Here is a 57,671-nt window from a genome sequence, read left to right as displayed (position 1 = left end):
AGCGCATCGGGCATCGGCGAAGAGATCCACGCTTTTAATCGCCGATGCAACCGAGATCCCTCAGACTTGCCCGCAGGCCACCATGATAGGGTTCCGACAGCCAGGTCAAGGGCAAGCGAATGCCTGGCTGACACAGCCCCATCTCGGCAAGTGCCCATTTCACCGGTATGGGATTGGACTCAACAAACAACCCCTGATGCAAGGGGTCAAGCACGGAATTGAATGCGCGTGCTTGATCGGCATCGCCCGCCAGCGCCGCCACGCACATGGCCTGCATTTTGTCCGGCACCAGGTTGCTGGTGACGGAAATCACGCCATCCCCGCCAGCAAGCATGAAATCACAGCAGCTTCCGTCATCGCCGCTATACAGCAGAAAATCCTCGCCGCAGAGCGCGCGCAAGATCGGCACCCGGGTCACATCACCGGTCGCCTCCTTGAGACCGACAATATTGGACACTCGCGCAAGGCGCGCGACCGTCTCCGGCTTAAGATCGCAGGCCGTGCGCCCCGGCACGTTGTAAAGTAACTGCGGCAGATCGACAGCCTCGGCTACCGCCTTGTGATGTTGATAAAGCCCTTCCTGTGTCGGCTTGTTGTAATAGGGCGTTACCAACAAGGCCGCATCGGCGCCAGCCTCCTTGGCGCAGCGGGTCAAGCGAATGGCTTCGGTCGTTGAGTTGGCCCCGGTGCCAGCTATCACAGGGATGCGCCCAGCGGCCATCTCCAGAGTCCGGGCAATGACATCGCAGTGCTCGGCCTCGTCCAGGGTGGCTGACTCACCGGTGGTGCCCACGGATACCAGCGCGACTGTGCCGGCCGCGACATGAAAGTCCACCAGCCGCCGCAACGCTTGCTCATCGACGGCTCCCGATGGCGTCATGGGGGTGATCAGGGCGACAATGCTGCCGCGCATTTTATTCATTAGGGCGCTCCGTTCGCGGAATCATCGAGCAAAAAACCGCCCGGATCGTCTGAATCCAGCTCCGAGCGGATTCCAGAAGTCCTGACACTCAAATCAGGATGGTAGCGCCTGCTTTCCACCCATGGCAAGAATGCCTGCGGCTCGCCACTGGTCGTGGCTAAAGCCACTGGGACCAAAAACCCTCTTCGCTCACACTTGCTGACCCATCATGGCGCGATGGTCCGAGCGACCTTCAACCTGCCTGTCGGCAGACGAGCGTGATACACTCGGCATCGGTTCAATTCCCAGTCCCAACCGACTACAGTTACAAGCGTAAAAGGTCATGGCTACCCAGAAAACCTTTCTTGTTCTCTCCGCGCTGGGCGAAGACCATCCCGGCATCGTTGACCGACTGTCCAAGGCCATTCTCGATCAAGGCTGCAGCATTGAAGACAGCCGCATGACAGTGCTTGGCGGCGATTTTGCCGCCATTCTGCTGATCGAGGGCAAATGGAATACCCTGGCCAAAGTCGAAAATGTCCTACCGGAACTTGAACGCCAGCTCGGGCTGACCATCACCAGCAAGCGCACCGGCGAACGCGAGCGCAGCGGCAACAACATCCCCTACGCGGTCGATGTGGTGGCCATGGATCACCCTGGAATCGTCCATAACCTGGCTGGATTCTTTGCAGATCGAGGCATCAATATCGAGGACATGGCCACCAACACCTATGCGGCAGCCCACACCGGCACACCCATGTTCGCGGTGCATATGACCGTTGGCATCCCGGCCGATACTCATATCGCCACGCTGCGGGAAGAATTCATGGACTACTGCGACGGGCTCAACCTGGACGCCGTGCTCGAGCCGCTGAAAGCCTGAGACTGCGCCCACAAGTTTAATCCGACTGTGCGCTCGCCAAGCCGCGCTTGGACTTGACCGCGCTTGGACTTGACAGGGACCGGCCCTCGTACCCATGTTGTCCAGACCCATCACCATCCTGAAACTCGGAGTGAGCAGATGCCCCTTTCAGTCGGCGACAAACTTCCAGAGATCAAGGTCAAGATCACCGGTGATCGCGAGATCGCGCTGAGTGACTTTCTCGGTCGCAACCTGGTGCTCTATTTCTACCCCAAAGCCAGCACGCCCGGTTGCACCCAGGAGGGGCTGGACTTCACCGCCGCGGCGGATGCGTTCGCCGCCGCCAACACCGCCATTCTCGGTGCTTCGCGCGATGGCCTGAAAGCGCAGGAAAACTTTAAGACCAAACAGGGGTTCAGCTTCGAACTGGTGTCCGACAAGGACGAGGCTCTGTGCCAGCTGTTTGACGTGATCAAGTTAAAGAAAATGTATGGCAAGGAATCCCTCGGCGTGGAACGCAGTACCTTTTTGTTCGATACCGAGGGCGTGCTACGGCATGAATGGCGCAAAGTCAGCGTCAAAGGCCATGTCGACGAGGTGCTGTCCGCCGCCAAGGCGCTTTGAGACCTCCTTCAAGCAATCCTTAGCGCGGGATGGGTCATGAAGGCCTCTTAACCCAGGCTTCCCCCGTTGCCCGCGCTGCGCTCCCGCCGTCGCGTCCGCGGAAATCGCCACGACCGCCATGCGCATGCCCATTGGCGGGTTAAGCCTAACAAACCCGCCAACACCGAGCACCGAACGCTTGGAACATCATGATTAAACGCCAAAAGGATTCAGTCTGCCTCTTCGTGCTCGACACCAATGTGTTGATGCACGATCCAACTGCCATTTTCCGCTTCCACGAACACCATGTCTTCCTGCCGATGGTTGTGCTCGAGGAGTTGGATGCCGGAAAAAAGGGCATCTCGGAAGTGGCGCGCAATGTGCGCCAGACCAGCCGCTTTCTAGATGAACTGATCAGCGATGCGAGTCGCGAAGACATTGAAGCCGGCCTGCCCATCCAGACACTCGGCGATGCCGGACGCTCACTGTCCGCGCCACCAGCGGGCCGACTGTTTTTCCAGACCAAACCACTGACATCGCAGGCCTCCGCCAACCTCCCCAGCCATAGCGCCGACAACAACATTCTGGCCACTGCGCTGGCACTCAGGGAGCAGCACCAGGATCTGCAGGTCGTCATCGTATCCAAAGACATCAACCTGCGCATTAAAGCAACGGTGCTGGGCATCGCGGCCGAGGACTACTCCAACGACCAGGTTCTTGAGGACGTCGACCTGCTCTACACAGGTCTGCGCACCCTCCCGGCCAATTTCTGGGACCGGCACGCCAAAACGCTCGACTCCTGGAAAGAAGAAGGCCGCACCTTCTATCGCATTACCGGTCCGGATCTAGCTGAATGGTACCCGGGTGAGTGCCTGTCACTGACTGATGATCCGCCTTTCGAGGCGATGGTGCGCGAAAAGCGCGGCGCGCAAGAAGCCGTCATCGAGCTGGTCGAGGACTATCGCCTACCACGACACAACGTCTGGGGCATACGCGCGCGCAATCCGGAGCAGAATTTCGCGCTCAATATGCTGATGAATCCCGAGATCGACTTCGTCTCCCTGCTCGGCACCGCCGGCACCGGCAAGACACTGCTGGCACTCGCCGCCGGGCTCGCTCAAGTACTGGACCGCAGCATCTACCGGGAAATCATCATGACCCGGGTCACAGTGCCCGTGGGCGAGGACATCGGTTTTCTGCCTGGCACCGAGGAAGAGAAAATGACCCCCTGGATGGGAGCGCTGATGGATAACCTGGAAGTGCTCACCCAGACCGAGGGCGGCGAATGGGGCCGTGCCGCCACCAACGACCTAGTGCGCAATCGCATCCGCATTTCATCCATGAACTTCATGCGCGGGCGCACCTTTCTGCACAAGTACATCATTCTGGATGAAGCGCAGAACCTGACCGCCAAGCAAATGAAAACCCTGATTACCCGCGCTGGCCCCGGCACCAAGATAGTCTGTCTGGGCAATATCGCCCAGATCGACACCCCTTACCTGACCGAAACCACCTCGGGTCTGACCTATGTTGTTGACCGCTTCAAGTACTGGGACCACAGTGGCCACATTACCCTGATTCGCGGGGAACGTTCGCGACTGGCGGATTTTGCCTCCGAGCAACTCTAATACAGATGGTGCAGCGCAAATGGTGCAGCATCCTGCTGAACGAAGAAGCTGCTGTTTCACGCTCATAGATCCACATTCATCCCGCGCACTCAGGCGCGCGCGCTCGCCAACTCACGATACAACAGATCCAATTGCGCCACCTGCGCATCCAGGGCGGCAAAACTACCTGAATTATCAATCAGATCCTGTGCTCCACCCAGGCGACTTTGGCGATCAACCTGGCTCGCCAGAACAGCACGGATAGTGGCATCGCTCAATCCATCGCGACTGCGTACCCGCTCTATCTGCATTGATTCCGGCAGATCGACGACCAACACCCGATCAACCAGCGCCTGCTGACCGGTTTCAAACAACAGCGGAATAACCAACAGACAATAGACGCCCGATGCCTGTTCGGCACGCTGCAGCATTTCGGCACGGATCATCGGATGCAAAATGGACTCAAGCCTGTGTCTAGCGCCTGCATCATGGAAAACCCGCTCACGCATCCAGGCACGATCAAGCGCTCCTGACGGTGATCGCGCGGCGGCACCAAAGGCCGCCACAACGGCTGGCATGGCCACCCCATCCGCCGCCGTCAGCGCGTGGGAGATCAGATCAGCGTCGATGATGGTCACGCCACGACGCGCAAAACACTCGGACACGGTCGACTTACCGCTGCCGATTCCGCCCGTCAGTGCCACGCGCAATGGACGCATTCAGCCCAGACCGCTCCAACGCAGATAAGCGTTGGTAATATCCGCGCCCCACAGCAGGCTGACCCAACCGGCAATGGCCAGATAAGGGCCAAAAGGCATGGGCGCGCGCTGCTCCTGGCTGCCAAGCGCGATCAGCGCAATCCCGATCAGGGCTCCCGGCAGCGCCGAGAGCAAAATGATTTGCGGCAGCGCCTGCCAACCCATCCAAGCACCAAAGAGCGCGAGCAGCTTGAAGTCTCCCCGGCCCATGCCCTCGCGGCCAGTGAGCAGGCGGAACAGCTGAAACACTGACCACAGACTGAGATAACCGGCGATGGCGCCAATAATGGCCGTCTCGGCATCGACGAAAACCCCAAACAGGCTGAGCAGCAACCCAAGCCAAAGCACCGGCAGGGTGATGGTATCGGGCAGCAGTTGGGTGTCAAAGTCGATCAGCGCCAGCGCCACCATCGACCAGGTAAACACCAGCGCCGCGGCCGCCTGCACGCTAAAGCCAAAGTGCCAGACCACCACCAGGCTCAGCACGGCGGTCAGGATTTCGATCAGTGGATAGCGGATGGCGATGGGCGCACGACAGGCCGAGCAGTGCCCGCGCAGCAGCAGATAGCTCAAGACCGGTAGATTCTCCCAGGCACGGATGCGATGGCCGCAGATCGGACAATGCGAAGCCGGACGGGCCAGGTTGAAGGGAGCGGGCTCAGGCTCGACAGCCTGCTCCCGCGCGGGGTCTGTTTCATCCGGCTCGGAGCGGGCATGAAGCTCGGCGCAATCCTGCCGCCATTCCAGCTCCATCATGCGAGGCAGGCGCAGGATGACGACATTGAGAAAGCTGCCGACCACCAACCCCAGAAGCACAGTTGCACTGTGCAGCAGCCAGGGCGTCTCAGCGAGGACGCGAAAGATATCTTTCATGGCCAAGAGTCGCCCACCATGGGAGTCGCGGTTGCCAACAGCGGTTTACACCACTGCGGCGAGTTTGAAGATAGGCAGGTACATAGCGACAATCAGACCACCCACCAGGGTACCAATGACGACCATGATCAGGGGCTCGAGCAGGCTGCTCAATGCATCCACGGCATTGTCGACTTCTTCCTCGTAGAAGTCAGCCACCTTGGCCAGCATGCCATCAAGCGAGCCGGATTCCTCGCCGATGGAGGTCATTTGAATCACCAGGTTTGGGAATAGATTGCGCTGGCGCATCGCCAACTGCAAGCTCTGACCCGTGGCAACCTCCTCGCGCATTTTCAGTACCGCCTCGCCATAGACAATGTTGCCCGTCGCCCCTGAGACCGAATTCAGTGCCTCCACCAGAGGCACGCCCGCGGCGAACATGGTCGAGAGGGTGCGGGCAAAGCGGGCGATGGCCGCCTTGTTGAGGATGGGCCCGATAATGGGCAATTTCAGCACTGTACGATCGACCAAGGCGCGGAACTTAGCCGATTTCTCAAACAATTTCGCGATTAGGAAGCCGAATAGGCCCATGCCCATGGCAATCAGCCACCACCACTTTTGCAGAAACTCCGACATCCCGATGACCAGCAGCGTAAAGGCCGGCAGATCGGCGCCGAAGCTCTGAAAGAGTTCCTTGAACTGCGGAATGACAAACACCAGCAGCACCGCCGACACCACCACGGCCACGACGATGACCGAGGCAGGATAAAAGAGCGCCTTCTTGATCTTGCCCTTGATGGACTCGGTCTTTTCCTTGTAGGTCGCGATCTTGTCGAGCAGCACATCGAGCACACCGGCTTGCTCGCCGGCGGCAACCAGACTACAGACCAACTCATCAAAATACTTGGGATGCTTGGCCATGGCTGCCGCCATGGCCGTGCCGCTTTCAATATCGTTTTTGATCGCCAGGATGAGTTCCTGCATCGAGGGGTTTTCATGACCGCGCCCGACAATCTCATAAGCCTGCACCAAAGGCACACCAGCGGTCATCATGGTGGCAAGCTGCCGGGTAAAGACTGTTAGATCGCCGCTGGTGATCTTCTTTTTGCCACTGCCGATCGAAAATTCTGTCTTTTGGCGAACCTTGGTTGGATTCACCCCCTGGCGACGCAGATCGGCACGAATCATTGCCACGCTGGAAGCGCGCGTCTCTCCCTTGACTTTGGTGCCGCGCTTGTCGACACCCTCCCAGGCGAAGTTGTAGCTTTTCTCGGCCTTGGCCTGTTTTTTTCCAGGCAGTTGTTTTGCTGCGACAGCCATGGCGATTAGTCCTTGGTTACCCGGTTGAGCTCTTCAAGACTGGTGACCCCGGCCTTGACCTTGCGCAGACCCGACTGGCGGAGATCCGCATAGCCTTCGGTCTTGGCCTGTTTGGCAAGCTGAATGGAATTCCCCCCTTCCATGATCAGCCGCCCCATTTCCTCCGAGACCTTGATGATCTGAAAAATTCCAACGCGACCTTTATATCCATTGTTGCATTGATTGCAGCCAACGGGACGGTAAATGGTCACACCTTCGTCAACTTCCTCTTGGGTAAAGCCCTCCTCAAGCAGCGCCTCGGCTGGAATATGCTCTGCTTGCCGGCACACCGGACAGAGCTTGCGCGCCAGCCGTTGCGCCATAATGAGCAGCACGGAAGAGGCAATATTAAAAGGCGGAACACCCATGTTGGCCAAACGAGTCAGGGATTGGGGTGCATCGTTGGTATGCAGGGTGGAGAGCACCAAATGGCCAGTCTGAGCCGCCTTGACGGCAATCTCGGCGGTTTCAAGGTCACGAATCTCACCGACCATGACGATATCCGGATCCTGGCGCAGGAAGGCCCGCAGGGCCTCGGCGAAGGTCAGACCGCTTTTAGGATTCAAGTTGACCTGGTTAATGCCGGGCACCTGAATCTCGACCGGATCCTCAACGGTGGAAATATTGATTTCCGGCTTGTTCAAAATATTAAGCGCCGAATAGAGCGTCACCGTCTTGCCCGAGCCGGTTGGCCCTGTCACCAGGATCATGCCATAGGGCTTGTCGATACTCGACATGAAGTCCTTGCGTTGCTTTTCATCCATGCCAAGGCTTTCGATCCCGACATTGGCGGCGGAGGAATCGAGGATACGCAGCACTACTTTCTCGCCATAGAGCGTCGGCAAGGTATTGACACGAAAATCTATGTCGCGGGTGCGCGACAGCTTGAGCTTGATCCGCCCATCCTGGGGCACGCGCCGCTCGGCAATATTCATGCGCGACATGACCTTGAGTCGCGATATCAGGCGACCAGCGATGCTCAGCGGAGGATTGGCAACCTCGTGCAGCAGGCCATCCTGGCGAAAACGCACACGACAGCTTTTCTCGTAGGGTTCGAAGTGAATATCCGAAGTGCCACTGGAGATGGCGTCGACCAGAATTTTATTCACATACCGCACAATGGGCGCATCATCGACGTTAGCGTCGCCATCGTCGCGTTGTTCGCTGTCCGTATCCTGGACATCAATATTTTCAAGATCGGCATCCGAGACATCCACCCCGCCAGCACCGGAACCCTCCACCGCTTTGATCAGGGCTGCCGCAAGCTTGTCTTCTTCCACCAGCACCGAGTCGGTTGCCAGACCCGTGTTAAAGCGAATTTCATCCAGGGCTTGGTCATTGGTGGGATCGGAAATTGCCAGAAACAGCCGGTTGCCGCGACGAAATAGCGGCAGAGCTCGATGTTTGGTAATCAAGCGTTCATCGACCAGGGACAGCGGCAGCGACTGCAAATCCATCGCGCTCAGGTCAAGCACGGGGACACCGAACTCCTGAGAGGCCGCCAGTGCGACAACTTGACTATCCAACGCCTTCTGTGCAACCAAACACTGCACAAAAGGCTCGCGACGGCGCGATGCCTCTTCTTGGATTTTGCGCGCTGCCTCCTCGGAGATCAGCTCGTCACGGACGAGCCTGCGCGCGAGGCCTGACAGATTGACTTCCGACTGATTGGTCGCCATCGGGCGCTCTTCGTAATAGGGTCAAAAAAATGCAGGTATGAACCAGCCTTGCAGGCCGCTCACACAGAATATGACAATAACACCAGTGAGAGTCTCTCTGACGCCACCACCCCTTATAGTCTAACCGATGATCCAAAAATCGCCGACGCAGTCCCATGACACAAGCCCCTCAGGGGAAGAGCGCGGTTCCATACCGAGTATCCCAAGCTAGCGATTGACCCCGAATGCCAAACGCACATTGTTAGCTACCAGTCCATTGTCCTTCTGGTCGCTTTCGTTGAGATAGAACTCGAAAATAGTCTCGCGATTCATGAGCATCTCTTCGGCCACATCCTCAGCCACCTCATTGGCATGGCAAAATACACTGGTATAGGGCGAATCCGGCTCGCGCGGATCTGTCACCCAGAGATTGGGGGAGATGTGATCCATGAAGCGCAGAAAACCATAGCCTTTATCCGGAAACCATTTCGTGCAGACCCCGCGCACACAGGAGCCTGGCTTGCCCCAGTCGTTGCGCGGCTCGTAGTTAATAGGCAGCAGATCCGGGATTAGATAACCGGACCAGAAGGCATCGACCTGCTGCTGCAATTGTCGCGAGACATTCTTAAAAGCAATCAACTCAACCCGGCAGCCACCATTTTGCAGCGCCGAGACCACTTGCAGGAAGTCACCATCGCCTGTGACCAAAATCACCTGCTCCAGTTTGCCAGCCTGCAGCATGGCGTCCACCGCCATGTCAAGATCGGCATTGGCCTTGGTCGACACCACGCCGTTTTCGTCAGTATAGCGCCGCACATATTTTACCGTAATCTTCCAGCCGTAATCCCGGACCATTTGCTGGTAGGCACGCGACTTTTTGGCATATTCGTAGTCCTCGCGCGCGCGTTCACTGTCGAAGGCAAGATAAGTATTCAGACGTTGCAGGGGGCCATTGCTGCGTCCGGCAAAGCGCCGCAGCACGTCATAGCGCATTTGATAACCGCCGTTGTAGCGGACATTCTCGGCGTCAACAAAGACGCCAACACGTTGAGAAGAATACAAAAATGACATCCTCTTACAGAAAATGACAACGCCGCCCAGAGGGCGGCGCTATCGGCATGTTAACAGACAAATTACAATTACCCCGCGCGCCGCAAAGCGCGGCCGCTTGGGGACAGGCGAGTGAGAGAAAAAAACAACTCAACGCCTCATTGATTGGCGCGATGATCGATCAGATCCTCGACCACGGTCGGGTCGGCCAAGGTGGAGGTATCACCGAGGGCCGAGACTTCATTCGCGGCGATCTTGCGCAGAATGCGCCGCATGATTTTGCCCGAGCGCGTCTTGGGCAGACCCGGCGCCCATTGGATGATATCCACCGTGGCGATGGGACCGATCTCGGTGCGCACCAGCTTGACGAGCTCCTGCTTGAGCGCGTCCGTGGGCTCAACACCGGCCATGGTGGTGACATAGGCATAGATACCCTGGCCCTTGATATCGTGCGGATAACCAACCACGGCCGCCTCGGCGACGGCCTCGTGCAGCACAAGCGCGGATTCGATCTCGGCGGTGCCCAAACGATGGCCAGACACATTGAGCACGTCGTCGATACGTCCGGTAATCCAGTAATAGCCGTCGGCATCACGGCGCGAGCCGTCGCCCGAGAAGTAATAGCCCGGGTATTGCTTGAAGTAGGTATCAATGAAGCGCTGATGATCACCATGGACGGTACGCATCTGCCCGGGCCAGGGGCGAGTGATGACCAGGGCGCCCTCGCCAGCGCCGTCGATCAGGGTGCCCTCGCTGGCATCGACCAGCGCCGGCACCACGCCGAAGAAGGGCCGGGTCGCCGAGCCCGGCTTGAGCGGGGTCGCTCCTGGCAGCGGGGTGATCAGATGGCCGCCAGTCTCGGTCTGCCACCAGGTATCCACCACCGGGCAGCGGCTGTCGCCGACCACCTGGTAATACCATTCCCAGGCCTCGGGGTTAATTGGCTCACCCACGGTGCCGAGAATGCGCAGCGAGGAGCGCGAGGTCGCCTTGACCGGATCGGTGCCGGCACGCATCAGCGCGCGAATTGCGGTGGGGGCGGTATAGAAAATATTGACCTGGTGCTTGTCCACCACCTGCCAGAAGCGCGAGTTGTCCGGATAATTGGGCACCCCCTCGAACATCAGCGTCTTGGCGCCATTGGCCAGCGGCCCATAGACAATGTAAGTATGTCCGGTCACCCAGCCGACATCGGCGGTGCACCAGTACATCTCGCCATCCTGGTAGTCGAAGGTATAGAGGTGCGTCATGGCGGCGAATACCAAGTAGCCGCCGGTGGTGTGCAACACGCCCTTGGGCTTGCCGGTGGAGCCCGAGGTGTAGAGGATGAACAGCGGGTCTTCCGCGTCCATGGGCTCGGGCTCGCAGTCCACCGAGGCCTCCGCCATGGCCTCGTGATACCAAAGGTCGCGCTCCCCGTTCCAGGCCACCTCGCCGCCAGTGCGCTGAATGACCAGGCAGGTACTCACATCCGGGCACTCGGCCAGGGCTTGGTCGGCGTTCTTTTTCAGCGGAACTTGACGCCCGCCACGCAGGCTCTCATCGGCGGTGATCAGCACCCGGCAGTCGGAATCCAGAATACGATCACGCAGGGAATCGGGCGAGAAGCCACCAAAAACCACCGAATGCACGGCGCCGATACGGGCGCAGGCGAGCATGGCCACGGCCGCCTCTGGCACCATGGGCATGTAGATGCAGACGCGGTCGCCTTTCTTCACGCCACGGGATTTCAGCACATTGCCGAGCTTGCAGACCTCCGCGTGCAGTTCGCGGTAGGTCAGGGAGCGATCAACACTGGGGTCATCCCCTTCCCAGACGATGGCGATCTGGTCGCCACGGGTGTCCAGGTGGCGATCAAGGCAGTTGTAAGCCACATTCAGCTTGCCGCCATCGAACCAACGGATGAACACATCATCGGGTCCGTAACTGTAGTCCATCACCTTGTCCCATTTCTTGAACCAGGTGACAAAGCGATCGGCCTGCTCCGCCCAAAAGCCCTCGGGATCCTCGACCGAGCGCTGATAAAGGCTCTGGTATTGGTCGTGATCGATATGGGCGCGCGCGGCGATGTCCGACGGGACCTCATGGATTTTTGACTCCGACATGGCGATGGTCTCTCCTCAACAGGGGGCGGCACGAGACAGCCAGGATAGCTGGGTCGCGTCCGGGGATTGTATTGAGCCACCTCAGAACGCTGCCCAAGAACCTTGTTCAGGAACCTTGTTCAGGAACCTTGTTCAGGAACCTTGTTCAGGAACAGGCCCAGAACCTTTGGCCGGAAACCCTGGCTGAAAACCTTGACCTGAAACCTTGGATCAGATCAGGGGCGTGCGATCATTTTTGGTGGTATGCAGCGGCAATACTAAACGCTTGCTAGACCGCCGGCCAGTCACCTAATCGCAACCTGGGCTTTAGGCGGCCGGGGCGAGGTGCGCCAAACCAACCAACCGATCAACAGGTTGTCTGAATATAGAAGATATCGTGTCAGGCCAAACACCTAGAATGCGCGATTAGGGCAGCCATTGACGCCTATTAGACGCCAGTTACAGCCCCATTTTCTCGAAAAAGCTCTTTGCCCGGTCGAGCCAGGATGTCGAATGCGGGCTATGGCGATCACCACCAGCGGTGAAGCTATCATCGAGTTCCCGCAGCAATTCTTTCTGTCGCTCGGTGAGATTGATTGGCGTCTCCACCATCACCCGGCAGATCAGATCACCTACCGGACCACCGCGCACCGGCTTGATGCCCTTGCCGCGCATGCGGAACATCTTGCCGCTTTGGGTTCCCTGCGGAACCTTGAGCATCACCTTGCCATCAAGGGTCGGCACCTGGAACTCGCCGCCAAGCGCGGCTGTGGTGAAGCTAATCGGCACCTCGCAGTAGAGATGGTTGTCGTCGCGGGTGAAGATCGGATGCTCTTGCACCTGAATCTGCACATATAGATCACCCGGTGGGCCACCCTGGTCGCCGATTTCACCCTCGCCCGCCAAGCGGATGCGATCCCCTGTGTCAACCCCCGCCGGCACCTTGACCGAAAGCGTCTTTTCTTCGCGTAGCCGACCGGACCCGCGGCAATGAGCGCAGGCCTCCTCAATGATACGCCCGGAACCCCTGCATTGTGGACAGGTTTGCTGGACCGAGAAAAAGCCCTGCTGCATGCGCACTTGGCCCAGACCCTGACAAGTCGGGCAGGTCTTGGGTTGGGTGCCGGGCTTGGCGCCGCTGCCACCGCAGTGGTGACACTCCACCGAGGTGGGAATGCGAATCTTGACATCCTTACCAGAGACGGCCTCCTCAAGCGTCAAACTCAAGTCGTAGCGCAAGTCAGTCCCGCGATGCACCCGCCGGCCTCCGCCGGCCGCGCGTCCACCGCCGAAAATGTCGCCGAACACTTCACCGAAGATATCCGAGAAGCTGCCACCGCTGAAGTCACCCGGCCCGGCCCCGCCAAAGCCGCCCTGGGCACCGCTCACTCCGGCGTGCCCAAACTGATCGTAAGCCGAGCGCTTGCGCGCGTCGGTCAGCACATCATGGGCCTCTTTGGCCTCCTTGAATCGGGCGATTGCCTCGGAGTCGTCCGGATTGCGGTCCGGGTGGTGCTTCATCGCCAGGCGTCTGAACGCCTTTTTGATGTCCTGCTCGCTCGCGTTGCGGCTCAGGCCCAAAACCTCGTAGTAGTCGCGTTTGGCCATGGTCTATTTTCGGGGGTTAATGTCGGGGTTTGATATCAGTGGTGGCAGTCAATGAAACCGGGAAGACTAGAATCGCGTCAATCCGAGGCGCATCCGTTTTGGCGCGCAAGTCTGGCGCGCAAGTGAAAAAGGCGGGCTGGTCTGGACCTGTGCCCGCCTCCACGACTGGATGGTCACCACGCGATTGCGCGATTGACAGCAATCGCGGGCGGCCCGTTCAGACACCGGGGCAGGCCCCGAGGGACTGTTACTTCTTGTCGTCCTTTACTTCCTCGAACTCGGCATCAACCACGTCATCGGCGGTCGCGTCGGCCGCGCCGGCAGCGGCATCGCCACCCTGCTGGTTGGCGTAAAGACGTTCAGCCATCTTGGCCGATGCCTCGCCTAGGGCCTTGGTTAGGGACTCGATACGATCCTTGTCTTCGCCCTTCATGGCGTTTTCGAGATCCTTGATGGCGGCATCGATGCGGTCTTTCTCGCCAGCTTCGAGCTTATCCTCGCCAATCTGCTCCATCGACTTGCGAGTCGCATGGATCATGCTGTCGGCCTGGTTGCGCACCCCGACCAACTCCTGGAAGCGGCGGTCTTCCTCGGCATGGGCCTCCGCATCCTTGACCATGCGGTCGATTTCGGTATCCGACAGACCCGAGGACGCCTTGATGACAATAGATTGCTCCTTGCCGGTGGCCTTGTCCTTGGCCGAGACATTGAGAATGCCGTTGGCATCGATGTCAAACTTAACCTCGATCTGTGGTACGCCGCGCGGCGCTGGCGGAATATCGGACAGATCGAAGCGCCCGAGCGATTTGTTGTCGGCCGCACGCTGGCGCTCGCCCTGGAGCACATGCACGGTGACCGCCGTCTGGTTGTCATCAGCGGTGGAGAACACCTGCTCGGCCGAAGTGGGGATGGTGGTGTTCTTCTCGATCAGCTTGGTCATGACGCCGCCAAGGGTTTCGATCCCCAATGACAGCGGGGTGACATCAAGCAGCAGCACATCTTTCACATCGCCGCCGAGCACGCCGCCCTGAATGGCCGCGCCAATGGCGACGGCTTCGTCCGGGTTCACGTCCTTGCGCGGCGCCTTGCCGAAAAACTCCTGCACCTTGCTCTGCACCTTGGGCATGCGCGTCTGGCCGCCGACCAGGATGACCTCGTCGATATCGCCGGCGGTCACGCCGGCATCCTTGAGCGCGGTGCGGCAGGGACCGATGGTACGATCGACCAGATCATCGACCAGGGATTCCAGCTTGGCCCGAGACAGCTTGACATTCAGATGCTTGGGGCCGTTCTGATCCGCGGTGATATAGGGCAGATTGATATCGGTCTGCTGACTGGTGCTGAGTTCGATTTTGGCTTTCTCGGCGGCCTCTTTCAGACGCTGCAGCGCCAGCGGGTCATTGTGCAGATCAACGCCCTGATCCTTCTTGAACTCATTGGCCAGAAAGTCAATGATGCGCAGATCGAAGTCCTCGCCGCCCAGGAAGGTGTCACCATTCGTGGACAACACCTCGAACTGATGCTCGCCTTCGATCTCGGCAATCTCGATGATGGAGATATCGAAGGTGCCGCCACCCAGGTCATAGACCGCGATTTTTTGATCGCCACGTTGCTTGTCCATGCCATAGGCCAGGGCCGCGGCCGTCGGCTCATTGATGATACGCTTGACTTCCAACCCAGCGATACGCCCGGCATCCTTGGTGGCCTGACGCTGCGAGTCGTTGAAGTAGGCCGGCACCGTGATAACGGCCTCGGACACCTTTTCACCTAGATAATCCTCGGCGGTGCTTTTCATCTTCTGTAGCACCTTCGCGGAAATCTCGGGCGGGGCCATTTTCTTGCCATTGACCTCAACCCAGGCGTCGCCGTTGTCGGCGCGGACGATCTGATAGGGCACCATGTCCTTGTCCTTGGAGACGACATGATCCTCGTGGCGCCGCCCGATCAGACGCTTGATAGCGAAGAGGGTATTTTTTGGATTGGTGACAGCCTGCCGCTTGGCGGATTGACCGACCAGCACCTCACCGTCGTTGGAATAAGCGACGATACTTGGCGTGGTTCGATCACCCTCGGCGTTCTCAATCACCTTCGGCTTGTCGCCATCCATCACGGCGACACAGGAGTTTGTGGTACCGAGATCGATACCGATGATCTTTCCCATGTTGACTTCTCCGATTTCTAAACTGTTAAAAAATGTTTATTGCGTGACTGGCCCGGACCTGGTCCGATGCCGCGCGATCACGGGCGTTGCCTTCGAGCCAGATTCACCATCCGTTAGGTTCACCATCCGTTCCGAACCGTGGACTCCGACCGACATGTTCTCGCACATGAGGCAAAACCCTGCAAAGTTCAAGCCTTAACGCCCTTGCCCGGTTACCAGCGCGGACATCAGGCGCACCAGCGGAAATAGGCTGCTGGCGCGCATCAACTCTGTTCGATCGCCTGCGACACCATCACCAGCGCCGGGCGCACCAAACGACCATTGAGGGTGTAACCGCGTTGAATCACCGCCACCACGGTATTGGGCGCGACATCCGCACGCGGCTGCATGGACATCGCCTGATGAAACTCGGGGTTGAAGGGCTGATGCATGGGGTCGACCCGCTCGACACCAAACTTGGCCATGACATCCGCAAGCAGCTTGACCGTCAGTTCCATGCCCTCGCGCAACTTCACCACATCGGCATCGGGCTCGCTTGCCGCGGCCTGGCCGAGTTCCAGACTGTCGCGTACCTGCAGCAGCTCGCGCACAAAATTCTCAAGCGCGAACTTGTGCGCGTTTTCAAGCTCCTTCGCCTTGCGCCGGCTAATGTTCTCCACCTCGGCCCGGGCGCGCAGCAACTGGTCGCGTGCCGCCTCGTTACGCGCGCGCTCCTGCTCAATCATGGCGATCAATTCACCACGATCTTCCGGCCAGGGCGATGCCGCTGCTTCGGCGCCTGCCTCCGCCGACTCAGGCGCCTGCTCGGCATTCAAGCCAGCTCCCTCGCTGTTCTGGTCGCCGTTTTGGGCGCCAGGCTGGGAGCCGGTCTGGGTCGCCCGCTCTTGCGCACCGCCCTGTGGTTGTTCCTGACCTTGCTGGTCTATCGTCATTTCCTTTACCTCCGCGGCAGCCCGCACGCCCTCGCGCCTCCGTAACCGGAGCCGCCACAGACGCGCGAACCACATCTTGATCAATTGTGTTGTCTAAGCGCCGCAGCCAGCAGACGCGCTGTCACATCGACGACCGGAATCACCCGCTGATAATCCATCCGGGTTGGGCCGATCACCCCAAGCACCCCCAGCACCTCGCCATCCACCCGGTAAGGCGTGGTCACCAGACTGCAGTCGTCAAGCACCTCATAGCCGGACTCGCCACCGAAAAAAATCTGCACCCCATCTGCCTGGATACAGCGGTCAAGCAAATAGAGAATTTCCCGCTTTTCATTAAAGGCATCGAACAAGGTCTTCAAACGATCCGCGTTTGCTAGTTCATCGAACTGCATCAAGTTGGTCTGACCAGACACCAGCAGCTGCTCCTTGTGCTCGGCCGACTCCATCACCCGCTGCGCCATTTCCAGCGCCTGGCGCAACATTGCATCCATCTGCCGATGGGTTGCGTGCAAATCCTCCACAAGCCGCTTGCGCACGTCGACCATGTCTTGGCCAGTGAACAATTCCGTCAAAAAATTCGACGCCTGAACCAGCTGCGCCGGACTGAAAGTCCGCTCGGTGTGCAAGATCCGGTTGTGAACCTCGCCCTCGCCCGTGATAAGTATCGCCAGTACCTTCTTACCCGATAGCGGCAATAGCTCGATCTGACGAAAGACATCACGCTCATGCCGAGGCAGCATGACCACGCCAGCCAAGCGGGTCACACCCGACAGCAGCCGGGATGCCGTATCCACCAGCGCTGCCGCTTCGTCCAAAGGCTCGAACTCCGCGCGCAGTGCATTGACATCGATCTCGTCGAGCGGCTTGATAGTCAGCAGGCTATCGACGAACAACCGATAACCCAAGAGGGTCGGTATCCGTCCCGCCGAGGTATGCGGGGAGGACACCAACCCCATATCTTCCAAATCCGACATCACATTACGCACAGTGGCTGGACTGAGATCCAAGCCAGTTTCTTTCGCGAGCGTGCGCGATCCGACCGGTTGCCCGTCGCGGATGTGATGCTCGATCAGTGTCTTGAGAAAAAGCGATGCTCGCTCACTGACCTTGGTTTCGCTGCCGCGCGTCCCGGCCATCGCAACCTCATTGTGAAACATAACCGTGAAACAGCCGCTTCATCCTCCGGGGTGGCCAGGAGCATGATTTAGCACTCACCCGCCCCGAGTGCTAACGACCCTTCAATTTAGGGACAGACGCCGCGGCTGTCAAGCCAGGCCGCCGACAGCCTGCCGCACGCCTGGAATTTGGTGCGACTCTGACTGGACCAGCCGTCTGCCCTGCGGGACTAACGCGGGTTGCCGGCCAAGCACGAGCGCATCCCACCCTCGGTATAATGCGAGCATCCCGGCACTTCGGGTCTTGACCACCAACGTGGCACAATACCTTGCATGAGCGCTTTCCATACCATCGGCATCATCGGCAAACAGGAACCGGACCCTCGGGTTCCGGCCACCTTGCAGCGATTGCTCGCGCATCTCGAGCGACGCGGGCATCGAACTTTGCTTGAGCCGGCCACCTCGGCTCTACTCTCCGATCACCGCAGTCCTGCCGGCAACTCGGAGAACGACTCTCTAGCCGGGCAAGCGCGCGAGCAGCACTCAAGCCCCTATGCCCAACTCGCCACCCACAGCGATTTGATTATCGTCATCGGCGGCGACGGCACCTTTCTGCACGCCGCGCGCGAGGTTGCCACCACGAACACGCCCCTGGTTGGCATCAATCTCGGACGCCTGGGCTTTTTGGTCGACCTGTCGCCGAACTGCATCGAAACCCGTCTGAACGATATGCTAGACGGAAACTACGACAGCGAATACCGCAGCCTGCTTGAGACCCGTCTGATGGCGTCGTCCGCGAATGGGCCGGAGTGCAAGCCGGTCTGGACTGGCAAGGCACTCAATGAAGCCGTGATCGCCAAATGGAACACGGTGCGAATGATCGAGTTCGAGACCTATATCGACGGTCAGTTCGTCAACGCCCAGCGCTCCGATGGGCTGATTATCGCCACCCCAACCGGCTCCACCGCCTATGCCCTCTCCGGCGGCGGACCACTGCTGCATCCCGGGCTGGATAATCTCCTGCTAGTGCCCATTTGCCCTCATACTCTCAGTAACCGCCCGCTGGTGGTTGGCGGCGACAGCGAAATCGAGGTCCGCCTCTGTCACCACCATCCAGAGACCGCGCGTCTCACCTGCGATGGCCAGGTGGCCTTTGAGCTCGCCAGCACCAGGTCCGTGCGCATCCGCCGCGGCCACACGCGCGTGCGACTGCTCCATCCGCGCGGGCACGATCATTTTCAACTGTTGCGCGCGAAACTCGGTTGGGGTGGACAAGTCCAGGAAGGTGCAAGGTGTTAACCCATATTCAAGTACAGGATCTGGTCATTGTCAGCCGTCTGGAGCTGGAATTCGGCCCCGGCATGACCGCCTTGACCGGCGAGACCGGCGCCGGCAAATCCATTCTGATCGATGCTCTGGGGCTGACCCTGGGCGAGCGCGCCGACGCGGGCATGATCCGCGCCGGGAGCGACAAGGCCGAGGTCAGCGCTCATTTCGATCTGAGCGCCTGTCCACAAGCGCGCGCCTGGCTGGCAGAGCAGGAACTGGACGAAGATGACGACTGCGCCATTCGCCGCGTACTCCAGGGCAGCGGTCGCTCACGTGCCTTCGTCAACGGCCGCACGGTTAGCAGCAGCCAGTTGAAAGCCCTGGGCGAGTTGCTGGTGGATATCCACGGGCAACACGCCCATCAATCCCTGCTGCGCGCCAACGCCCAGCGCGACCTGCTCGATGGCTATGCCAATCATGGCCCATTGCGCGCCACCGTGGCCCAAGCCTACCGCCACTTTCGCGACAATGACGAGCGTTGGAAGCAACTGACGGCCGAGCGCGACCAGCGCGCCGCGCGCCTCGACCTGCTGCGCTTTCAGCTCGTAGAACTCGACGACCTGGCGCTCAGTGAAGACGAACTCGATCAACTCGACACCGACCAGCGCCGCCTGGCTCATCAAGGGCGCCTGCAGGAAACCTGCGCGCGGATCCTGCAACTGGTTTACGACGGCGAACCCGCCCTGCACGACCAGCTCGGCCGCGCCAGTGGCGAACTCTCCGAACTGAGCGCCCTGGATACCAGACTGGCGCCAAGCGTCGAGCTCATTGAAGGGGCCGCGGTGCAGATTGAAGAAGCCGCCTCCAACCTGCGCCAGTACCTGGACGCACTCGACATGGACCCGGCGCGTTTGCAGGAGATCGAAGACCGTCTGAGCCGTATTCATGAGATAGCGCGCAAATATCGGATCTTGCCGGCTCAGCTCCCGGAGCGACACCGCGACATCGCCGGTGAATATCAGCAGCTCGAACAGGCCGATGCCAATCTCGACAGCCTGACAGCCGCGCGCGACCAGGCGCGCGATGCCTACCTCAAGGCCGCCCAAACACTGACCAAATCGCGCCGCGCCGCCGCCGAGCGCCTGAGCACCACGGTCACCGCCTCGATGCAGGAGCTTGGCATGTCCGGCGGGCTCTTCGCCATCGACATCCAAACCCAGGACAGCTCCGCCAGCACCGCCCATGGGCTCGATCAGATCAGCTTTTTGGTCAGCGCCAACCCCGGTCAGCCAGCGCAATCCCTGGCCAAGGTCGCCTCCGGCGGCGAACTCTCGCGCATCAGCCTTGCGATTCAGGTCGCCACCGCCAACTGCATCAGTATCCCAGTACTGGTCTTCGACGAGGTCGATGTTGGCATCGGTGGTGGCGTCGCCGAGATTGTCGGACGTCAGTTGCGCCAACTCGGCGAGGAGCGTCAGGTGCTTTGCGTCACCCACCTGCCCCAGGTCGCCGCCCAGGCCCACCAGCAGTTACAGGTACGCAAGCACACCAAGGACGGCCAAACTTTTGCTGAAATCACCGCGCTCGACGCCGCTGATCGCGTTAATGAAATCGCGCGCATGCTCGGTGGCACCGAGATCACCGCGACCACCCGTGCCCATGCCGAGGAGATGCTGACCAGACCACAATCTGGCGGCACACCAGCCAAAGCGGCCATCGCAACAAGCTCGCACAGGAACACTGACCCATGAGCAACATGACCAAGAAAAAAGACAAGTGCTGCAAAAGCTACAAGAAAGGCAAGCGCTGCAAGGATTGCCCCACGCGCAAGTGAGAGCAAATCCTCTAGGCTGATTTCAAGCTCGACACCCTCCCCCTGCCTCAGCCCAGCATTGAGCCCCGTTCAACCCAAAGGAGACGCCGGCTTCGCTCTTTGCTAGGATTTCCGACTGAGGTTCCCCGCGCCCTCGTAGCTCAGCAGGATAGAGCAGCCGCCTCCTAAGCGGCAGGTCACAGGTTCGAATCCTGTCGAGGGCACCAAATCCGCTGAAAATCATCACCTCTCCCTAGTGCGAGCTAGGTCGCGGTGACAGTCTGTTTTCTGGAAAATACATTAAAATACAGTTGTATATTAAAACTATCTAAAGTGTGTAATGTTGATAAAAACTACAAATTAATGTATTTATTTATTTTTATATCTATCTGATTTGGCCAGACTTGCGTTTTTCGCCAGCTTCCCCTATAAATCAGAATCTTTGCGTATTGTTAAAAACTGAGTAGATTCCTAGGGCATGCGTGCGAGGGCACACCCAGGGATCGGACACAGAATCATCAAGCACTATCTTGGAGGTTAACCATGGCTGATTTCGACCAAGAACTGGATGCAAGCGGACTCAACTGCCCCTTGCCGATCCTGCGCGCGAAGAAGACCCTGGCCGGCATGGAATCGGGCCAGGTATTGCACATCATTGCAACCGACCCAGGCTCGGTCAAAGACTTCGACGCCTTTGCCAAGCAAACTGGCAACGAGTTGATGGAATCACGCGAGGATGGTGGCAAATTTTTGTTTCTGATCAAGAAATCCTGATCTCAAGTGCAGGAAACCTCAGGCAGGCATCCCAGTTTCGCATTCAGGGGATCCCGGTCAAGGTTTCCGCCACGCTGTCATCGCTGGACGAGGGAGACCTTGGTTAGCACCATCTTTAAGCTGCTGGCCAAAGCCGTCTGATAGACTGGCCGAAATCTCCCAATCAGCATTCCCCGGCCAATACACCTAGACCAACACCGCCAAGAGAAACCGATGGAAGAAAAGAAACTCGCGATCATCGCCACCAAAGGCTCGCTCGACTGGGCCTATCCGCCTTTCATCCTCGCATCCACCGCAGCCGCATTGGGCTATGAGGTGCAGGTGTTTTTCACCTTCTACGGCTTGCAGCTCCTGAAGAAAAAACTGACGCTCGAAGTCACACCGCTGGGGAACCCTGGCATGCCAATGCCAATGGGAATGGACAAATGGTTCCCGATTCTTGGCATGGCCCTGCCCGGCATGCAGGCCATGATGACCGCCATGATGAAGAAGAAGATGAAGGACAAGGGCGTGGCAAGTGTCGAAGAACTGCGCGACCTCTGTCAGGAAGCCGAGGTCCAACTGATCGCCTGCCAGATGACAGTGGATCTGTTCGACATGGATCGCAAGGACTTCATCGATGGCGTTGAATATGCTGGCGCGGCGGCTTTTTTTGAATTTGCCGGCGAAAGCGACATCTGTCTCTATATCTGACCCTATCTCCCTTGCTGCCGGTCAACCGCGGCAGGCCGATACAGTAAACGCCGCGGACGCAACTCCGCGGCGTTTTTTTTCAGACCATGGTGAGTCGCGACAAGTATCCACCGTGACCCACCCGGTAAACCTCATTGTCATGCCAGCCATCTGATGTTGGGAACTGATCTCGGTAATGCGCGCGAGCGGCGATTGATCAAACACTTCCGCTCTCTCAACGCAACAGATCGCGAAACCCTAGGCGCCTTCGCGGAGTTTCTCGCACAGCGTCAGGTGCGGACCGACTCGACGCCGGATAACAGGCTCTCTGCGCCAGGCAGTGGCAAACAGGCGGAGCGTGAGCCGCGACCGGCTGAGGAGAGCGTGATTGCCGCGATGAAACGGCTGCGTCGCAGCTACCCGGAACTTGAAGCGAGTAATCTGCTCAATGAGGCATCCTTACTCATGTCAGCACACATGATTCAGGGACGCCCGGCCATTGAGGTCATCGACGAGCTTGAAGCGCTCTTTGCGCGCCATGAACGTGAGCGAATCTAAGGCAGAGAAGCATGCACGCAATCGGTCATTGGTTCCGCCGTCACTTCTCTGATCCGCAGATTCTGTTCCTGGCATTTTCTCTCTTGTCGGTGCTGGTGATTGTTATCACCCTCGGCAACATGCTGACCCCTGTGTTCGCCAGCATCGTCATCGCCTATCTGCTAGAAGGCGCGGTGGGTTTTCTAGAGCGCAAGGGCTGGCCCCGGCTGCTCGGCTCCCTCGTCGCGCTCCTCGGTTTCATGCTTTTCCTGGCCTCCCTGCTATTGTTGGTGCTGCCCCTGTTGTGGCGCCAGGCCACAGACCTGGTACAGCAACTTCCCGGCATGCTCACCACCTGGCAGCAGGCACTCATGGGTCTGCCGCAGCGCTATCCGGAGTTGGTGACCAACGAGCAGATTCACACGCTGATCAATACCATTCGCGCGGAAATCCTATACTTCGGCCAGAAGTTAGTATCGCTTTCGATGTCATCGGTGGTCGGCATGATCACGGTGATTGTCTACCTGATTCTGATGCCACTGCTAGTGTTCTTTTTTCTCAAGGACAAGGAATTGATCCTGGACTGGTTTAAAGGTTACCTTCCTCGACACCGACGAATCGCTGGCTCCGTCTGGCAAGAAGTGGACCGCCAGATTTACAACTATGTGCGTGGCAAGGTGTGGGAAATTCTTATCATCTGGGCCGTCAGCTTCGCGGCCTTTTCGGCATTTGGGCTGAATTATGCTCTGCTGCTCGCGGTGCTGGTCGGACTGTCCGTGATCGTGCCCTATATCGGCGCCTCGGTGGTGACTATCCCCGTGGTCTTGATCGCCTGGTTTCAGTGGGGATGGTCGCCGCAGTTGTTGTGGCTTTCCGTGGTGTACCTGATCATCCAGGCTGCAGACGGTAATGTGCTGGTTCCCTTACTATTCTCCGAGGTTGTCAATTTACATCCCGTCGCCATCATTGTCGCCATTCTTGTCTTCGGCGGCATCTGGGGTTTTTGGGGTGTGTTTTTTGCCATCCCTCTCGCCACTCTCGTTCAGGCCGTGCTCTGTGCCTGGCCGCAAGAGAAACTCCGGGAGGTTGCTAAAGCCAGACCCTCTGCATGAAATACGCCGCATGAGACCCGCCACATGAGCCCCTTGAGCCGCTTTCAAGCCTGGCCGCAGCTTTGCTGTAATCCACCGCCCGCGCATTCGACCGAGCATCGTCGGAATGGATGAGGTAGAATCCCGGTTTTCGGCCCTCGCGCGATCCAGGGTGCGTCCCGTGCGACATTATTTTTTCGCGCTTCATCTTTAAATTTTGTGCATCTCCTTGTCTCATGGTTGAACTGATCACCGGCCTACTCTTGTTTCTAGGGACGCATTCCGCCGCCATGTTACGCCCCGCCTGGCGCGGCCAAGTGGTTAATCGTCTTGGAGAAACAGCTTGGAAAAGCGGCTACGCGCTGCTGTCACTGCTAGGCCTTTGGCTGATTATTCACGGCTACGGCGATGCTCGTACGAGTGTCGATCCAATCATTTTGTACCAGCCGCCCACTTGGATGCGGCATCTGGTGCTTCTGTTGATGCTGCCAGTGTTTCCGCTATTGTTCGCGGCCTATCTGCCAGGTCGCATCCAGCGCACAACCAAACACCCAATGCTGGCCGCCGTTAAGATCTGGTCTTTTGCGCATTTGCTTGCGAATGGATCCCTGGCCGACGTGTTGCTGTTTGGCAGCTTTCTCACATGGGCGGTGGCTGATCGGATTTCACTTAAACGCCGCGGTCCGGGCACCGGGACCGGGCCGGGGGCTGCGGCCGGACGGCGGAATGACGTCATCGCGCTCATCGGAGGCACCTTGTTCTATCTGCTCTTCCTTTTCTGGGCGCATCAATGGTTGTTTGGCCGGGCGCCCTTATCATGAGCCACATGGATGCATGGTCCGACGTAGTGGGGACAATACGCGCGACAGTGACTCAACAGCGTTATCCTCCAGTCTGGCTAAGGTGCGACAGATCTCTGGCAGTGAAACAGCATCTTCCTTTTCCACGCTGGTGATGTCCCATGTGCATTCGCATCTAGCTGACCTTGGGCAATGATTTACACCACATCACTTTTTCGCCACTGTGCAACGGAACAATAGGAGATATGAATGAGCAAATCCGTGGACGCAGATCAGCATAAGCAAAAATCAGGCGGCATCCTTGCCTCGCTTGGAACCGGGAAGGTCGTCGCCGTTGGCGGTGTACTTGCGCTGATATTTGGTTCCATTTTTATCCTTGGCGATCCCTATGGCACCCACAAAAGTACTGGGCATCATGCCGATGAAACAGTCGATCAGCGATTGAGCCCAATTGGCCGGGTAGTGGTTGCCAAGCAGGAGGAGGAACCCTCCAAGAAGGCTGACGCCCAGGCGGCTGAGAGCAGTACTGATTCAACCTCCGGCAATCAAGCTACGGCGAATGAGTCTGATCCGGAGAAATCGGACACGGCGAAGACTGAAACACCCGCGTCCGCTGCTAACGCCACAGAAGCATCGGCATCCGATTCATCCTCAGACTCGGCCAGTTCGCCAGCGCCAAAGCCGGCTTCCGAACCAGCAACGCCATCATCGGCCAGCCCTGCACTCGCCAAGCCCTTTGCTCCCCAATCCCCGCAGGCAGCAAGCAAAGCAGCGCCAAAACCACCCGCAGCACCGCCTGCGTCCAAGCCGGAGCCCGCAGCAGAGACTCAGGAGGCTACGGCAGAGCCTCAAGCTCCGCGAAATCAAGCTGCGCAGGTACCACCGAAAGCAGCTCCGGCACCGCAGGGTCGTCCATCAGCGCCACCGCCCATGCCTCAACGCCCAGTCATGCCGGGCTGGATGCATCACAATGTGCCCATGCCTCCGCAGCATTATCCCTATCGCTAAATCCGCCTAGAGACAGACTGGAGATCAACGGTGGCTTCCCAATTGGGAAGCCACCGTTTTTTCGCTGGGTTTGCTCAGGGGTTGCTCAGTCGCTGTTTTTTGTGACAGCTTGTCTCAGGTACCTGTCAGATCAGAGATGGTCGTCGCCACACGCTTCTCGTTCTCGCCCTCCCTGCCATACTGGTAGCGCTTGACCTTACGCCGAATGTTGCGCTGAATCACAACGCCAAGCACGCTCCATTCAAGCCCGTCAAGGCGGATGTCGGGAAACTCCGAATTGAGAGCAATCAGCCATTGCCGTCCCTGCGCGTCGCGGCGGTATTGGCGCAACCAACGCACGCCTTCCACCTCGGCAAAAAGATACATCCCATCGCTGGCTTGATTGACCGGCTCAATCACTACCACGCAACGGTCGGGAAACTCTGGCTCCATATCCGGGCCCAGGACTTGCAGGGCAAAAGGTTCTTGCAGTGCGCAGCCACCCTTGTCCAGCCCCATGTCCATCTCCGGAATGCGGTTCGATCTTTGTTTGTTCATTAATGCCCCAGTCTGGTGCGATTTCTGGTTGTCGCCCTTGGACATGGGATCACCGCGTATGAGACTCAATAACCCATGGTGACTCCGGGAAGAATCTTCGCCACCGAACGCGTCCACGGTGATCGCCATGACTGGCGGAATCTGCACCAGATGCTACCCTACCTGTGGGAATTTCGCGGGCGCGCGCTGCTGGCGCTGGCAGCGCTGGTACTGGCGAAGTTTGCCAATGTCGGCGTGCCCATGGTGTTCAAGGAGATTGTGGATGCCTTCGAGGGGCAGCAGGCGCAACTGCTGGTGCTGCCGGTGAGCCTGTTGCTGCTCTACGGGGCGCTTAAGCTCTCCAGCTCCCTGTTCAATGAATTGCGCGATGTTGTTTTCGCACGGGTGCGCTTTCGCGCCATGCGGCGACTCTCGACCCGGGTGCTTGAGCATCTGCACCGGCTATCGCTGCGCTATCACCTTGAACGCCAGAGTGGCGCCATCAGTCGGGATCTGGAGCGTGGCACCCGCTCGGTGTCGACCATTCTGAACTACATGGTCTTCAGCGTCATCCCGGTGCTGGTCGAATTTTCCCTGGTTGCCGCCGTGCTGCTGAGCAAATACGCGCTGGTGTTCACTCTGGTGACCTTTGGCACGGTGCTGGTCTATGTGGCCTTTACCTTCGCCATCACCGAGTGGCGCATGGACTACCGCCACCAGATGAACAAGCTCGACTCCCACGCCAATAGTCAGGCCTTCGACAGCCTGCTGAATTACGAGACGGTGAAATACTTCGGCAACGAACCGATGGAGCTGGAACGCTACGACACCACCCTGTCGCAGTGGGAAGACTATGCCGTGAAAAGCCAAAGCTCAATGTCGCTGCTAAACTTTGGCCAGGGCAGCATCATCGCGCTTGGGGTGACCGGAATCATGTTCTTTGCCGCCCAGGGTGTCGTGGTCGGTCACATGAGCATTGGTGATCTAGTGCTGGTCAATGCACTCATGCTGCAATTGTTCATACCACTGGGTTTTCTTGGCATTGTTTATCGGCAAATCAAATACGCCTTGGCCGATATGGATCTGGTGGTCAAGCTGCTCGCGCGGGTGCCCGAGGTACAAGATGCCCCAAGGGCAACGGCATTACGGCTCAGCGCTGGCGCAGTGCGCTTTGAGCAAGTGAACTTTGACTATCAGCCGGACCGGCCCATTCTGCGCGAGGTGGATTTTGCGATTGCCCCGGGGGAGAAGGTCGCCGTGGTGGGTCACAGCGGGGCCGGCAAATCAACCCTCGCGCGGCTGTTATTCCGCTTTTATGATGTAACCGGTGGGCGCATCCTGGTCGATGGTCAAGACATTCGCGACCTGACTCAGCAAAGCCTGCGCGCGGCCATTGGCATCGTGCCCCAGGATACGGTGCTCTTCAATGACAGCATTCTCTACAACATCAGCTATGGCCGGCCGGATGCTCTCCGCGAGGACATCGAACGCGCCGCGGAACTGGCACATATCCGCACTTTCATCGAGAGCCTGCCGAACGCATGGGAAACAGTTGTTGGTGAGCGCGGGCTCAAGCTCTCCGGTGGCGAGAAACAACGCGTTGCCATTGCCCGCGCCATCCTGAAACAGCCACGTATCTTAGTGTTTGACGAGGCGACCTCCTCGCTCGACAGCCGCACTGAGCAAGCCATCCAGCAGACCCTGGCTGAAGTGGCCGCGAATCACAGCACCCTGGTTATCGCCCATCGCCTGTCTACCATTGTTGATGCTGATCGCATTCTGGTGATGGACGGCGGGCGCATTATCGAACAGGGTCATCATCGTGGTCTGCTTGCCGCCAGCGGTTCTTATGCCAAAATGTGGGAGCTGCAATTGCGTGAGCGCGAACAGCAGACAGCCGGCGGACTCATCTCGCATCCCGGTTGAATTCAAGTCTCGCTTCACAGGTCTTGCCCATGGCCCGCATCAAGCTCGACTTCCCCAACCAGCAAGGTGAGCGTCTGGCTGGCTTACTGGAGACACCGCCAGCGGATGACGCTCCCCCCACCTACGCGCTCTTTGCACACTGCTTTACCTGCGGAAAGGATATTGCCGCGGCCAGTCGCATCAGCCGCGCCTTGGCTGCACGCGGTATCGCGGTGTTGAGATTTGATTTCACGGGGCTTGGCAACAGCGACGGCGACTTTGCCAATACCAGCTTTTCTTCCAATGTCGCCGATCTGTTGGCGGCCGCGGACATGCTGGCGCAAGATTTCGAGCCGCCGCGTTTGCTCATCGGCCACAGCCTTGGGGGAGCAGCCGCCCTGGTAGCCGCCCATCAGTTACCCCAGGTCGAAGCCCTGGTGACCATTGGTGCTCCGGCGACAGCAACCCATGTGCGTCATTTGTTTAGCGATGCGGAGGAGGCGTTAAGCTCCCAGGGCGAGGTGGAAGTGCGTATTGCCAATCGAGGTTTTCGCGTTAAAAAGCAATTTCTTGAGGATCTTGAGCAGCATGCGACAGCCGAACATATCGCGCGACTGCGCCGGCCACTGTTGTTGTACCATTCGCCTTTCGACGAGGTGGTGGATATCTCCGAGGCCTTTCGCATCTACCAGGCAGCAAAGCACCCCAAGAGCTTTATTTCACTCGATCGCGCCGATCATCTACTGACAAATCCAGCCGACGCTCTCTATGTGGCCGACACCATGGTGGCCTGGGCTCGCCGTTATTTGGGGTGCGGCTGAGTCAAGCACAAAAAAGCCGGGCATTGAACCATCGGCTCTTACCCGGAAGTGGAGTGTTAAAAGCATGGCCGTACTGTCAGGTCCATGGCGGCCATCCGTGGCTGCCGGATATCCTATCAACCGCTGCCGCTCGCTCCTTGAATCGACTTACCCCGTCGCACAGTTAAAAGATTAGACCATTGCGTCCTTCCCGGCTGTGACCGAGTTGGCATTTCATGCCGCGCACATGCGTCGCCGTTGAACGGGTCCAACGCTTGCTTTTCCGCCGCGAAAAAGAGAAGGTGGCCGGCGCTTGCCGAGCGGCGGCGTAAGCCATTCAGGGCTTGAATCCCAGTCATGACTGACTGATACCACTTGAGGTAACGATAAATGAAGGTGATGAACACAGAAACGCGCTGGCTGGTTGCTCTAGCCGTCGTGCTGGTGCTTGGTGGTTGTGTCAAGGTCGAGCAGACACTGACGCTGAAAAAGGACGGCTCCGGCACGCTCGACATGCGCTACGGGATGTCCGAACAGACCATTGCGCAAATGGAAGCCATGGAAAAAATGGCCGAGAGCATGGGTCAAGAAGCGAGCGAGGATGTGGGCGGCGAGACCCCATTTGATTTCGATGAGGCGGAGATTCGTGAGCAATTCGAGAGCGATGCTCCCGAGGGTGTCGAGCTGGTTAGCCTGCAGTCGGAAAGCCTTGATGGCTGGAGATACATGAATCTCAAACTCGCCTTCGATGATTTATCCGCACTGAAAAACACCGAATTTTTTTCCGACGGTGCCATGAGCCTGACCAAGAACGCCGACGGAAACTATGTACTGGTGCAGTCGACCGGCGCCGAGGATGCCATGCCACCGACGTCACCCGATGGCAGCGATGCCGCCACGGCCGCCATGATGCAACAAATGGCCGCCATGTTTGCCGGCATGCGCATTGCCACGACAGTGATTGCCCCCTCGGAGATCATTGAGTCCAATGCCACGGACATGGACGGACGCAAGGCTTCCTGGGTCTTCGATGTTGATGAAGATCCAACAGTGCTGTCAAAGCTGCAGCAGATGAACCTGCGGATGGTCTTCAAAGGTAAGGGAGTCGAGATCGCGGAATTTGGCTCGGCGCCAAATTAATCCAAAGCTGAGCCTGGGGAGGCTAACCATAAAAACAGCAGGCACCGGATACTCCGGTGCCCGCTTTATTGCTCAACCCGCCGCTTAGCCGCGCGCATTCTCCAAGGCCGCAATGCGACGCTCAAGCGGCGGATGGCTGGCAAATGCCGCCTTGAAACCGTCGGCAATCTTGCCCGAAATACCAAAGGCCGCGAACTCTCCAGCCGGCAGATCCCGCGGCTCATGTACCCGCTGCAAGGCACGCAGCGCGCTGACCATCTTATCCCGCCCCGCCAGATTCGCGCCGCCGGCGTCGGCACGATACTCACGATAGCGCGAGAACCACATCACAATCATGCTGGCCAGGACAGACAGGCAGATTTCCGCGACGATGGTGACCACAAAGTAGCCGATGCCATAACCGCGCTCGTTTTTTAAAAGCACCCGGTCGACAAAATGGCCGATCACCCGAGCCAGAAAGACCACAAAGGTGTTGACCACGCCCTGGATGAGCGACAAAGTCACCATGTCCCCGTTCGCGACATGGCTGATTTCATGGCCAACCACGGCCTCCACCTCATCCTTGGTCATCTGCTCCAACAACCCAGTGCTCACAGCCACCAGGGCATTGTTACGATTCCAGCCGGTCGCGAAGGCATTCGGAGCCGGCTGATCAAAAATCCCCACCTCCGGCATGCCGATGCTGGCACGCTGCGACTGCTGGCGCACTAGATCCACCAACCAGCGCTCGAAGGGCGTGGCGGGCTGCTCAATGACCCGGACCCCCATCGACCGCTTCGCCATCCACTTCGATAGCACCAGGGAGATCAGCGAGCCACTAAAACCAATCAGGGCCGCCATTACCAGAAGCGCGCCAAGGTCAAGACCGCCGGTTTCCGTTTGAACGCCGCCAAGCCCAAGCAGACTAAAAACAATACTCAGCACCACCAGAACCGCTAGGTTCGTACCAAGAAAGAGCAGGATTCTCATCATTGTTAAAGACTCCATAAATCGAGTGGAATTTCCGCCGACTGAGAATAGGACTTCACAAGACAGTCAACAAGCCCTGGCTGACAGCTGTCGATCCGGCAAGATAAAGTAAATTTATTCTGGACAAGGCACCTCGCTCGAGATATAGTAGCGGGCTTTCATCGGGGCCATAGCTCAGCTGGGAGAGCGCAACACTGGCAGTGTTGAGGTCGGCGGTTCGATCCCGCCTGGCTCCACCAATTTCGGCCGATTCATGTCAGGCCACAGACTGGTGTATGACCTTTCTGGTTTTGACAAGCATCTGGTTTTGTCTCGGTTCTGATTTCACCAAGGTCCAGCAAGCTCGACAAAAAAGGCTCTGCAAAAATTCAAGGCAAACGGAGCAAAAAGCTACCGCAAGCAGGCCAATTAGGGTTCAACACCGATTCCATCATCACTGTTTTCACGTCCCCATCGTCTAGAGGCCTAGGACATCGCCCTTTCACGGCGGCAACCGGGGTTCGAATCCCCGTGGGGACGCCATCTTAATCAACGGGCTAGCTGTGAAAACGGCTGCCCGTTTTTTCTTTGGACGACACTCGCGCCTAAACCGAGGTGCGATTTCGCCGCTCCCTCGACACTCTGCAAGACCACTGGAAGATTAACCTCACCTAGTGGCTGTTCCATGCGAATGGCAAATCAACAAAGGTGCTGTCAGAATAAACAACGTGACAGCGTTCCGCTCTGCATGCCTGCCGAACGGAAATGTCAATGTAGAATAGGCTGCATGATCCCACGAAAGCGCTCTAGGGGCCCGCAACCTCGGACGATTTTCACCTATCCCCATAAGCGCGACAGGCGCTCAAAATCAAGTGGCATGCTCGGCACATGCAGGATGGCCGCCGCTAATGCCTGATTGGGCGCGCCCGCATCGGCGCGAGCCATCAGGGTCACCCAATCCTGCCCGCTGGCCAGAAGTTCAGTGATGTTCAGGCTTTGAGTGACGAAGTCTTTAGAAACCCTGGCAAAGGTTTCCGCCGTGACCTAGCCGTTCTCAAGCGCATCCTCTGCAATTGATAGAGCGCGAAGAGGGTGATGAAACACAGTAGCGCTAAAAATGCCAGTACGGCGGCAAAGTAGCTCCACTTGGCCGACCAGCGCTGGGATTGGCCTGGAGCTGGTGCGCCGGTCGCGACCCATGCGCGCTCCGCTCCGGGCGTCAATGCCAGCTCGGATTCGCGGTCGGGCGCGGAATCGGACTTTGGCACGGAATCGATTCGTGGTTAGCGGTGATTAATTGGCCCCGCCCGGTCTTTCGCGCGTGCTTGCCGAGGCTGTTGGGTCAGAAGCTGATTGTTGGCACTTCGCGTACGCTCTTGTCCTCCATCTCCCACATTTGTGCCTGTTTGAAGTTGAAATTGGCGGCGAACAGGTTAACCGGGAAGGATTGCAGGCGGTTGTTGTAGTTCAATACCGCGTCATTGAGAGCCTGACGGGCAAAAGAGACTTTGTTCTCGGTGCTCGAGAGTTCCTCTTGCAGCATCAGCATGTTCTGATTGGCTTTCAGGTCGGGATAACTCTCTGTCAGCGCGAACAGCCGCCCAAGCGCTCCGCCAAGGGCCGTCTCGGCACCGGCCAGCGCGACCATGGCGGCGCCATCGGTCGGATCGCCCTTTACTTGCACCTGCGCCTGCTGGGCCGCCGTGCGCGCGGCAATCACCTGATTGAGCGTATCCTGCTCATGCGTCATGTACCCTTTGACGGATTCCACCAGATTGGGAATCAGGTCGTGGCGGCGCTGCAACTGCACATCGATCCGCGAAAAAGCATGAGTGACCATGTTGCGCGCCGCGACCAGAGCGTTGTAAGCCAACGCCCCCCAGGCCGCGCTCAGGATCAGGATAACGAGAATGACGATCAGTGCAACCATGACGCCTCCCTTCGGTAGTCATTGGGTGGTGATTGGCTAGCGCCTGGTTTATCACCAACCATGCCGTCATTCTATACCCTTGAACCGCAAGATTCGCGGCATGATCGAACCGATCCCGATATTCTTCGCCGGATTTTGAACTCCGAACGCATTGCCCGTCGCGCGCTTGAAATCCCCCGCGCCTTGGGCTAGCGTGACCGCACATCCTGCTGGGGGTGCCCGCGCGCATTGGCGGGCTGAGAAACACCCTTAAGCACCTGATCCGGTTCGCACCGGCGGAGGGAAGTGGGTATCACGCGGCCGGCTTGCACCAACCGGCGCATATCGGATGCCCTGTTTACGCTCCTGCCCGTGCGGCCTAGACTCCACACCGCCGCCGGGCCGAATACGTGCCCCGCGGCCTCGGCCTGATGATATGAGGACAGCCGCGATGAACGCCCCGCCCCCCCCGTTTGAGCAAGATTTCCAGCACGAATCCAGGCCCGATTTCGCCGCCGCCAATTTAAGGGCAGAGGGCGCGCGCCTGTCCGCCGAGGTCATTGGACCTTTTCCCGCCTCGCGCAAGCTGTGGGTGCGGGGATCCCGCCCAGATCTGCGGGTGCCCATGCGCGAGATCACCCTAACGCCCACCCAGACTAATCAGGGAGCGGAAGACAATCCGCCTATCCTGGTCTATGACACCTCTGGTCCTTACACCGACCCGGATGCGACCATCGACCTGCTGCGTGGTCTACCCGATGTCCGCGGCCCATGGATTGCCGAGCGCGGCGACACCGAACAGCTCCAAGGCCCCAGTTCCTCCTTCGGTCAGCGGCGCCTGCAAGACCCCAAACTCGATCACCTGCGATTCGAACACCGCCTCGCGCCACGCCGTGCCAAGCCGGGTCGCAATGTCACCCAGATGCACTACGCGCGAGCCGGCATCATCACGCCGGAGATGGAATTTGTCGCCATCCGCGAGAACCTGAAACTCGACGAAATGCGCGCCGACCCGCGCTTCGAGAAGCTCTTGCACCAGCATCGCGGCGAGGCCTTCGGTGCCAAGTTGCCCGCGACCATCACGCCCGAGTTCGTCCGCTCGGAGGTCGCCCGCGGGCGCGCCATCATCCCGGCCAACATCAATCACCCGGAGCTGGAGCCCATGATCATCGGGCGCAACTTCCGGGTGAAGATCAACACCAACATCGGCAACTCCGCCTTAAGCTCTAGCATCGCCGAGGAAGTGGAGAAAATGGTCTGGTCCGCGCGCTGGGGCGGCGACACCCTGATGGATCTCTCCACCGGCAAGAACATCCACGAGACGCGCGAGTGGATTCTGCGCAATGCCCCAGTGCCCATCGGCACAGTGCCCATCTATCAGGCGCTGGAGAAAGTCGAGGGCCGCCCGGAAGAACTGACCTGGGAGCTGTTCCGCGACACCCTGATCGAACAGGCTGAGCAGGGCGTGGACTACTTCACCATCCATGCCGGGGTGCTGCTGCGCTATATCCCGTTGACGGCGGATCGCCTCACCGGCATCGTCTCGCGCGGTGGTTCCATCCTCGCGAAGTGGTGCCTGGCGCATCACCAGGAGAATTTCCTTTACACCAATTTTCGCGAGATTTGCGACATCATGGCGGCCTATGATGTCGCCTTCAGCCTCGGTGACGGGCTGCGCCCCGGCAGTCTGGCAGACGCCAACGACCGCGCCCAGTTCGCCGAGTTGGAAACCCTGGGCGAGCTGACAACAATCGCCTGGGAGCAGGATGTCCAGGTGATGATCGAGGGCCCTGGCCATGTGCCCCTGCAGATGGTGCGCGAGAATGTCACCAAGGAATTGAGCGATTGTTTTGAAGCCCCTTTTTACACGCTAGGCCCCATCATCACCGATATCGCGCCAGCATACGACCACATCACTTCCGCCATTGGTGCGGCCAACATCGGCTGGTATGGCACCGCCATGCTCTGCTACGTCACTCCCAAGGAGCACCTCGGTCTGCCGGACAAACAGGACGTGCGCGACGGCATCATCGCCTACCGCATCGCTGCCCATGGCGCTGACCTGGCCAAGGGTCTGCCCGGCGCCCAGTTGCAAGACAACGCCATGAGCAAGGCCCGCTTCGAGTTCCGCTGGGAGGATCAGTTCAACCTGGCACTCGACCCCGAGCGAGCGCGCGAATTTCATGATCAAACCCTGCCGCATGATTCGCACAAGGTGGCGCATTTCTGCTCCATGTGCGGCCCCCAGTTCTGTTCGATGAAAATCACCCAGGACGTTCGAGAATACGCCAAGGCCCATGCTCTCAGTGATGAAACGCGCGCTCTGGAGACGGGACTTGAAGAAAAAGCCGCGGAATTTCGCGATACAGGCGGTGAAATCTACAAACCGGTTTAATGTCCTGCGGGGCGCATTCATTCGCCCCGCATGGATTCATCCCTTCACCCCCAAAAGAGACAGTCATCTTTCTCCGTCACGGTTTTAATGGGCAAATGAATTCGCCCCTCCAGCCGACGCGCTCAAACGCTCACAGGACACCACTTTTGGACCCAAGCACTCCAGCCGAACTCGCCGACACCCGCGTCCCTCCGCACAATATCAACGCAGAGCAATCCCTACTCGGCGCCCTGATGCTCGAAAACAGCACCTGGGAGCAAATCGCCGATAAGGTCTGCGAGGAAGACTTCTACCGCCAGGAGCATCGCCTGGTGTTTCGCGGCATTGCCATTCTGGCCGAGGAAAACCATCCCTTCGACGTGGTGACCCTTGCCGAAACGCTGGATAAGCGCAAACTGCTCGAGGACATCGGCGGCCTGCCCTATCTCGCCGAGATCGACCGCAACACCGCATCGGCCGCCAATGCCGTGCATTACGCGCGCATCGTGCGCTTCAACTCGGTGCTACGCCAGCTCGCCCGCGCCGGGGTGGAGATCGCCGACCTAGCCTTCGCCACCGAGGGGCGCAGCGAATCCGAGATTCTTGACCTGGCCGAGGCCAAGGTCTTTCAGATTGCCGAGCAGCTCAGTCGCGGCGGCGGTGGTTTCCAGCCGATCCGCAATCTGCTGGTTAACGCGATGGACAAGATCGACGAGCTTTACCATCGCGAGGAGCCCATCACCGGCGTCCCGACCGGCTTTACCGACTTTGATATGAAGACCTCCGGCCTGCAAGCCGGGGATCTGGTGATCGTGGCCGGACGGCCGTCAATGGGAAAGACCAGTTTCGCCATGAATATGGCTGAAAACGTCGCCATTAAAACCGGCAAGGGCGTGGCCATCTTCAGCATGGAAATGCCCGGCGACTCGCTCGCCATGCGCATGATGTCCTCGCTCGGGCAGATCGACCAGCACCGGGTGCGCACCGGCAAACTCGGCGACGATGACTGGCCGCGCCTGACCTCGGCGGTCAGCATGCTATCGCAAGTGTCCATGTACATAGACGACACCGGGGGACTCTCGCCGACCGAGGTGCGCGCCCGAGTGCGGCGGCTGCAACGTGAACTCAAGCGCGAGGAAAAAGAACTCGGCATGATTGTCATCGACTACCTGCAGCTGATGCAGGCGCCAATGGCTGGCGAGAACCGCGCGACCGAGATTTCCTTGATTTCACGCTCGCTGAAGTCCCTGGCCAAAGAACTCAGCGTGCCCGTGGTCGCCCTGTCACAGCTCAACCGCAGCTTGGAGAGCCGTCCAAACAAACGGCCAGTCATGTCGGACCTGCGCGAATCCGGAGCCATCGAGCAGGACGCGGATCTCATCGCCTTCATCTACCGCGACGAGGTCTACAATGAAGACAGCGCCGACAAAGGCATCGCCGAGATCATTATCGCCAAGCAGCGTAACGGGCCCATCGGCACGGTCAAGCTCGCCTTCCTCGGGCAGTTCACGCGCTTCGATAACCTGGCGGCGGACTACTACAACGATGGCAGCTTTTGACGCTGAATCACCTGGGGAATGATCTCGCCCAAGATGTTCGCATGCTGTCCTTGGGCAGCATATGAGAAACACCTCAATGAGCGCCCATGCCGCTTTCAGCCCCGCCACCCGCGCCTGGTTCGAGGCCAATTTTAGTCAAGCCACGCCCGTGCAGCAGCAGGGCTGGCCGGCCATCGCGGCCGGTCAGCATGCGCTCCTGGTGGCGCCGACCGGCAGCGGCAAGACGCTGGCGGCTTTTCTCTCCGGCATTGATGCCTGCCTGAGGCTGCCCGCCGATGCACCCGCTGGCGTGCGGGTGCTCTACATCTCCCCGCTCAAGGCACTGGTCCATGATGTCGAGCGCAATCTGCGCGCACCCTTGGCCGGCATCGCGCATCAGGCCGAAGGCTTGGCCGAGGCCGTGCGCCCGATCCAGATCGCCATGCGCACCGGCGACACGCCCCAGCGCGAGCGCCATCGCCAGGCCAAATCACCAGCGGAAATTCTGGTCACCACGCCCGAGTCGCTGTTTTTGCTGCTCGGCTCCCAGGCGCGCGAGACCCTGCGGTGGGTGCACACCCTGATTATCGACGAAATCCATGCCCTGGCCCCGACCAAGCGCGGCGCCCATCTGGCGCTGTCGTTGGAGCGCCTGGCCGCGCTGTGCGAGCAGGACCCGCAGCGCATCGGACTCTCGGCCACGGTTAATCCGCTCGCCGAGGTGGCGCGCTTTCTCGGCGGCCGGCGCGCGGTCGAGCTGGTCGATTGCTCGGCGCCGCCCCGGCTCGATCTGCAAGTGCGGGTACCGGTGCCGGACATGGAGCAGGCCGCCGCTGCCCAAGCCAAGCCCGCTGGCGCCAAAGCCGGCGGTCCCATCCTGGCCGAGCTTTACACGCGCGAGCTGGCCAGCCCCAAGCCCGCCGAGCGCGGTATCTGGCCGGTCATCTACCCGGCGCTGCTCGCTAGCATCCAGCGCAACCGGGCCACGCTGATCTTTGTCAATAGTCGCGGCCTGTGCGAGCGCCTGACGCAGCGTCTGAATGAGCTGGCCGGCGAGGAACTGGTGCAATCTCATCACGGCAGCGTCTCGCACCAGAAGCGCGCCGAGATCGAGGAGCGGCTGAAGCTTGGGCAGTTGCGCGGCATCGTCGCCACCAGCTCACTGGAGCTGGGCATCGACATGGGCAGCATCGACCGGGTGCTGCTGGTCGAGTCACCCGGCTCGGTCGCGCGTGGTCTGCAACGGGTCGGGCGCGCCGGGCATCAGGTGGGCGAAGTCAGCGTCGGGCGCATTTTCCCCAAGTTTCGTGGCGACCTGCTCGAAGCCACGGTGATCGCCCAGCGCATGCGCGCGGGCCAGATCGAGCCACTGAGCGTGCCACGCAATGCGCTCGACGTGCTGGCACAGCAGATCGTGGCCATCTGCTGCGACCAACCGCGAACCAGCACGGCGCTGCTGCAACTGGTCAGTGCCGCCTATCCCTACCAAAGCCTGAGCATGTCACTGCTGCAACCTGTGCTGGAGATGCTGAGCGGTCATTATCCGGCGCAAGATTTCGCCGAGCTGCGCCCCTTGCTGGCTTGGGATCGCGCCAGCGACAGCCTGCGCCCGCGACGCGGCGCCGCCCTGCTCGCACGCCTGAATGCCGGCACCATTCCGGATCGCGGCCAGTATCCGGTCATGCTCGCGAGCACCAATGGGGCTTCGAGTGGGCCATCTGGCCAAGCAACGCTCGGGCGCCTGGGCGAGCTGGACGAGGAAATGGTGTTCGAGACCCGCGTGGGCGATAACATCCTGCTCGGCGCCAGCACCTGGCGCGTGGAAGACATCACTCGCGACCGGGTGCTGGTCTCGCCCGCGCCAGGGGAGCCAGGCAAGCTGCCCTTCTGGCGCGGCGACGGGCCCGGTCGGCCCATCGAGCTGGGTCGCGCGCTCGGCGCCATGGTGCGCGAACTCGGCGCCATGACCGAAGAGGCCGCGCACAACTGGTTGCGCGATCAAGCCGGGCTCGATACCCATGCCGCGCACAACCTGATCGACTACATCGCCGAGCAGCGCGCCCACACCGCCACCCTGCCGACAGATCGCGCCATCACCATCGAGCGCTTTCGCGATGAACTGGGCGACTGGCGCCTGTGCATCCTCTCGCCCTGGGGGGCGCGCGTGCATGCGCCCTGGGCCATGGCCATCCAACAGCGCCTGTCGAGCCAGAGCGGCTTTAACGTCCAGGTGATGTACACCGATGATGGCATTGTGCTGCGCTTTGCCGACATTGATGAGCTGCCAGGGCTGGACCTGCTGCTGCCCGACCCCGATGAACTCGAGGACTTGGTCACCGCCCAACTGGCCCATACCGCGCTCTTCGCCAGCCTGTTCCGGGAGAACGCCGCGCGCGCCCTGCTGCTGCCGCGCCGCCGCGCCGGGGGCCGCTCGCCGCTGTGGGCACAGCGGCTGAAAGCCCAGCATCTGCTCGCCGCCGTGCGCCGCTTTCCGTCCTTCCCCATGGTACTGGAGACCTATCGCCAGGCGCTCAATGACATTTTCGATCTCGGCGCGCTGGCGCGACTGCTGGGCGACATCGGCGCGCGCCGGGTGCGGGTGCATGAAGTCGAAACCCACTCGGCCTCGCCCTTCGCGCGCTCCCTGGTGTTCGCCTATGTAGCTGCCTACATCTACGAGCAGGACGCGCCCCTGGCTGAACGCCGCGCTCAGGCCCTGACCCTCGACCGCCAGCTGCTTGCCGAGCTGCTCGGCCAGGCCGAACTGCGCGAACTGATCGACCCGGCGGTGATCGCCGAGGTTGAAGCCCAGCTCCAATACCTGCAGCCCGAGCGCCAGGCGCGCGATGCCGACGAGTTGCACGATCTGCTGCGCCGCCTGGGCGATTTAACCGAAGACGAGCTGCAAGCGCGCGCGGCCCTGCCAACCCCAGAGGGGCAAGCCGATACGCTGCTCGCGGGACTGGACCAACTGCGCCGCGAGCGCCGCGCGGTGGCGATTCGGCTCGCCGGGGAAAGCCGCTGGATTGCCGCCGAGGATGCCGGCCTCTATCGCGACGCCCTCGGCTGCCTGCCACCGCCGGGTCTGCCGGCCGCCTATCTGGAAGCGCCACCAAGGCCGCTGGAAAGCCTGTTGCAACGCTACGCGCGCACCCATGGTCCTTTCCTCACCGCCGAGCCGGCCGCACGTTTGGCTTTGCGCCCGGCGCAGATCGAGCCAGCGCTGCGCCTGCTTGCCGAGGCGGGCACCCTGGTACAGGGGGAGATCCGCCCCGGCGGCAGCGCACCCGAATGGTGCGATGCCGAGGTGCTGCGACGGCTCAAGCGCGGCACCCTGGCGCGGCTGCGCGATCAGGTCGCGCCAGTGGAGAGCGCCGCGCTAGCGCGTTTTCTGCTCGACTGGCATGGCATTGGCTCCAAGCGCGGCGGTCTGCCGCGGCTGTTGGAGATCATCGGCCAACTCCAGGGGTTGGAACTGCCCTGGTCGGCCTGGCAAGGCGACATACTGCCCCGGCGCATGCAGGGCTTCAATGCCGAGATGCTCGACCTGCTGGCCGCGACTGGACAGGTGGTCTGGGTTGGTCGCGGCGCGCTCGGCAGTCGCGACGGGCGCGTTGCCCTCTACCTACGCGAACAGGCGCCTGAACTCCTCCCGCCAGCCGAGGAACCCGAAGCGCTTGAACCCGCGCAACAGGCCATTCTCGAGCATCTGAAAACACGCGGCGCCTCCTTTCTGTTCGAGCTGGAAAGCGCTGTTCGACGCACTCTCCCGGCGCTTGGCACCCAGGACTTTCGTGACGCCCTGTGGGATCTGGTCTGGGCCGGCCACATCAGCAACGATACTTTCGCCCCGCTGCGCGCGCTTGGCTCGCGCGCCCCCAAAGCGATACGAGGCCGTGTCGGCGGCAGCAGCACCCTGGCTGGCGGACGCTGGACCCTGGTCGCCAGCCTGTGTGACGCCAAGATCAGCCCAACCGAGCGAACGCTGGCCCACACTCAACAGCTGCTAGAACGCCATGGACTGGTCAGTCGCGAAATGGCAACGGCCGACACCAGCGCTGGACAGCGTCCCGGAACCATCCCGGGCAGTTTCAGCCCGATCTACCGCATCCTCCGCGACATGGAAGCCGCCGGACAAGTGCGACGCGGCTACTTTATTGAAGGCCTGTCCGGCGCCCAGTTCGCGCGCGCGGCCGTGGTCGAGCGCCTGCGCCAGACGCTGCATGATGACGATAGCCTGCTCAGTGGCAAGGCCCCGCCCTCCATCATCGCGCTGCCTGCCATCGACCCAGCCAATCCCTGGGGCAATCTGTTGTCCTGGCCAGACACCAGCAACCCGGCAGCGGCCCGCCCCAAGCGCAGCGCTGGCGCCTGGCTACTGCTGCATCTTGGCCACCCAGTGCTTTACCTGGCGCCAGGCGGGCGCAGTCTGCTGACCTTTCCCGAGCCCTTGCGCGACCCCGGCATCCAGCAGGCCGCTTTCCAAGCCCTGCGGCAACTCCCCAGAAGTGGCCAGCGGCGCTCGCTGACCATCGAGAAGATTGACGGCATTGCCGCCGAGCGCACGCCCTGGCGCGAAGCCCTCCAACAATGCGGCTTTGAGTTCGACTACCGGGGCTTCTGCGCGAAGGCGGCCAAGTCGGCGGCTGGCAGCGGTGGGGCGGCGATAAATCCCTGGTAGCTGTCACAGCCCTCGGTGCGCAGAAACGCGAGCTGTTCCGCGCGCTCGACGCCTTCGGCCAGGGTATCGAGGCGCAGGCTGCGCGCGAGCGAGATGATGGCCGAGCAGATGGCGGCATCCTCGCCATTGATGTCGCACTCCCCGACAAAGGAACGATCAAGCTTGATGACGTCGACCGGAAAGCGTTTGAGATAGCTGAGCGAGGAATAGCCGGTGCCGAAATCGTCGATGGCAATGGCAATCCCCATGGTTTTGAGTTGGCGGAGCACATCAATGCACATCTGGTTATTCGAGGCCAGCACGGTTTCGGTGATTTCCAGCTCCAGGCTGCTTGCCGGGAGCCCCTCGTCGTGCAGAATGCCGGCAACAAGGTCGGCAAAATTTGGCTTCAGAAATTGTTTGCCCGACACATTCACCGCCACGCGCGGAATTGCCAACCCCTGAGCTTGCCACTGGGCCTGCTGCCGACAAGCAGCACGCAGAACCCATTCGCCCACGGTCACGATCAAACCGCTTTCTTCAAGAATGGGAATAAACACACTGGGTTGGATCAAACCTTCGCGCCCATGCTGCCAGCGCAGCAGCGCCTCGGTGCCAATGAGGGTGCCACTGGTGATATCGAACTGGGGCTGATAGAAGAGCACGAATTCCCCATGCGCCAGCGCATCGCGCAGACTGTTTTCGCGATCGAGACGCTCGGCGTGCTCGCGCGCAAGTGCGGGAGTAAAGAACTGAAAATTATTCCGCCCGGCGTCCTTGGCCTCGTAAAGCGCCAGATCTGCGTTACGGATCAGAAGATCAGCGGCCTCCCCGGCCTCGGGAGACAGCGCGATGCCAATGCTGGATGGCGCATGCACTGCCTTGTTGTCAAGCCGATGCGGCTCGGCAAGGCGGGCGATGAACTCGCCGCCCTTGTTGCGCACATCCTCCGCCCCCCCCACACCGAGCAGCGCGACCACGAATTCATCTCCGCCCCAGCGTGAGACAAGATCCTCCTTGCGGGTGATTTCGCGCAGACGCTCGGCGACACTGCGCAGAAGTTGATCCCCTACATCGTGCCCAAGACTGTCATTGACCTGCTTGAAGCGGTCTAGATCCAGAAACAACACCGCTACTCGTTCCGATGGATCCGTCAGCAGAAAATAATCAAGCTGCTGGCGGAAATGACTGCGATTGGCCAGTCCGGTCAGAATGTCGTAATGCGCCAGTTGATGCAGCCGTTGCTGCACTTCGCGTTGGCGGGTAATGTCGCGGATGTGGAAGTTGTATTCGAGCCTGGGACCGCCGCGCACCCGGGTGATGCTCAGCTCGGCCGGAAAGCTCTCGTGCGAAACCCGGGTTAGCACCAACTGAATGCGTCGGTCGAGCAGAAAACGCCCTTCGCCACTAAAACCAGCCTTTAGTGCCACCTTAAAGGCTTCTCGCTGATCAGCGGGAATGGCGATCTCGCTCAGTTGGCGGCCCAGGGCCATGCGCCGCGAGCAGCCGAAAGTACGCTCCGCGGCTGGATTGAATTCGACCACCTGGCCGCGACCGTCAATGGTGATGATGCAGTCGAGCACCGCGTCAAGAATGGCGCTCTTGCGGGTTTCGCTCGCCGTTAGATCGTGTAGAAGCTGCTCGCGGCGATGGATTTCGTCGTTCACCCTGGCGAGCACGTGGTTATATTGACGCGCGATCTGGCCAACCTCTGTGTGGGGCTCGCAACTGACAGGATGAGAAAAATCCCCGCGCCGGCGTTGTTGCTCCATCTCCCCGAGCAGGTCGAGAATTTCGGTGCTGGCGCCATGCTCGGCGACATTGAGCCCCATCCGTTCCTCCTCCAGCGTGACGCGCAGCGGGTAAAGGCGGCTGATCAGCCAAAGCGCCGCCAGGCTGACCAGAAAGCTGTAGGCACCGATACTCAGGACGCCAAGCGCCTGCACGCCGAGTTGCGCAAGCCGACCGCCGGTCGCGCCGAAGCTATCGGCCGGGGCCAGGAGCGCCACCGCCAGGGTACCCCAGACGCCGGCAAACAAATGCGCCGGAATGGCGCCCACGGCGTCATCGATGCGCCGACGCTCGAGCCAGCTCGAACCCCAGGCGGCCAGCAGACCGGCCACCAGCCCGATCAGGGCCGCGAAGGCCGGTGTCTGCAGATGACAGGAGGCGGTGATGCCAACCAGACCGGCAATCACACCGTTTTGCAGGTCCAGCACCACTGGATAACCGCGCCTGGCGTAGCTATGGGCCAGGCCACCGATACCCCCGGCGGCACCGGATACAAAGGTATTGAAGAGCACCAGAGGTACATCGGCATTGAGCGCGAAGGTACTGCCGCCATTGAAGCCAAACCAGCCAAACCACAGCAAAATCACACCCAGGGAGGCGAGCGGCAGATTGCCACCGGCAATGGCGCGGATGCCATGCTCGCTAAAACGGCCGGTACGCGGGCCGAGCAACAACACCGCGACCAGGGCGGTCCAGCCGCCAACCGAATGCACCACAGTGGAGCCGGCAAAGTCGATGAAACCAAGCTGGGCAAGCCAGCCGCTCGCCTCGCCGCTGGCGGCACCACCCCAGGCCCAGTGCCCGGTGACCGGGTAGATAAAGGCCGAGAGCATGATGGCGGTGAGTCCATAGGCCAGGAAGCGCATGCGTTCCGCCACCGCGCCGGCGACAATGGTGGCCGCGGTACTGCAGAACATCGCCTGGAAGAAGAAAAAGCTCATCAGCCAGGGCGAGTCCGCGCCGTCAAACAGGAAGCCGTCGCTGCCGACCAACCCCGATAGACTGGTGCCGAACATTAGCGCATAGCCAAACAACCAATAGACCAATGCCGACAAACACAGGTCCATTAGATTCTTGACCGCGACATTGATGCTGTTTTTGGCCCGCACCAAACCGGATTCCAGGCACAGAAAACCGCCCTGCATCAGAAAAACCAGAAAGGCGCAGAGCAAGATCCAAGCGATATCCAAAGCCGCGAAATGGGGTTCTGCGCTCATCTTTTTTGCGGATTAATCATCATAAGGTGTCAATTATTGCCATGGCTGCAGCACACTTGACTGGTAGAAATTGCCGCCGCCATATCCCCCATTGTTTAAGCTATGGCGCACATCACGGTAACAGGAGCCCCCAGAGATGACCCCGGAATTTTGGCATGCCCGCTGGGAGCGTGGCGAGATCGGCTGGCATGAGCCAGAGATTAACACCCATTTGCGCGAGTTTTGGCCGCGGCTAAACCTCTCGCCTGGAACGACCGCGCTGGTCCCTCTATGCGGCAAGACGCTCGACCTGCTATGGCTGGTGGGCGAGGGCTACAGGGTCATTGGCATCGAGTTGAGCAAGCGAGCCTTGCAGGAGTTCTTTGACGAGCACGGACTCAGCCCCAAGATCACTGAGCTTGGGCCTTTTCAGCGCTGGTCGGCTGATGAATTGACCCTCTTGTGTGGCGATTTTTTTGCTTTGCGCCGGTCGCATCTGACCAGCGTTGCAAGGTCGGCGGTCACGGCGGTCTACGATCGCGCCGCGCTCATCGCCATGCCGCCTGAGTTGCGACCGGATTATATCCGGCATTTGGCTAACCTCTTAGCCCCCGCACCGGGAGCACGGCTTGATGGACTGCTGGTCACCATCGAGTACCTGCAACAAGAGATGCGTGGCCCGCCTTTTTCGGTGCCAGCAACGCAGGTGCGGGAGTTGTGCGATGGCCTGCTGACCACCGAAGAGTTGGCCGACTACGACATCATTGCCGAATCGCCGCAGTTCCAGCGCCGTGGTCTGAGCGCGCTGCGCGAGCAAGTATGGCGACTCGCCATGGTTTGATCGGCGGCCACGGCTTGGTCGCGCAGCGCTCCTATCAGAATCGCTGGCGCTTAGTCGAACCTCTGCACTTAATCCACCCTGGCTGCCCAGCACTGCTCCTTCATCAGGTCTCGACTTAGCCACCATCAAACCTTGGAATGTGGACAAATACATTCGCCCCAGCAGCCTTAACGCTCCGCTAACTCCACTCCCAAATCCTCCGCGATGGCGTCGAGCAGGGCGCGCAGGGGTGAGCCCAGGTGTTGGAACAGCATGGCGCGGGAGAGGTAGAAAGGGGCACGCTGGCCGCGGAATTCAATCGCCTGGCCAACCTGGTTGAAGAAGATGCCACCAAAGTGCAGATGGCGGGCAAGGCGTGGTTCCATCATGGCGTATACGGCATTCAAGCCTTGGGACAGGCCGACCGTGGCGGCGGCCAGGTAGAGCCCCAGGGCGATGTGGGGAAAACGACGGCGCTCGGTCTGTGACCATTGAAAGACATCCGGGCCGCCATCAGGCGTGTCGCGCTCTCCAGGGCGTCGGCGGAAACGCTCGGTGAGCGCGAGACGGGAGATTTCACCATAGGTGCCCTTGGGGATCTTTAAGGGACTTTGCTCGGAGTCGAACAGCTGGCGGTCGTAGTGCGCGAGCAGAGGCAGGCAGGGCTCTGGGCTCGTTGGCTGGGTGGTGACCAGGCGCACGGTGCCGGCGTCTGTCCCGGAAGGTCGATGCACAAGGATGCAATGCAGGGAGGCATCGTCGAACTCATCTTTTTCCAGACCGTTGGGGAAATTCGCTGGATCCTCCCAGCCGAGTTCACTGCAGTACACCTGGTAGCGCAGTGCATAGGCACGCTGGCGCAGTTCCTCGGTGGTGGCGAACAGAATCTGAAAGTACTCGCGGTAGGGCGTGACTAGGTCGGTATCGGACATTCAAGCCCCCTATGGATGATGCTTGTCGCGGAAGAGGTCTTTTGCGCCGGGCGGTGAGCGCTTATCCGCTTGATAATTGAGCCTGTTGGCAGTTTAACCAATCTTTTCCGCAAATGGCGCGAAATCTTCGCCTGAGCCTTGCAGGCGCGAGATTACTCGCAGCCCGTCAAGACTGGCAATGGCTCCAATGACTTGGGTGCTGGAGGCAGGACGCTGGTGTTGGCATGCCAGTTGGTCATTTTTGTTGGCAGCACGGCCAAGGTGGTGCTGTAGCCGATGTCGAACAAGCCGAGTTTTTCAGTCGGCGACAGGCGGAATTCAAGCGGAGAAATGTGGCCTGTGTCAATGACCACGGTGGTGGACCAGAAGGAGTCTTGCACATATTCGCGCGAGATGGTGGTCATGAAGGCGCGAATCAACAGCTGGAGATAGTCTGGCAGGGACACCCAGCGCCTGCCCTCGTGCTGTCCGACGCGCTCGGCGGCGCGCAGGCGAAAGCAGCAGCAGGGGGTGCCGTCGCGCGCCCAGTCGCAGCGCAGGGCGTCCTCGGAGAGGATGCAGCCATCGACCATCAGGTGCTTTTCGTACTCTTTGTAGGCAAAGAGCAGCGGGATACCCATGGAGTAGCGGATTGCGCGGGCGACGGGGAGATTGGGGCTGTGGTGGCGGTCGAAGACCACGGGCGCGCCGTTGCGCACATCGGTGGCGACCACATGCAGGTCGATGGTGAGATCCTGGAAGCATTTGCCATCAAGCTTGTCATTCATCCAGGTCTCGAAATGGTCACCAGAGGACAACCCACCGCGAAAGACAAGTTGGTAGAGATTGAATTCGCGGAACTGACGAAAGTCGACATCCAGCGCCAGTTGTTTCATGGCCGCGGGGCTCCAGCCAGCGGCACGCAGACCGGCGACAATGCTGCCGCCAGAGACGCCGACGATGTGGTCGAAGCCAATGTTGAGTTCATCGAGCGCCTTGAGCACGCCGACATGCGCGGGCAAGCGGGTACCGCCTCCAGCGAGGATGGGCACGATTCGGCCTGGTACGTCAGATGGCGGGCTGGCAGCTTTGGTTGGCATGACAGAGGTAACTTAACGCGTCCTGGGGCGCGGGGCAACTTGGGTCTGTTGGTGAGATGGCTGGGCTGAATTTGGCCGTTAGTAACTCATCCTCCAGCCGACGGCAAGGTTGGTATTGTCGGAGAAAAAGCCGCCGAAGGTGCCATCTTCGCCCTCAAAATAGTGGAGTCCGCCGTAAAATTCCTGGGAGCGACCGCCAAGCCAGACGATTTCTGGATTAAAATACAGGTTTTGGTGATTGAGATCAGCGGCCATGCGCAGGCGGGTGCTCCAGCGGCCCTGAGTCCATTCGGCCTCGACCTGTCCGCTCAGGCTAACGATATCGACTTCATCGAGGACCTTGGGCGGATTAAGCAGATGGTGGCCCGTGAGTTGCAGGTTAATGCGGGTATCGGCATCTCCGGGGTAAAACTCGATACCTGCAACCCAATCGATGCCCCTGACAGTTTCCATCCGCAGATCCTCGGTGGTGACAGGCACGTCGCTCAGCCAAGCAGCTTCCACGCGTGCAGTCGCGCCCCCCACCACCAGGCCAAGATCGCCACCCACGACATTGGTATAGGGGTGCTGGCCTTCGAAGGTGTGGTGGCCCGGCTCACCCATGGCCACGGCGACCTCCGGGCTGGCGCCAGCGAGCAGGGCCGCGCGCACACTGGGGTCGAGTTGAAAGTAAGGCAGCGAAAGACGCGTGCGCTGCGCGGTGAGTGCGTAATCCAATCCACTGAGGCTCTGACTAAAGCGCAGGCCCCCGCCGGCGCCGCCGGAGTGGGCATTATCGCCGACGCTGCCCACGCCCAGCAGCGCTTTCAGCATCGGGTCAGATGGCATGCCCAACACCATGCCACGTTCCTGATCAATCGGATACCAAACGCTGTCCTGATCGGGCAACTCGGCGGCACGGAATTCGGGAATCAGAATCACATCAAGCTTGGTCGTATCAGTAAATTCTTCCCAGCGTAACATGGGGACCGCGCGGCGGCGCTCGCCAATCTCATCGAGAATGAAACGGGAAATATCCTGTACCGACAGCCGATCAGTGGGCGCCACCTCGTCAACCCGGCCCCAGGGCACTGTCTGAGCTCCAAGCGTTACGCGACGCTCCATATCGCGATAGCGAACAAAGGAGTCGCCATAGTCCAGGCGCGTGTCTTGTACATGGCGCGCGCCGGTTTGCAGACTGCCATCCACACGCAGGGCCGCCGCCCATTCCCAGGTGTCATCCGGGCGCCAACTGGCCGATGCCTTGGTTTGCCCATAGCCAGTGCCGGCGGCCTGGCTGCTGGAGCGAGTGAAGGCGGCGGTTTCCAACCACAGACGATCCAGCCCGAGCGCGAAATCGCTGCTGTCCGCCGTGGCCGGCTCTGGTGATGGCTCGGTCGAAAGCCCCGTTGCTGGCCCTGTTGCTGGCCCTGTTGCTGGCTGGGTTGCTGGCCCGGCATCCTCTTGCTCGAAGGTGGGGTCGAGGAGGATGACATCCCCCTCCTCCACCGCCACGGACGGACCACTGCCGAGCGCCACGGCTAGCCCTGCCAAAAGCGCGATGCGCCGCATCCTTTGGTTCACGATTCAGCCTCCCGTTGGCTTGAAGATAGGAGCGATTGCAGGCGGAACCTCAGGGCCTGGAGGCCGATTCGAGGTTAGGGTCTTCAAGCGCGCGTTTGGTGAAGAGCGAGGCTGGCAGGTTGCGGTCGTACTTGGTGACCTCATTACTCAGACGGGTCTCGTGGTTTTGCTCGAGGTCCATCATCATGCTTGCGGTGACCGTCCAGTAGCCCTGGATGCGTTGCAGGCGCTGCACTGTCAGGCGCTTGAAAGGCTTGCTTGCACCGGGCTTGAAGTAATCGACGCGCATCGGCACAAGGGCCTCGGGATGAATCCAACTGATCCGTTTGCCGTAAACGGAATTGGACGGGCTGACAGGGACGCTTTCCACCACTTCTGCCTGCACGCCCTGAACGGCCTCGGTGCGCAACCAGGTATGGCGGTCGAGTGAGACCTTGCGATCACGCAGGTCTTCATAAAAGAAGTCCGAGCCGACAAAGCGCCCGCCCTTGCGATCCGCCGAGATACGACGCGAGTTCTTGAGTTCCGGCAGATAAACCCATTGTTCGGTGTCGCCCCCGGCACCATCGATGGTGAGCAGGCCAGTATCGGCGATGTCGGGCGGATCGGTAAAACGGATCAGGGTCGAGACTTGACCACTCCCCTTGTCAAGCCGATACACAATGAGTCCGCGCGTGCGTGGCGAGCCGCCGCGGTCCCTCAGCACCATGGTACCTCGCGTGGTCATATCGCGGCCATCCGGGCGGTTGTAGACCCGCTCGGCCAAGGCGCGCCCGCGCGCCTCATCCGCCTTTAGGGTCAAGGGCGCTAAGAGCGGCACAAGAGCGAGGCACAACAACCAGACCAGCAGGCGCGTTGCGCGCCGGTCAGTGACAACAGCGCGGTGCGCGCGCGGTTGTGCAGAAACGCGGATAGCTGTTACAGACATGGACAAGTTCCTCCCAAAGATGACCTTAACTGGCGCTTTTAGACTCAAACCGGTAGACAGCGATTCGGTGGACAGCGGAGAACCGGGCATTGGAGCCAAAGCTCACCCGGTCGACGAGAAACCCAGGCAGCCAAAGCTGGCCGTCATTTGATAAACCGCTTAAGTATTGCCTTATAAGGCTATGTCAAAGAATGGATTTTGTCTAGTACTACCGTGATAATCAGCAGTTCGACCAGAGGCCTAGGCCAGTGGTCTCCGCTATCGGTAGCGGGCAGAAGCCTTGATCGGCGGCGTGGGAAGTCAGTGAACTTCAGAGTCGCTCGCCATGTCCGCAGGTTCCGATTCCTTGTCCATTTCGGCGTCTGGCTCCTCGGGAGCAAACAACTCTGGTGCCACTGGCATGGTCGTGAGGTTCGGTTCAAACTGGGTCGGTGGCAACAAACCCGGCTGAGAGGAGTAAACCCAAAACAAGGTCGCCAGGGTTGAGATCACCGCGATAGCGCCCGACAACCACAACTGCACCAAAAAAGCATCGCGTGCACGGAATCGATATCCACACTCCCGACAACGGAGCCAACGCACAAACAAGCCATCGCCCAACTGCCGATCCTGCTCAGGATTCAGCACCCGTGATGGGCGCACGTTATTGGACTCGCACTTTGGACAGCGCGCTGTCCGCAGAAAGCGCGGAACCCATCTCAAGGGTAGAGATTCCATGTGAAGGATTATGCCCCTGGTTTCATGACATTCGGCTAGCATAATCCGCCAAATTCAATAACCGCAAGAAAAGTTCCGGCTCTTCGGCATAAGCGTGTCACTCGATACCTGCCCGGTGTGGTCGCGATCAACACCAACAGTCAGTGGTTCGCAGTCATTGAGGTTTCTTTAAGACCCGGCCACCCTCCAGCTCGGTCATGGCAGCGCGGCAGGCTGGCGTTCAGGCCCAGGGGGTAGGCTTGCCGATGCCAGAAGCAAAGCAACAAAATAATTGCAGCAATTCCAAATTTGGGAGTTTCATCTAGTGAAGAAGCGGCTCCCAGCCGTTTCATGACGCGCCAAGATGGCGCATCTACTGATAAGCGGTCCAATAATCGGGCGCTAGATGACAAAGTTTGAATTGATGAAATATTTTTTTGCGAATAGTTCGCGTTTATATAATATGCCATTTTGCGACTGTCACGACGCTTGACCCAGTTCCATCTGTTTTTTTGCACATTGCCACGGGAGCCTGAGCGATGCCAACCCTGTCCACCGCCCGCCATCAACATCCAAAATTCGCCGGGATGAATGGACTCCCGCGCACACCTCATGGCCCAGATTTGCGTTCACCGGTGGAGCGCGCCTCGCGCGGGTCTGCCGGGAGCCACCAGGCTCCCTCCCCGACAGGCCCATTCCAGCGCGGAACCAGTTCACAGACTGCGCGCAAGACTCTGCTCTTGGCTATGGGATGCCTTTCTGTCCGGACCGCCCTCGCGGCGCAGCCGGCGCTGGGCCTTGTTGCGGGAGTTCTCATGTGAAGGAGGATTCTACCTAATTTGGTCGCGGCAGCCACCGCCATCGCCGCACGGAAACCAACCAAGCCGAGATCTATAGTCACTCCGCCGTGTGAGCCCTTTGTTGTTGACTAAAGGTCTTTATCACGACTCATTCGCATTTTTAGCATCTTCCCAACCCGGACAAGCATGGCCGCGCAGGCCTTATAGGTGTCCATGGTGTGCGTCCACTGACCTTGCTGGTAATGGCAATAGGCCAAGTCCGCGAGCAACTCCGGGTCGGGTCGCGCCTGGTCGGCGACAAGCGCGCTCAATTCCGCTGCCGCCTTGTCCCAGGCACGGGCTTGCAGCCAGGCGGCGGCGAGACGTTCGCGGGTGGCGTCCTTCGTCTCCCGGTGAGCATCGTCCAGTGTCTGTTCCAGCAGCTCGGCGGCCTTGGTGGGCGCATCAAGGTGCCGGTAGAGTTCAATCAAGCGATCGCGCGCGCGCGGTGTATCAAGCAGGCCCAGACGTTCCATCGCCTGGAGGGTCGCGGCGGCCGCGCGCGTCTCGCCGAGTTGCAATCGCAGCCGGGCCAGCTCCCGCCAATAGAGGCGCTCGGCGGGATACCAAGCCAGCGCCTGGCGGGCCAAGGCCTTGGCCGGCTCCGGGCGCCCCGCCTGGCGATAGAGCGCCAACAAGTGATTGATGTCATCCCGTGTGGGTTGGGATCCGTCCGTCAGCCGCCGTTCCGCCGTTTCGATAGCCTCTTCATGGGCGCCAACCCGACTTTGCGCCCGCCCAAGGTAGAGGGCCGCCTGGGGATACTCGGCCGGATCGAGATCGCGCAGTTGCTCTATGGCCCGGCGTGGCCGGTCTTGCCCGAGGTAGAGCTGGCCGACCTGGTAGTTAAGATCCCGCTGCTCCTTGGTGGTTAGTACCTGGGAGTCAAGCGCCTGCTCGAAGGCTTCTATGGCGAGCTCCGGCTGATCGCCCTTGAGGTAGGCGTGAGCGAGAAACCGCTTCAGCGTGGCCTGCTCATAACGACTCAGGTTGTCGCGCTCAAGCAGGCGCAGCAGGGCTTGAACGGCCACCGCGGGCTGGTTCTGGTCGAGCTGTTCGAGAACCTGTTGCAAGGGCGCCTTGAGCGCGCTGCCGATCACCGGCGCGGCCTGGGCGCTGACTGCCAGCACGGGCAAGGCAATGACCAGTAGCCACCTCTGGCTGAAACCTTGGGATTTGGTCATGGTGCGACCTCGCTGCTCATCAACCATCATTGCGTAGACTAAAGCGGATGTTTTGCGTCACGCCAGGGAAATCAGCCGGTTGGGGCTTAAAGCGCCAGCGCTCGATGGCCGCCAGTGCCGCGCGTTCGAAGACTCCCGGCGGCTGGGCCGCAACCACTTGCGGATTGCGCACGCGCCCCGCGCGGGTGACCGTGAACTTCACCGTCACCGAGCCTTCGATCCGCCGGCGTTTGGCGTTGGCGGGGTATCTCGGTCGCGGCGCGAAGGTCGCGCGCCGGTCGAATTTGGCCGGTGCGGAGGGTTTTGGCGCGGCGGCTTTGGCATTGGCGGTCAGCTGGCTCGCGACCCGAGGCTGGCTGACGGACGGCTGTCGGGCCGCAGGTTGCGCTCGCGGCTCGGACCTCTGCTGGGGTTTTGCCTTCGGCTTGGGCTTGGGCGGCTGTTCCACCGCTGGCAGATCCAAGGGTCGCGGATCCAAGGGCAGTTCCAGCCTCTCTGGTAGGGGTTCTGGCTGCGGTGGTTCGGGCGGCGCCGGCGGCTCAGGCTCGGTTCGCGGTGGCGCCGGCGCTTCGACCATGGGCTGCTCTTGGGCCTTGGTCGTCGCCGCCTCGATCAGATAGACGACGCTCGGTGCCGGCGGCTCCTGATCCCTATTATTGCCACGCGCGCTTATCAGGGTCTGCATGAGCCACACCAGGGTCAGGATAACCGCCAAGGCCAGCAGCAAGGCCCCGAGCGTTCGCAGCATCTGACGCATTGATGATAAGGCTGGCGCTAGGGGCTCTCGGCCGCCACCGCCACCCGGTCAATGCCGGCCAGGCGAATGCGATCAAGCACCTTGACCAACAACCCGGTATCGACCGAGGCATCGGCCTGGATCACCGCGCCGCCCTGGGGGTACTCGGCACGCAATTTTTCCACCAGCGGCCGCACCGCCGCCAGCTCGACCTGCCGGCGGTCGATCCAGATCCGCTGTTGCGCGTCAATGCCGACAAAGAGAGTCAAGGTATCGCGCTCCACGGCGGTGGCCGCCACCGGACGGGCGAACTCGACCCCGCTTTCCTTCACGAAAGTGGCGGTGACAATGAAAAAGATCAGCATGATGAACACCACATCGAGCATGGGTGTCAAGTCAATGGCGCTCTCTTCCTGCTCCCGGTGTCTAGGGCGTCGCATTGGGGTTGTCCGTTAAGGCCAGTTGATTGTCAATCCGGCGCAGCCGGCGTTTGATCCAGCTCTCCAGCAGCGCCGCCGCGTAGAGGCCTGACAGGGCCATCACCATGCCCGCCATGGTGGGAATGGTCGCGCGCGAAATCCCCGCAGCCAGGGCGCGCGGGTTGGCGGCGCCGGTCAGCGCCAGCACATCGAAGACTTCCAGCATGCCGGTGACGGTGCCGAGCAGGCCCAGCAAGGGTGCCAGGGCGATCAGGGTCTTGATCAAATGAAAATGGCGCCATGCGTGCTGGCGCAGTGCGCTGATCAGCCCTTGGCGCACGCGCCGCGCATGCCAACTGTGGTGCTCGACGCGCGCACGCCATTGGCGTTCGATCTGGCGCAGGCCATGCTTTTGTCCAAAAGCCAGGTACAGCAGGTGCTCGAACACCAGAAACCAAAGGAGCAGGCCGGCGCCCAACACCAGCACCAACACCGGTCCGCCCAATTCGAGAAAGCCATGCAGGTCGCCGAGACCGAGCAGTTGTAGCTGTAGCTGTTCGAGAACCGCTTTCATGATCCGCTCGTTGTGCCTCCCTCCAGGCGCCTCGCCACCAGGGCGACGGCTTGTTGTTCCAGGATGTCCTCGATCCGCGCGCGACTGCCGTTGGCGACGCTGTGCAACAGCAGCAGCGGGATGGCGGTGATCAAGCCTAGCACTGTGGTGACCAGCGCCTGGGAGATGCCGCCCGCCATCAGTTTGGGATCGCCGGCGCCATAGAGGCTGATGGCCTGGAAGGTCAGAATCATCCCCACCACGGTGCCGAGCAAACCCATCAGCGGGGCGATGGCGGCGAGCAATTTCAGCAGCGGCAGGCCACGATTGAGCCGCGGCGTCTCCTCCAGGATAGCTTGGTCGAGCCGGTGCTCCATTAGCTCCAGATCGCGGCCGGGCTGAATGTCCTGCAGCGCGAGCAGCACCCGCCCGAGCGGATTGTTGGGCTTAAGCGATTCAGGCGCCTGCAATTGGCGTCGCACCCGTGCGAGCGTCAGACGCAGTTGCACAATACGCAGCAACGCCAGCAGCGCGCCCACCGCCGCCAGCCCGAGGATCAGATAACCGACTAGGCCACCCTGGCGCAAACGCTCTATCAGGTCCGGCGTCTGCACCAGCAAGCCAAGGACGGCCCCGCGCGAGGGATCGATGGCGCCGGTGACGGCTTGACCGGGTTTTGCCTCCTCGACGCCCCGGGCTGCCTGGCGATAGCGGCGACCGGGCTGGCGCCCCAGTTGCTGCAAGGCATTGTCTTCGAACCGATAATCGAGATAGTGACCGTCATGCAGTGTGACGAAGGGACCGATGCGTGTTACCTCCAGCGCCGCTTGACCACCGGCTGCCTGGATTACCGGGGCGATGAAGGTGCTGATCTCGCCCTGGGCCTTGAGGGCCTCCAGCAGGGTGACCAGCAGGCCGTTGAGTTGCTCGGGTTCCAGCAAGCCTTCATCCTCGGCGATTCGCGTGAGACCCTCAGTGCGTCCCGGCTGCTCGATATTGATCAGAGAATCCCGCAACTGGCGCTCGAACTCGGCGGCCTGCTGGCGCGCCACCTCGAACAGACCCGCGTAGGGACCAAGCCGGTCGGTGAGCGCCTGGCGCGCCCGCGCGACCTCCTCCGCTAGGGCTTGCCGGCGTGCTTCCAGAGCATCGACGGCATGTTGCCGTGCGTCCACCGCATCCTTGAGCGGTCGGTACCTCGCCTCGATAGCGCGCCATTGCTGCTCGAACTCAGCCTCGCGCTCGGCTTGGCGTTGACGCGCCGCCGCTTGCGCCTGCCTGGCCTGTTCGATCACCTGGTCAAGCACGGGCATCTGATCAAGCGCGGGCGAGGCGGAAGCAGGCGCGAGCGGGATGGCCAGGGTCAGCACAAGCGCCAGGCTAGCTGGGCGGAACAGCGGGAGCACAGGCAACATGGCGCCTCCTATTTGCGCAGCGGCGCCAGCACCAAATCGGGCGGCAACTGCTTGCGGGCGATGCGAATGGCGCGGCGCACCTCGCGGTTGAGCGCCGGCTCCAGCGGCTGCCAGCGACCCGATTCCCGATCCCACCAAGCGCCACGCTGGCCATCCAGATGCTGGTAGACCAGCGCCACCCGACCGTAACGCAGGTAGCTCACCCAAGGCTGCTCGCCGTCGTCGGACTGGTCGGACTGGTCGGACTGGTCGGTCAATTGGCCATCATAGGACTCGATGGTGCGCCCGTATTCCAACTCCTGCTGATAGGCGAACAGAATCTGGCGCAACCGCTCGGCCGGGCTCGTCTCGGGCTGTTCGAGCAGTCGAGCAAGCCGCGCGACCCGCTTGAGCCGGTCTTCGCGCTGAAACGGCAGATCGGCGCGAATGAAGGCATCGAGCGCCTCCACCAGTTGCTGCAGAAAGGCATCGAGATCCGCATCCGGTGGAACCCGAGGCAACTGTTGTCGCAGCGTCTGAAGCGTCTCGACCTGGCCTCGGAGTTCCGCCTCCAGCGCTGCCTCGCGCCGGGTCAGTTGTGCCTGGCGCGCCAGCAGCGCCCAGTACTCATCCGTCATGCGGCGAGTTTCGTTATCCAGCCGATTGATGGTCTGTTGCGAGGCAATTTCCTCATTGAGCGCATCGAGTTCAACGGTCTGAAGCCTCTCTGCCGCCCCTGTCTCGGCGCTGACCGACGGTCCAGTCAACAACCAGAGTAATAGCGGGAGACCGCCGGCAAGATGGTGGATCGACAGCTTTGACGGATACAACATGGAGTCCCTAAATACGGCAAATAAACACAAAGGAAGTTGTTATAGCATAACAGTTCATATTCCTCAGTGCCGTAACTAGTGAACGCCATCGCGTTCTACCACCCAGGCGGAATCCAGTCCCTCGGGATCCAGGCTGATGGCCACATCCCGCCCGCGCAGCCAACGCCTACCGCCGTGAGACTGGGCGTGCGCGAGCTGCAGGTTTCGCGTCACGAGCACGCCCGCATTGCCCATCGCGCACCAAATCGCCTGGTACTGGTCGGTGCAGATATCGAGTAGACCCGCGACCAGACTGGGGTCCACGGCGATGGCCTCCCCCATGGCCCGCGGACGGTTGGGGTCGAGCGCGAGCATGCCGCTTAGTTCCGCCAGATCGGCGACGCTCGCGTCCTGCGTGCCGGCGGCGCCCGTCTGGGCGAGCAGGCTCCACACCGGATGCGCGCCAGCATCACGCAGCGGCTGGCAGCCGGTGTTGGGCGCCATATCCAGCCAGATGCGCGGCCCGCCACCGTAAGCCTTCAGCAGGGCCGCATGGGCGAAAGCAAAGCCTGGTGTCGGCCGTCGCGGGACGAGCTTTAGCAGGGTCTCCCCTGCCGCGTCCTCGATGCTAAGCGTCTGCCCGCCTGGCACCCCCCACAGCCACATCCATTGCCGGGGTAGCCAGTACAAGGAGCCGCCATCGCCAATCGTCGCGCGCGCGGCACCATTTGGCGCGAGGCGTAACGGCACCGGCGCCGGCATCGCCAGCCTGAGCGCCGTGTTGCCCACCTCCATCCACAGCGGCCCTAGGCAGCCAAGATCGGCCAGCAAGGCGCTGGCACGCGCCCAGCGTTGGGAGTCGAAGGAAGGGGACAAGTCAATCTGGGGCGGGGCTGGTGCGGTCACCGATTGCCCAACGCGGGTGCCGATTGATCCCCCGAAGGCGCCATAGGGTCGTGCGAACATGCTGTGAGCCTCTCTGATCATGTCCATGGAATGAAAGAGATTGAAGGAGAATGAAGGCCTATCGACTGAAAGCCGTTGGGATGAAAGCAAATTGACCGGGGCGCTCCTTGCCTCAACCTGGCTGGCAACCACCCGAACCCGCCAGCCAGAACCAATGGCGTACCAGGCCGCGATAGGCGCAATGGCAGCGCGGATCGCGGCACACCTCGGGATGCCAGGCAAGACTCGCGAAGCAGGCGCCCAACTGTTCGGCCAGTTGGCGAGAAGGGGCGCGCAGATAGCCTTGAAGCAAGGTCGCGGCTCTTTGTCTTAGCGAATCGGCGGTTTGCGCGCGCGTGACATCCTCTAGCCAGAGGGCGTCTACCGCCGTGCTGGGGTCGGGCGCTTCCCGATCTTGCGCCGGCGTTGCGGCCAGGGCGTGCGTGGAAAAGGGATTGGCGGTGGTTTTCGGATCATCAG

Annotated in this window: 46 protein-coding genes, 3 tRNA genes and 1 riboswitch (1 of these 50 running past the window's edge); of the genes, 21 read left to right on the top strand and 28 right to left on the bottom strand. The window is 60.4% G+C overall.

The features are described 5' to 3' along the window. Nucleotides 1–34: 34 nt before the first annotated feature. Nucleotides 35–922, bottom strand: coding sequence for a 4-hydroxy-tetrahydrodipicolinate synthase (dapA, locus tag Thiowin_RS10430; protein WP_328987668.1), 888 nt, complete (start codon nucleotides 920–922; stop codon nucleotides 35–37). Nucleotides 923–1,244: 322 nt separating this feature from the next. On the opposite strand from dapA, the gene Thiowin_RS10425 reads away from it, so the two are divergent. From Thiowin_RS10425 to Thiowin_RS10415, 3 genes are all read left to right on the top strand, one after another. Next, complete coding sequence (locus Thiowin_RS10425) at nucleotides 1,245–1,784, top strand: glycine cleavage system protein R (protein WP_328987667.1); 540 nt, start codon at nucleotides 1,245–1,247, stop codon at nucleotides 1,782–1,784. A gap of 138 nt (nucleotides 1,785–1,922) precedes the next feature. Continuing rightward, nucleotides 1,923–2,387: a peroxiredoxin gene (locus Thiowin_RS10420; RefSeq protein ID WP_328987666.1), complete on the top strand. Its 465-nt coding sequence runs from the start codon at nucleotides 1,923–1,925 to the stop codon at nucleotides 2,385–2,387. Nucleotides 2,388–2,575: 188 nt separating this feature from the next. Beyond that, nucleotides 2,576–3,994, top strand: coding sequence for a PhoH family protein (locus Thiowin_RS10415; RefSeq protein WP_328987665.1), 1,419 nt, complete (start codon nucleotides 2,576–2,578; stop codon nucleotides 3,992–3,994). A gap of 89 nt (nucleotides 3,995–4,083) precedes the next feature. Here Thiowin_RS10415 and coaE read toward each other — a convergent pair whose 3' ends face one another. From coaE to hrcA, 10 genes are all read right to left on the bottom strand, one after another. Next, nucleotides 4,084–4,692, bottom strand: a complete 609-nt coding sequence (coaE, locus tag Thiowin_RS10410; RefSeq protein ID WP_328987664.1) for a dephospho-CoA kinase — start codon at nucleotides 4,690–4,692, stop codon at nucleotides 4,084–4,086. Next, nucleotides 4,693–5,604, bottom strand: coding sequence for a prepilin peptidase (locus tag Thiowin_RS10405; protein ID WP_328987663.1), 912 nt, complete (start codon nucleotides 5,602–5,604; stop codon nucleotides 4,693–4,695). 45 nt (nucleotides 5,605–5,649) lie between these two features. Next, nucleotides 5,650–6,903, bottom strand: coding sequence for a type II secretion system F family protein (locus Thiowin_RS10400; RefSeq protein ID WP_328987662.1), 1,254 nt, complete (start codon nucleotides 6,901–6,903; stop codon nucleotides 5,650–5,652). A 5-nt stretch (nucleotides 6,904–6,908) separates the two neighbouring features. After that, nucleotides 6,909–8,621 (bottom strand): type IV-A pilus assembly ATPase PilB, encoded by a 1,713-nt coding sequence (pilB, locus tag Thiowin_RS10395; RefSeq protein ID WP_328987661.1) that lies wholly within the window; start codon nucleotides 8,619–8,621, stop codon nucleotides 6,909–6,911. Between the two features lie 207 nt (nucleotides 8,622–8,828). Next, complete coding sequence (locus Thiowin_RS10390; RefSeq protein WP_328987660.1) at nucleotides 8,829–9,671, bottom strand: LabA-like NYN domain-containing protein; 843 nt, start codon at nucleotides 9,669–9,671, stop codon at nucleotides 8,829–8,831. 137 nt (nucleotides 9,672–9,808) lie between these two features. Further along, on the bottom strand, nucleotides 9,809–11,755 hold the full coding sequence (acs, locus tag Thiowin_RS10385; protein WP_328987659.1) for an acetate--CoA ligase: 1,947 nt from the start codon (nucleotides 11,753–11,755) through the stop codon (nucleotides 9,809–9,811). A gap of 438 nt (nucleotides 11,756–12,193) precedes the next feature. Continuing rightward, nucleotides 12,194–13,342: a molecular chaperone DnaJ gene (dnaJ, locus tag Thiowin_RS10380; RefSeq protein WP_328987658.1), complete on the bottom strand. Its 1,149-nt coding sequence runs from the start codon at nucleotides 13,340–13,342 to the stop codon at nucleotides 12,194–12,196. A 247-nt stretch (nucleotides 13,343–13,589) separates the two neighbouring features. Continuing rightward, the gene (gene dnaK, locus Thiowin_RS10375; protein WP_328987657.1) at nucleotides 13,590–15,503 is read right to left on the bottom strand and encodes a molecular chaperone DnaK; all 1,914 of its coding nucleotides are present in this window, start codon (nucleotides 15,501–15,503) and stop codon (nucleotides 13,590–13,592) included. A 263-nt stretch (nucleotides 15,504–15,766) separates the two neighbouring features. Then, the gene (gene grpE / locus Thiowin_RS10370) at nucleotides 15,767–16,435 is read right to left on the bottom strand and encodes a nucleotide exchange factor GrpE (protein ID WP_328987656.1); all 669 of its coding nucleotides are present in this window, start codon (nucleotides 16,433–16,435) and stop codon (nucleotides 15,767–15,769) included. An 80-nt stretch (nucleotides 16,436–16,515) separates the two neighbouring features. Next, complete coding sequence (hrcA, locus tag Thiowin_RS10365; protein WP_328987655.1) at nucleotides 16,516–17,571, bottom strand: heat-inducible transcriptional repressor HrcA; 1,056 nt, start codon at nucleotides 17,569–17,571, stop codon at nucleotides 16,516–16,518. Between the two features lie 312 nt (nucleotides 17,572–17,883). Here hrcA and Thiowin_RS10360 point away from each other — a divergent pair, with 312 nt between their 5' ends. The 9 genes from Thiowin_RS10360 (at nucleotide 17,884) to Thiowin_RS10320 (ending at nucleotide 25,514) form a co-directional block, all read left to right on the top strand. Continuing rightward, on the top strand, nucleotides 17,884–18,849 hold the full coding sequence (locus Thiowin_RS10360) for an NAD(+) kinase (RefSeq protein ID WP_328987654.1): 966 nt from the start codon (nucleotides 17,884–17,886) through the stop codon (nucleotides 18,847–18,849). Further along, a complete protein-coding gene (gene recN / locus Thiowin_RS10355; protein ID WP_328987653.1) occupies nucleotides 18,843–20,570 on the top strand; it encodes a DNA repair protein RecN in 1,728 nt (575 codons plus the stop codon). Before Thiowin_RS10360 ends, recN begins: the two co-directional genes overlap by 7 nt. Nucleotides 20,571–20,782: 212 nt before the next feature. Then, nucleotides 20,783–20,859, top strand: a tRNA-Arg gene (locus Thiowin_RS10350). A gap of 316 nt (nucleotides 20,860–21,175) precedes the next feature. Then, nucleotides 21,176–21,406 (top strand): sulfurtransferase TusA family protein, encoded by a 231-nt coding sequence (locus Thiowin_RS10345; protein ID WP_328987652.1) that lies wholly within the window; start codon nucleotides 21,176–21,178, stop codon nucleotides 21,404–21,406. Between the two features lie 213 nt (nucleotides 21,407–21,619). Next, nucleotides 21,620–22,099: a sulfur carrier protein DsrE2 gene (dsrE2, locus tag Thiowin_RS10340; protein ID WP_328987651.1), complete on the top strand. Its 480-nt coding sequence runs from the start codon at nucleotides 21,620–21,622 to the stop codon at nucleotides 22,097–22,099. Nucleotides 22,100–22,252: 153 nt separating this feature from the next. Further along, a complete protein-coding gene (locus Thiowin_RS10335; RefSeq protein ID WP_328987650.1) occupies nucleotides 22,253–22,636 on the top strand; it encodes a hypothetical protein in 384 nt (127 codons plus the stop codon). Nucleotides 22,637–22,647: 11 nt separating this feature from the next. Beyond that, nucleotides 22,648–23,727, top strand: coding sequence for an AI-2E family transporter (locus Thiowin_RS10330; protein WP_328987649.1), 1,080 nt, complete (start codon nucleotides 22,648–22,650; stop codon nucleotides 23,725–23,727). Between the two features lie 215 nt (nucleotides 23,728–23,942). Further along, nucleotides 23,943–24,527, top strand: a complete 585-nt coding sequence (locus Thiowin_RS10325) for an NnrU family protein (RefSeq protein ID WP_328987648.1) — start codon at nucleotides 23,943–23,945, stop codon at nucleotides 24,525–24,527. Between the two features lie 228 nt (nucleotides 24,528–24,755). Next, nucleotides 24,756–25,514: a prolipoprotein diacylglyceryl transferase gene (locus Thiowin_RS10320; RefSeq protein ID WP_328987647.1), complete on the top strand. Its 759-nt coding sequence runs from the start codon at nucleotides 24,756–24,758 to the stop codon at nucleotides 25,512–25,514. Between the two features lie 114 nt (nucleotides 25,515–25,628). Here the strand turns inward: Thiowin_RS10320 and Thiowin_RS10315 are convergent, their stop codons facing one another. Further along, on the bottom strand, nucleotides 25,629–26,180 hold the full coding sequence (locus Thiowin_RS10315; protein WP_328987645.1) for a S24 family peptidase: 552 nt from the start codon (nucleotides 26,178–26,180) through the stop codon (nucleotides 25,629–25,631). Between Thiowin_RS10315 and Thiowin_RS10310 the strand changes: the two genes are divergently transcribed. From Thiowin_RS10310 to Thiowin_RS10300, 3 genes are all read left to right on the top strand, one after another. Further along, nucleotides 26,127–27,956, top strand: a complete 1,830-nt coding sequence (locus Thiowin_RS10310) for an ABCB family ABC transporter ATP-binding protein/permease (protein WP_328987644.1) — start codon at nucleotides 26,127–26,129, stop codon at nucleotides 27,954–27,956. The genes Thiowin_RS10315 and Thiowin_RS10310 overlap by 54 nt on opposite strands. A gap of 29 nt (nucleotides 27,957–27,985) precedes the next feature. Further along, nucleotides 27,986–28,756: an alpha/beta hydrolase family protein gene (locus tag Thiowin_RS10305; protein ID WP_328987643.1), complete on the top strand. Its 771-nt coding sequence runs from the start codon at nucleotides 27,986–27,988 to the stop codon at nucleotides 28,754–28,756. A 378-nt stretch (nucleotides 28,757–29,134) separates the two neighbouring features. After that, nucleotides 29,135–29,875 (top strand): hypothetical protein, encoded by a 741-nt coding sequence (locus tag Thiowin_RS10300; RefSeq protein ID WP_328987642.1) that lies wholly within the window; start codon nucleotides 29,135–29,137, stop codon nucleotides 29,873–29,875. A gap of 84 nt (nucleotides 29,876–29,959) precedes the next feature. Here Thiowin_RS10300 and htpX read toward each other — a convergent pair whose 3' ends face one another. After that, nucleotides 29,960–30,847, bottom strand: coding sequence for a protease HtpX (gene htpX / locus Thiowin_RS10295; RefSeq protein ID WP_328987640.1), 888 nt, complete (start codon nucleotides 30,845–30,847; stop codon nucleotides 29,960–29,962). A 160-nt stretch (nucleotides 30,848–31,007) separates the two neighbouring features. Between htpX and Thiowin_RS10290 the strand changes: the two genes are divergently transcribed. Both Thiowin_RS10290 and Thiowin_RS10285 read left to right on the top strand, forming a co-directional pair. Further along, a tRNA-Ala gene (locus Thiowin_RS10290) sits at nucleotides 31,008–31,083 on the top strand. Between the two features lie 207 nt (nucleotides 31,084–31,290). Beyond that, nucleotides 31,291–31,366: transfer RNA gene (locus Thiowin_RS10285), tRNA-Glu, on the top strand. A gap of 799 nt (nucleotides 31,367–32,165) precedes the next feature. On the opposite strand, the gene Thiowin_RS10280 is transcribed toward Thiowin_RS10285, so the two are convergent. After that, nucleotides 32,166–32,753: a LemA family protein gene (locus Thiowin_RS10280; protein WP_328987639.1), complete on the bottom strand. Its 588-nt coding sequence runs from the start codon at nucleotides 32,751–32,753 to the stop codon at nucleotides 32,166–32,168. A 201-nt stretch (nucleotides 32,754–32,954) separates the two neighbouring features. Beyond that, nucleotides 32,955–33,054, top strand: a riboswitch (TPP riboswitch). A 129-nt stretch (nucleotides 33,055–33,183) separates the two neighbouring features. Between Thiowin_RS10280 and thiC the strand changes: the two genes are divergently transcribed. The 3 genes from thiC (at nucleotide 33,184) to Thiowin_RS10265 (ending at nucleotide 41,325) form a co-directional block, all read left to right on the top strand. Beyond that, a complete protein-coding gene (gene thiC, locus Thiowin_RS10275) occupies nucleotides 33,184–35,127 on the top strand; it encodes a phosphomethylpyrimidine synthase ThiC (RefSeq protein WP_328987638.1) in 1,944 nt (647 codons plus the stop codon). 146 nt (nucleotides 35,128–35,273) lie between these two features. Then, on the top strand, nucleotides 35,274–36,665 hold the full coding sequence (gene dnaB, locus Thiowin_RS10270; protein WP_328987637.1) for a replicative DNA helicase: 1,392 nt from the start codon (nucleotides 35,274–35,276) through the stop codon (nucleotides 36,663–36,665). A gap of 76 nt (nucleotides 36,666–36,741) precedes the next feature. Next, nucleotides 36,742–41,325, top strand: coding sequence for a DEAD/DEAH box helicase (locus tag Thiowin_RS10265; protein ID WP_328987636.1), 4,584 nt, complete (start codon nucleotides 36,742–36,744; stop codon nucleotides 41,323–41,325). Here Thiowin_RS10265 and amt read toward each other — a convergent pair. Continuing rightward, on the bottom strand, nucleotides 41,253–44,312 hold the full coding sequence (gene amt, locus Thiowin_RS10260) for an ammonium transporter (protein ID WP_328987635.1): 3,060 nt from the start codon (nucleotides 44,310–44,312) through the stop codon (nucleotides 41,253–41,255). The two genes, Thiowin_RS10265 and amt, sit on opposite strands and share 73 nt — an antisense overlap. 136 nt (nucleotides 44,313–44,448) lie before the next feature. On the opposite strand from amt, the gene Thiowin_RS10255 reads away from it, so the two are divergent. Continuing rightward, entirely contained in the window at nucleotides 44,449–45,132 is a 684-nt protein-coding gene (locus Thiowin_RS10255; protein WP_328987634.1) for a thiopurine S-methyltransferase, read from the top strand. A gap of 167 nt (nucleotides 45,133–45,299) precedes the next feature. Here Thiowin_RS10255 and Thiowin_RS10250 read toward each other — a convergent pair whose 3' ends face one another. The 13 genes from Thiowin_RS10250 to Thiowin_RS10190 form a co-directional block, all read right to left on the bottom strand. Beyond that, nucleotides 45,300–46,043, bottom strand: a complete 744-nt coding sequence (locus Thiowin_RS10250; RefSeq protein ID WP_328987633.1) for a PEP-CTERM/exosortase system-associated acyltransferase — start codon at nucleotides 46,041–46,043, stop codon at nucleotides 45,300–45,302. Between the two features lie 152 nt (nucleotides 46,044–46,195). Further along, a complete protein-coding gene (locus Thiowin_RS10245) occupies nucleotides 46,196–47,074 on the bottom strand; it encodes a patatin-like phospholipase family protein (protein WP_328987632.1) in 879 nt (292 codons plus the stop codon). A gap of 126 nt (nucleotides 47,075–47,200) precedes the next feature. After that, nucleotides 47,201–48,685: a hypothetical protein gene (locus Thiowin_RS10240; RefSeq protein ID WP_328987631.1), complete on the bottom strand. Its 1,485-nt coding sequence runs from the start codon at nucleotides 48,683–48,685 to the stop codon at nucleotides 47,201–47,203. Between the two features lie 49 nt (nucleotides 48,686–48,734). Next, nucleotides 48,735–49,613 (bottom strand): outer membrane lipoprotein-sorting protein, encoded by an 879-nt coding sequence (locus Thiowin_RS10235; protein ID WP_328987630.1) that lies wholly within the window; start codon nucleotides 49,611–49,613, stop codon nucleotides 48,735–48,737. An 857-nt stretch (nucleotides 49,614–50,470) separates the two neighbouring features. Beyond that, nucleotides 50,471–50,881 (bottom strand): hypothetical protein, encoded by a 411-nt coding sequence (locus Thiowin_RS10230; RefSeq protein WP_328987629.1) that lies wholly within the window; start codon nucleotides 50,879–50,881, stop codon nucleotides 50,471–50,473. A 356-nt stretch (nucleotides 50,882–51,237) separates the two neighbouring features. Next, on the bottom strand, nucleotides 51,238–52,332 hold the full coding sequence (locus Thiowin_RS10225) for a tetratricopeptide repeat protein (protein WP_328987628.1): 1,095 nt from the start codon (nucleotides 52,330–52,332) through the stop codon (nucleotides 51,238–51,240). Nucleotides 52,333–52,351: 19 nt separating this feature from the next. Continuing rightward, on the bottom strand, nucleotides 52,352–53,080 hold the full coding sequence (locus tag Thiowin_RS10220) for an energy transducer TonB (RefSeq protein ID WP_328987627.1): 729 nt from the start codon (nucleotides 53,078–53,080) through the stop codon (nucleotides 52,352–52,354). A gap of 26 nt (nucleotides 53,081–53,106) precedes the next feature. After that, nucleotides 53,107–53,508, bottom strand: coding sequence for an ExbD/TolR family protein (locus Thiowin_RS10215; protein WP_328987626.1), 402 nt, complete (start codon nucleotides 53,506–53,508; stop codon nucleotides 53,107–53,109). Then, complete coding sequence (locus tag Thiowin_RS10210) at nucleotides 53,495–54,061, bottom strand: MotA/TolQ/ExbB proton channel family protein (RefSeq protein ID WP_328987625.1); 567 nt, start codon at nucleotides 54,059–54,061, stop codon at nucleotides 53,495–53,497. Before Thiowin_RS10210 ends, Thiowin_RS10215 begins: the two co-directional genes overlap by 14 nt. Beyond that, complete coding sequence (locus Thiowin_RS10205; RefSeq protein WP_328987624.1) at nucleotides 54,058–55,455, bottom strand: MotA/TolQ/ExbB proton channel family protein; 1,398 nt, start codon at nucleotides 55,453–55,455, stop codon at nucleotides 54,058–54,060. The genes Thiowin_RS10210 and Thiowin_RS10205 overlap by 4 nt, the downstream gene beginning before the upstream one ends. 8 nt (nucleotides 55,456–55,463) lie before the next feature. Further along, nucleotides 55,464–56,267, bottom strand: a complete 804-nt coding sequence (locus Thiowin_RS10200) for a DUF3450 domain-containing protein (protein WP_328987623.1) — start codon at nucleotides 56,265–56,267, stop codon at nucleotides 55,464–55,466. A 75-nt stretch (nucleotides 56,268–56,342) separates the two neighbouring features. Beyond that, nucleotides 56,343–57,212, bottom strand: a complete 870-nt coding sequence (locus Thiowin_RS10195) for a hypothetical protein (protein WP_328987622.1) — start codon at nucleotides 57,210–57,212, stop codon at nucleotides 56,343–56,345. Between the two features lie 112 nt (nucleotides 57,213–57,324). Then, nucleotides 57,325–57,671: the 3' portion of a hypothetical protein gene (locus Thiowin_RS10190; RefSeq protein ID WP_328987621.1), read on the bottom strand. It continues 7 nt past the right edge of the window; 347 of the gene's 354 nt are visible here — the last part of the coding sequence; its start codon lies off the right edge, out of view; it ends in the stop codon at nucleotides 57,325–57,327.

This window comes from Thiorhodovibrio winogradskyi (genome assembly GCF_036208045.1).
GTDB lineage: Bacteria > Pseudomonadota > Gammaproteobacteria > Chromatiales > Chromatiaceae > Thiorhodovibrio > Thiorhodovibrio winogradskyi.
This window is presented reverse-complemented; position numbering and strand designations above follow the sequence as displayed.

What these genes read in the sequence shown, in the direction of transcription:
- dapA (WP_328987668.1), bottom strand. Translation starts at nt 922, where the DNA reads ATGAATAAAATGCGCGGCAGCATTGTCGCCCTGATCACCCCCATGACG.
- Thiowin_RS10425 (WP_328987667.1), top strand. Translation starts at nt 1,245, where the DNA reads ATGGCTACCCAGAAAACCTTTCTTGTTCTCTCCGCGCTGGGCGAAGAC.
- Thiowin_RS10420 (WP_328987666.1), top strand. Translation starts at nt 1,923, where the DNA reads ATGCCCCTTTCAGTCGGCGACAAACTTCCAGAGATCAAGGTCAAGATC.
- Thiowin_RS10415 (WP_328987665.1), top strand. Translation starts at nt 2,576, where the DNA reads ATGATTAAACGCCAAAAGGATTCAGTCTGCCTCTTCGTGCTCGACACC.
- coaE (WP_328987664.1), bottom strand. Translation starts at nt 4,692, where the DNA reads ATGCGTCCATTGCGCGTGGCACTGACGGGCGGAATCGGCAGCGGTAAG.
- Thiowin_RS10405 (WP_328987663.1), bottom strand. Translation starts at nt 5,604, where the DNA reads ATGAAAGATATCTTTCGCGTCCTCGCTGAGACGCCCTGGCTGCTGCAC.
- Thiowin_RS10400 (WP_328987662.1), bottom strand. Translation starts at nt 6,903, where the DNA reads ATGGCTGTCGCAGCAAAACAACTGCCTGGAAAAAAACAGGCCAAGGCC.
- pilB (WP_328987661.1), bottom strand. Translation starts at nt 8,621, where the DNA reads ATGGCGACCAATCAGTCGGAAGTCAATCTGTCAGGCCTCGCGCGCAGG.
- Thiowin_RS10390 (WP_328987660.1), bottom strand. Translation starts at nt 9,671, where the DNA reads ATGTCATTTTTGTATTCTTCTCAACGTGTTGGCGTCTTTGTTGACGCC.
- acs (WP_328987659.1), bottom strand. Translation starts at nt 11,755, where the DNA reads ATGTCGGAGTCAAAAATCCATGAGGTCCCGTCGGACATCGCCGCGCGC.
- dnaJ (WP_328987658.1), bottom strand. Translation starts at nt 13,342, where the DNA reads ATGGCCAAACGCGACTACTACGAGGTTTTGGGCCTGAGCCGCAACGCG.
- dnaK (WP_328987657.1), bottom strand. Translation starts at nt 15,503, where the DNA reads ATGGGAAAGATCATCGGTATCGATCTCGGTACCACAAACTCCTGTGTC.
- grpE (WP_328987656.1), bottom strand. Translation starts at nt 16,435, where the DNA reads ATGACGATAGACCAGCAAGGTCAGGAACAACCACAGGGCGGTGCGCAA.
- hrcA (WP_328987655.1), bottom strand. Translation starts at nt 17,571, where the DNA reads ATGGCCGGGACGCGCGGCAGCGAAACCAAGGTCAGTGAGCGAGCATCG.
- Thiowin_RS10360 (WP_328987654.1), top strand. Translation starts at nt 17,884, where the DNA reads ATGAGCGCTTTCCATACCATCGGCATCATCGGCAAACAGGAACCGGAC.
- Thiowin_RS10345 (WP_328987652.1), top strand. Translation starts at nt 21,176, where the DNA reads ATGGCTGATTTCGACCAAGAACTGGATGCAAGCGGACTCAACTGCCCC.
- dsrE2 (WP_328987651.1), top strand. Translation starts at nt 21,620, where the DNA reads ATGGAAGAAAAGAAACTCGCGATCATCGCCACCAAAGGCTCGCTCGAC.
- Thiowin_RS10335 (WP_328987650.1), top strand. Translation starts at nt 22,253, where the DNA reads ATGTTGGGAACTGATCTCGGTAATGCGCGCGAGCGGCGATTGATCAAA.
- Thiowin_RS10330 (WP_328987649.1), top strand. Translation starts at nt 22,648, where the DNA reads ATGCACGCAATCGGTCATTGGTTCCGCCGTCACTTCTCTGATCCGCAG.
- Thiowin_RS10325 (WP_328987648.1), top strand. Translation starts at nt 23,943, where the DNA reads ATGGTTGAACTGATCACCGGCCTACTCTTGTTTCTAGGGACGCATTCC.
- Thiowin_RS10320 (WP_328987647.1), top strand. Translation starts at nt 24,756, where the DNA reads ATGAGCAAATCCGTGGACGCAGATCAGCATAAGCAAAAATCAGGCGGC.
- Thiowin_RS10310 (WP_328987644.1), top strand. Translation starts at nt 26,127, where the DNA reads ATGGTGACTCCGGGAAGAATCTTCGCCACCGAACGCGTCCACGGTGAT.
- Thiowin_RS10315 (WP_328987645.1), bottom strand. Translation starts at nt 26,180, where the DNA reads ATGGCGATCACCGTGGACGCGTTCGGTGGCGAAGATTCTTCCCGGAGT.
- Thiowin_RS10305 (WP_328987643.1), top strand. Translation starts at nt 27,986, where the DNA reads ATGGCCCGCATCAAGCTCGACTTCCCCAACCAGCAAGGTGAGCGTCTG.
- Thiowin_RS10300 (WP_328987642.1), top strand. Translation starts at nt 29,135, where the DNA reads ATGAACACAGAAACGCGCTGGCTGGTTGCTCTAGCCGTCGTGCTGGTG.
- htpX (WP_328987640.1), bottom strand. Translation starts at nt 30,847, where the DNA reads ATGATGAGAATCCTGCTCTTTCTTGGTACGAACCTAGCGGTTCTGGTG.
- Thiowin_RS10280 (WP_328987639.1), bottom strand. Translation starts at nt 32,753, where the DNA reads ATGGTTGCACTGATCGTCATTCTCGTTATCCTGATCCTGAGCGCGGCC.
- thiC (WP_328987638.1), top strand. Translation starts at nt 33,184, where the DNA reads ATGAACGCCCCGCCCCCCCCGTTTGAGCAAGATTTCCAGCACGAATCC.
- Thiowin_RS10265 (WP_328987636.1), top strand. Translation starts at nt 36,742, where the DNA reads ATGAGCGCCCATGCCGCTTTCAGCCCCGCCACCCGCGCCTGGTTCGAG.
- amt (WP_328987635.1), bottom strand. Translation starts at nt 44,312, where the DNA reads ATGAGCGCAGAACCCCATTTCGCGGCTTTGGATATCGCTTGGATCTTG.
- Thiowin_RS10255 (WP_328987634.1), top strand. Translation starts at nt 44,449, where the DNA reads ATGACCCCGGAATTTTGGCATGCCCGCTGGGAGCGTGGCGAGATCGGC.
- Thiowin_RS10250 (WP_328987633.1), bottom strand. Translation starts at nt 46,043, where the DNA reads ATGTCCGATACCGACCTAGTCACGCCCTACCGCGAGTACTTTCAGATT.
- Thiowin_RS10235 (WP_328987630.1), bottom strand. Translation starts at nt 49,613, where the DNA reads ATGTCTGTAACAGCTATCCGCGTTTCTGCACAACCGCGCGCGCACCGC.
- Thiowin_RS10230 (WP_328987629.1), bottom strand. Translation starts at nt 50,881, where the DNA reads ATGTTGATGGCGGGCGGTGGACAGGGTTGGCATCGCTCAGGCTCCCGT.
- Thiowin_RS10225 (WP_328987628.1), bottom strand. Translation starts at nt 52,332, where the DNA reads ATGACCAAATCCCAAGGTTTCAGCCAGAGGTGGCTACTGGTCATTGCC.
- Thiowin_RS10220 (WP_328987627.1), bottom strand. Translation starts at nt 53,080, where the DNA reads ATGCTGCGAACGCTCGGGGCCTTGCTGCTGGCCTTGGCGGTTATCCTG.
- Thiowin_RS10215 (WP_328987626.1), bottom strand. Translation starts at nt 53,508, where the DNA reads ATGCGACGCCCTAGACACCGGGAGCAGGAAGAGAGCGCCATTGACTTG.
- Thiowin_RS10210 (WP_328987625.1), bottom strand. Translation starts at nt 54,061, where the DNA reads ATGAAAGCGGTTCTCGAACAGCTACAGCTACAACTGCTCGGTCTCGGC.
- Thiowin_RS10205 (WP_328987624.1), bottom strand. Translation starts at nt 55,455, where the DNA reads ATGTTGCCTGTGCTCCCGCTGTTCCGCCCAGCTAGCCTGGCGCTTGTG.
- Thiowin_RS10200 (WP_328987623.1), bottom strand. Translation starts at nt 56,267, where the DNA reads ATGTTGTATCCGTCAAAGCTGTCGATCCACCATCTTGCCGGCGGTCTC.
- Thiowin_RS10195 (WP_328987622.1), bottom strand. Translation starts at nt 57,212, where the DNA reads ATGTTCGCACGACCCTATGGCGCCTTCGGGGGATCAATCGGCACCCGC.